The sequence below is a fragment of the Streptomyces sp. NPDC057950 genome, from assembly GCF_042887295.1.
GTDB classification, from domain to species: domain Bacteria; phylum Actinomycetota; class Actinomycetes; order Streptomycetales; family Streptomycetaceae; genus Streptomyces; species Streptomyces kaempferi.
Window position 1 is genome coordinate 1 of sequence record NZ_JBHVPP010000036.1, and the last position, 41,317, is coordinate 41,317.

At 67.4% G+C, this 41,317-nt stretch carries 35 protein-coding genes and 8 pseudogenes; 19 read left to right on the plus strand and 24 right to left on the minus strand.

Going from position 1 to position 41,317, the window contains the following annotated elements; translation table 11 throughout:
* The coding region (locus ACFVTC_RS39805; RefSeq protein WP_390134261.1) for a HEAT repeat domain-containing protein at positions 1 to 507 on the plus strand (507 nt) is incomplete at its 5' end.
* A 183-nt stretch (positions 508 to 690) separates the two neighbouring features.
* On the opposite strand, the gene ACFVTC_RS39810 is transcribed toward ACFVTC_RS39805, so the two are convergent.
* From ACFVTC_RS39810 to ACFVTC_RS39825, 4 genes are all read right to left on the minus strand, one after another.
* Positions 691 to 1,218, minus strand: a complete 528-nt coding sequence (locus ACFVTC_RS39810; protein WP_390134388.1) for a transposase — start codon at positions 1,216 to 1,218, stop codon at positions 691 to 693.
* Positions 1,215 to 1,814, minus strand: a complete 600-nt coding sequence (locus ACFVTC_RS39815) for a winged helix-turn-helix domain-containing protein (protein ID WP_390134263.1) — start codon at positions 1,812 to 1,814, stop codon at positions 1,215 to 1,217. Before ACFVTC_RS39815 ends, ACFVTC_RS39810 begins: the two co-directional genes overlap by 4 nt.
* Before the next feature lie 73 nt (positions 1,815 to 1,887).
* The gene (locus ACFVTC_RS39820; RefSeq protein ID WP_390134267.1) at positions 1,888 to 3,147 is read right to left on the minus strand and encodes an FAD-dependent oxidoreductase; all 1,260 of its coding nucleotides are present in this window, start codon (positions 3,145 to 3,147) and stop codon (positions 1,888 to 1,890) included.
* Positions 3,144 to 3,605 (minus strand): hypothetical protein, encoded by a 462-nt coding sequence (locus tag ACFVTC_RS39825; protein WP_390134270.1) that lies wholly within the window; start codon positions 3,603 to 3,605, stop codon positions 3,144 to 3,146. Before ACFVTC_RS39825 ends, ACFVTC_RS39820 begins: the two co-directional genes overlap by 4 nt.
* A gap of 100 nt (positions 3,606 to 3,705) precedes the next feature.
* Here ACFVTC_RS39825 and ACFVTC_RS39830 point away from each other — a divergent pair, with 100 nt between their 5' ends.
* Complete coding sequence (locus ACFVTC_RS39830) at positions 3,706 to 4,320, plus strand: PadR family transcriptional regulator (RefSeq protein ID WP_390134272.1); 615 nt, start codon at positions 3,706 to 3,708, stop codon at positions 4,318 to 4,320.
* Between the two features lie 96 nt (positions 4,321 to 4,416).
* Here the strand turns inward: ACFVTC_RS39830 and ACFVTC_RS39835 are convergent.
* A pseudogene (locus ACFVTC_RS39835) lies at positions 4,417 to 4,788 on the minus strand (ISAzo13 family transposase); the annotation flags it as partial.
* 258 nt (positions 4,789 to 5,046) lie between these two features.
* On the opposite strand from ACFVTC_RS39835, the pseudogene ACFVTC_RS39840 reads away from it, so the two are divergent.
* Positions 5,047 to 5,271: pseudogene (locus ACFVTC_RS39840) on the plus strand (transposase); the annotation flags it as partial.
* A gap of 326 nt (positions 5,272 to 5,597) precedes the next feature.
* On the opposite strand, the gene ACFVTC_RS39845 reads toward ACFVTC_RS39840, so the two are convergent.
* The 8 genes and pseudogenes from ACFVTC_RS39845 to ACFVTC_RS39880 all read right to left on the minus strand — a co-directional run bounded on the left by ACFVTC_RS39845 (position 5,598) and on the right by ACFVTC_RS39880 (position 11,650).
* On the minus strand, positions 5,598 to 5,774 hold the full coding sequence (locus ACFVTC_RS39845; RefSeq protein WP_390134398.1) for a hypothetical protein: 177 nt from the start codon (positions 5,772 to 5,774) through the stop codon (positions 5,598 to 5,600).
* Between the two features lie 140 nt (positions 5,775 to 5,914).
* Positions 5,915 to 6,358 (minus strand): SMI1/KNR4 family protein, encoded by a 444-nt coding sequence (locus tag ACFVTC_RS39850; protein WP_390134274.1) that lies wholly within the window; start codon positions 6,356 to 6,358, stop codon positions 5,915 to 5,917.
* Positions 6,359 to 6,514: 156 nt separating this feature from the next.
* A pseudogene (locus ACFVTC_RS39855) lies at positions 6,515 to 7,359 on the minus strand (IS5 family transposase).
* Positions 7,360 to 7,525: 166 nt separating this feature from the next.
* Positions 7,526 to 8,778, minus strand: a protein-coding gene (locus ACFVTC_RS39860) for an IS3 family transposase (protein ID WP_390134276.1) whose coding sequence is annotated in 2 segments (ribosomal slippage) — positions 7,526 to 8,496 and positions 8,496 to 8,778 — 1,254 coding nt in all. Because the reading frame shifts where the segments join, the coding sequence is not laid out codon by codon here.
* 289 nt (positions 8,779 to 9,067) lie between these two features.
* On the minus strand, positions 9,068 to 10,075 hold the full coding sequence (locus tag ACFVTC_RS39865; protein ID WP_390134279.1) for a transporter: 1,008 nt from the start codon (positions 10,073 to 10,075) through the stop codon (positions 9,068 to 9,070).
* On the minus strand, positions 10,072 to 10,968 hold the full coding sequence (locus ACFVTC_RS39870; RefSeq protein WP_390134281.1) for an ABC transporter ATP-binding protein: 897 nt from the start codon (positions 10,966 to 10,968) through the stop codon (positions 10,072 to 10,074). Before ACFVTC_RS39870 ends, ACFVTC_RS39865 begins: the two co-directional genes overlap by 4 nt.
* Entirely contained in the window at positions 10,965 to 11,369 is a 405-nt protein-coding gene (locus tag ACFVTC_RS39875; RefSeq protein WP_390134283.1) for a GntR family transcriptional regulator, read from the minus strand. Before ACFVTC_RS39875 ends, ACFVTC_RS39870 begins: the two co-directional genes overlap by 4 nt.
* A gap of 113 nt (positions 11,370 to 11,482) precedes the next feature.
* Positions 11,483 to 11,650, minus strand: a complete 168-nt coding sequence (locus tag ACFVTC_RS39880) for a hypothetical protein (RefSeq protein WP_390134285.1) — start codon at positions 11,648 to 11,650, stop codon at positions 11,483 to 11,485.
* A 110-nt stretch (positions 11,651 to 11,760) separates the two neighbouring features.
* On the opposite strand from ACFVTC_RS39880, the pseudogene ACFVTC_RS39885 reads away from it, so the two are divergent.
* From ACFVTC_RS39885 to ACFVTC_RS39895, 3 genes and pseudogenes are all read left to right on the plus strand, one after another.
* Positions 11,761 to 12,443, plus strand: a pseudogene (locus ACFVTC_RS39885) (RHS repeat-associated core domain-containing protein); the annotation flags it as partial.
* A gap of 682 nt (positions 12,444 to 13,125) precedes the next feature.
* Complete coding sequence (locus tag ACFVTC_RS39890) at positions 13,126 to 13,551, plus strand: SRPBCC family protein (protein ID WP_390134287.1); 426 nt, start codon at positions 13,126 to 13,128, stop codon at positions 13,549 to 13,551.
* Between the two features lie 508 nt (positions 13,552 to 14,059).
* Positions 14,060 to 14,242 carry a hypothetical protein gene (locus ACFVTC_RS39895; RefSeq protein WP_390134289.1) on the plus strand — a complete coding sequence of 61 codons (183 nt, stop codon included), beginning with the start codon at positions 14,060 to 14,062 and terminating at the stop codon, positions 14,240 to 14,242.
* 1,650 nt (positions 14,243 to 15,892) lie between these two features.
* On the opposite strand, the gene ACFVTC_RS39900 is transcribed toward ACFVTC_RS39895, so the two are convergent.
* A complete protein-coding gene (locus tag ACFVTC_RS39900) occupies positions 15,893 to 16,795 on the minus strand; it encodes a replication-relaxation family protein (protein WP_390134291.1) in 903 nt (300 codons plus the stop codon).
* Positions 16,796 to 18,727: 1,932 nt separating this feature from the next.
* On the opposite strand from ACFVTC_RS39900, the gene ACFVTC_RS39905 reads away from it, so the two are divergent.
* Positions 18,728 to 18,991, plus strand: coding sequence for a hypothetical protein (locus ACFVTC_RS39905; protein WP_390134292.1), 264 nt, complete (start codon positions 18,728 to 18,730; stop codon positions 18,989 to 18,991).
* Here ACFVTC_RS39905 and ACFVTC_RS39910 read toward each other — a convergent pair.
* From ACFVTC_RS39910 to ACFVTC_RS39920, 3 genes and pseudogenes are all read right to left on the minus strand, one after another.
* Positions 18,964 to 19,494, minus strand: a pseudogene (locus tag ACFVTC_RS39910) (transposase); the annotation flags it as partial. The gene ACFVTC_RS39905 and the pseudogene ACFVTC_RS39910 overlap by 28 nt on opposite strands.
* A 329-nt stretch (positions 19,495 to 19,823) precedes the next feature.
* Positions 19,824 to 20,498, minus strand: coding sequence for a phosphate signaling complex protein PhoU (phoU, locus tag ACFVTC_RS39915; RefSeq protein ID WP_390134294.1), 675 nt, complete (start codon positions 20,496 to 20,498; stop codon positions 19,824 to 19,826).
* Positions 20,499 to 20,777: 279 nt separating this feature from the next.
* Positions 20,778 to 21,209: a protein-tyrosine phosphatase family protein gene (locus ACFVTC_RS39920; RefSeq protein WP_390134296.1), complete on the minus strand. Its 432-nt coding sequence runs from the start codon at positions 21,207 to 21,209 to the stop codon at positions 20,778 to 20,780.
* Between the two features lie 768 nt (positions 21,210 to 21,977).
* On the opposite strand from ACFVTC_RS39920, the gene ACFVTC_RS39925 reads away from it, so the two are divergent.
* Positions 21,978 to 22,334 carry a hypothetical protein gene (locus ACFVTC_RS39925; RefSeq protein ID WP_390134299.1) on the plus strand — a complete coding sequence of 119 codons (357 nt, stop codon included), beginning with the start codon at positions 21,978 to 21,980 and terminating at the stop codon, positions 22,332 to 22,334.
* A gap of 667 nt (positions 22,335 to 23,001) precedes the next feature.
* Here ACFVTC_RS39925 and ACFVTC_RS39930 read toward each other — a convergent pair.
* Positions 23,002 to 23,841 (minus strand): IS5 family transposase, encoded by an 840-nt coding sequence (locus tag ACFVTC_RS39930; protein ID WP_390134301.1) that lies wholly within the window; start codon positions 23,839 to 23,841, stop codon positions 23,002 to 23,004.
* Between the two features lie 435 nt (positions 23,842 to 24,276).
* Between ACFVTC_RS39930 and ACFVTC_RS39935 the strand changes: the two genes are divergently transcribed.
* A complete protein-coding gene (locus ACFVTC_RS39935) occupies positions 24,277 to 25,116 on the plus strand; it encodes an IS5 family transposase (protein ID WP_390134303.1) in 840 nt (279 codons plus the stop codon).
* A 78-nt stretch (positions 25,117 to 25,194) separates the two neighbouring features.
* On the opposite strand, the pseudogene ACFVTC_RS39940 reads toward ACFVTC_RS39935, so the two are convergent.
* Positions 25,195 to 25,838: pseudogene (locus ACFVTC_RS39940) on the minus strand (TetR/AcrR family transcriptional regulator).
* A 160-nt stretch (positions 25,839 to 25,998) separates the two neighbouring features.
* Here ACFVTC_RS39940 and ACFVTC_RS39945 point away from each other — a divergent pair.
* The gene (locus ACFVTC_RS39945) at positions 25,999 to 26,961 is read left to right on the plus strand and encodes a zinc-dependent alcohol dehydrogenase family protein (protein ID WP_390134305.1); all 963 of its coding nucleotides are present in this window, start codon (positions 25,999 to 26,001) and stop codon (positions 26,959 to 26,961) included.
* 158 nt (positions 26,962 to 27,119) lie between these two features.
* Here ACFVTC_RS39945 and ACFVTC_RS39950 read toward each other — a convergent pair whose 3' ends face one another.
* Positions 27,120 to 27,680 carry a TetR/AcrR family transcriptional regulator gene (locus ACFVTC_RS39950; protein ID WP_390134307.1) on the minus strand — a complete coding sequence of 187 codons (561 nt, stop codon included), beginning with the start codon at positions 27,678 to 27,680 and terminating at the stop codon, positions 27,120 to 27,122.
* 99 nt (positions 27,681 to 27,779) lie between these two features.
* On the opposite strand from ACFVTC_RS39950, the gene ACFVTC_RS39955 reads away from it, so the two are divergent.
* Positions 27,780 to 28,697 carry an NmrA/HSCARG family protein gene (locus ACFVTC_RS39955; RefSeq protein WP_390134309.1) on the plus strand — a complete coding sequence of 306 codons (918 nt, stop codon included), beginning with the start codon at positions 27,780 to 27,782 and terminating at the stop codon, positions 28,695 to 28,697.
* A gap of 458 nt (positions 28,698 to 29,155) precedes the next feature.
* On the opposite strand, the gene ACFVTC_RS39960 is transcribed toward ACFVTC_RS39955, so the two are convergent.
* A complete protein-coding gene (locus ACFVTC_RS39960) occupies positions 29,156 to 29,281 on the minus strand; it encodes a hypothetical protein (protein ID WP_390134311.1) in 126 nt (41 codons plus the stop codon).
* Between the two features lie 201 nt (positions 29,282 to 29,482).
* Between ACFVTC_RS39960 and ACFVTC_RS39965 the strand changes: the two genes are divergently transcribed.
* The 4 genes and pseudogenes from ACFVTC_RS39965 to ACFVTC_RS39980 all read left to right on the plus strand — a co-directional run bounded on the left by ACFVTC_RS39965 (position 29,483) and on the right by ACFVTC_RS39980 (position 33,617).
* Positions 29,483 to 30,052 carry a histidine phosphatase family protein gene (locus ACFVTC_RS39965; RefSeq protein ID WP_390134313.1) on the plus strand — a complete coding sequence of 190 codons (570 nt, stop codon included), beginning with the start codon at positions 29,483 to 29,485 and terminating at the stop codon, positions 30,050 to 30,052.
* Positions 30,043 to 30,285: pseudogene (locus ACFVTC_RS39970) on the plus strand (plasmid stabilization protein); the annotation flags it as partial. The gene ACFVTC_RS39965 and the pseudogene ACFVTC_RS39970, both read left to right, overlap by 10 nt.
* A gap of 435 nt (positions 30,286 to 30,720) precedes the next feature.
* Positions 30,721 to 31,748: pseudogene (locus tag ACFVTC_RS39975) on the plus strand (IS256 family transposase); the annotation flags it as partial.
* A 498-nt stretch (positions 31,749 to 32,246) separates the two neighbouring features.
* Positions 32,247 to 33,617 carry a DNRLRE domain-containing protein gene (locus ACFVTC_RS39980; RefSeq protein ID WP_390134390.1) on the plus strand — a complete coding sequence of 457 codons (1,371 nt, stop codon included), beginning with the start codon at positions 32,247 to 32,249 and terminating at the stop codon, positions 33,615 to 33,617.
* A 420-nt stretch (positions 33,618 to 34,037) separates the two neighbouring features.
* Here ACFVTC_RS39980 and ACFVTC_RS39985 read toward each other — a convergent pair whose 3' ends face one another.
* From ACFVTC_RS39985 to ACFVTC_RS39995, 3 genes are all read right to left on the minus strand, one after another.
* Positions 34,038 to 34,838, minus strand: coding sequence for a hypothetical protein (locus ACFVTC_RS39985; protein ID WP_390134315.1), 801 nt, complete (start codon positions 34,836 to 34,838; stop codon positions 34,038 to 34,040).
* Between the two features lie 459 nt (positions 34,839 to 35,297).
* Positions 35,298 to 35,636, minus strand: coding sequence for a hypothetical protein (locus tag ACFVTC_RS39990; RefSeq protein ID WP_390134317.1), 339 nt, complete (start codon positions 35,634 to 35,636; stop codon positions 35,298 to 35,300).
* On the minus strand, positions 35,633 to 36,241 hold the full coding sequence (locus ACFVTC_RS39995; protein ID WP_390134319.1) for a DUF6232 family protein: 609 nt from the start codon (positions 36,239 to 36,241) through the stop codon (positions 35,633 to 35,635). The genes ACFVTC_RS39990 and ACFVTC_RS39995 overlap by 4 nt, the downstream gene beginning before the upstream one ends.
* A gap of 613 nt (positions 36,242 to 36,854) precedes the next feature.
* On the opposite strand from ACFVTC_RS39995, the gene ACFVTC_RS40000 reads away from it, so the two are divergent.
* The 4 genes from ACFVTC_RS40000 to ACFVTC_RS40015 form a co-directional block, all read left to right on the plus strand.
* The gene (locus ACFVTC_RS40000; protein ID WP_390134392.1) at positions 36,855 to 37,883 is read left to right on the plus strand and encodes an SDR family NAD(P)-dependent oxidoreductase; all 1,029 of its coding nucleotides are present in this window, start codon (positions 36,855 to 36,857) and stop codon (positions 37,881 to 37,883) included.
* 167 nt (positions 37,884 to 38,050) lie between these two features.
* Positions 38,051 to 39,235 (plus strand): alcohol dehydrogenase catalytic domain-containing protein, encoded by a 1,185-nt coding sequence (locus ACFVTC_RS40005; protein ID WP_390134321.1) that lies wholly within the window; start codon positions 38,051 to 38,053, stop codon positions 39,233 to 39,235.
* A 509-nt stretch (positions 39,236 to 39,744) separates the two neighbouring features.
* Entirely contained in the window at positions 39,745 to 39,933 is a 189-nt protein-coding gene (locus ACFVTC_RS40010) for a hypothetical protein (RefSeq protein ID WP_390134324.1), read from the plus strand.
* Between the two features lie 97 nt (positions 39,934 to 40,030).
* Positions 40,031 to 41,317 (plus strand): CHAD domain-containing protein (locus ACFVTC_RS40015; RefSeq protein ID WP_390134326.1); only part of this gene is annotated, 1,287 nt, incomplete at its 3' end.

Sequence of the window (41,317 nt, forward strand, 5' to 3'; positions counted from 1 at the left end):
TCGCCACCTTGGTATCCGACCGCAGCATCACCACCTGACGGGCGCCATGAGCAGGACAAGCACGGCCCACGCGCTATCACGCACCAACTCGTAAGTGTCATCGACTTCGGCGGAACAAAGTACTTCGCGACGGTCGCCGACTCGGCGTCCGACCCAGACCCGCGGGTGCGCGCCGACGTGATGAGCACCCTCGGCTCCATCTTCGGCGTGGGGGATCCCCCGCGGGCCCTGGCCATCCTGATTGCTGGCACCCGCGATCCCGCCCCCGAGGTCAGAGGGGCAGCCGTGGCGGCCCTCGGCTCATCGCATGACGAGACGGTGACCGACCTGCTTGTGGCCCGCACCGACGACACAGATCGCAGGGTCCGGTTCTGGGCCGCATGGTCCCTGGCTCGACGGCCGGGCCTGCACGTCCGCGCCGCGCTCGGACGACTCGCAGCGGACGCGGATGCGGATGTCCGCGACGCCGGACGCGCGGTCCTGGAACTGCCGACGAGGTCCCTCTGACCCGTCGTGGGGCGCAGACTGCTTCCGGACTGCCGACGGCCTTTGGCGCCGCCGTGCCACCCGGCCCGCTCGCGGCCAAGATCATCAGCGCGCCAAGATGCTTGGAACCGCGGTGCTGGTAGCTATTCCGTGCCACAAGAGTGGCCGAGCGCCGTACTTGGCCGGTCAGGCCGTCTACAACGCTCAGTCACAGAGGTCGAGCCCGGTTTTGGCGATGAGGCCCTCGATGAGCCGAGGGCGGTATTGCATCTGTTTCAGCCGCGTTTTCACCAACGCGGTGAGTTGGTCGAGACTGTGTTTGGTGAGGTTGGCCAGCGATCTTTTCAGATGCGACCACACGCCCTCGACAGGGTTGAAATCGGGAGCGTATGGCGGGAGTTGGTAGACGGTCAGCCATAATCGGGCGGCGATCAGGTCCTGCATGGTGCGGCTGACGTGCGTGTTCAAATTGTCCCAGACCAGAACGATAGGGCCGCCGAGCTGCTGGTGCGCGGCATTGAGCAGGCGGGCGTAGTCGGTCTCGTTGAAGCCCTTGCGACGGCCCTTGGCAGGGCCGCGGTCGAGGTGGATGCGGTAGATCAGCCGGGGCCGGTGGCCGGCTTTGGTGCAGATCAGCGCCGCCATCGAGACACGTTTGGTGCCTGCGGCGGTGACCCGCACCACCGGGGTGCGGCCCCGGCGGCCCCAGGTGCGGCCCTTGGACGGCCTCAGGCCCTGGCCGGCTTCGTCCTCGAAGCAGAGACAGGCGCCCAAGTCCGCCGCCCTCTTTTTATGACGGGCCACTGCTCGTCCTTCCACGCGGCGATGTTCGCCTCATCCCGCTCGGTGGCTTTGCGGCAGGGCACCTGCACACTCCAGCCGATGCGGTGCAGCAGCAGGTCGAGCCCGGCCAGGGTGTACTCGACGCCGAACCGGCGGCGCACGATCTCGGCGATCCGGGCCAGCGTCCAGCACTGGTCACTCCAGCCGGAGACGGCCGGGCCGTCATCCAACACTGTCTCCAGCACGCGGAGTTGTCCCGCATCGAGCTTGCAGCGGGCGCCGCCGGGGCCCATGGAAGCCAAGGCCTGCCGACCGCCTGAAGCCAACGCCCGCCGCCAGCGGTTCGCCGACATCCGGGTCACTCTGAACCGTCGGGCCACCTCCCGGTCACTGGCCCCGGCTTCGATCAGGTCAGCGGCCGCGAGCCGGACTTGCTCACGCCGAGCTCGTTCCTCGGCCGTCAACCCCCCGCTATCGGGATACCTCATTCTCCCGGCATAGCGCGGCCCACGGCAGCCGTCACGACTCGACGTAACCCGCACCATTAAAGATCTCTAGCCGTCCGATACGAAGCCACCATCCGAATCGTCCTGATGCGGCAAGCCCTATGACCACATCTCAAACAGGCCCTAGCCTATTCCGACGTCGCGGCCGAGGACGGGCTGGAGTGCACGTGAGCGGGGCTGCCTTCGCGTCCCAGTCGATGTGGTGGTCGAACTGCCAGGCCATCTTTTCCGGGTTGAAAAGCTTCATTGTCGCCGGCATCACGAGGTCGCGCAGTACGCGGCCGACCGGGCCCGCGGTCTTGTTGCTGTTCGTGCGGGCGCCGAGCTTGATGATGCGTTCGACGCGGGGGCGGCGCAGTTGTTCGTACGCTGCGAAAGCCTGGTTGTAGGGCAGGTCCCTCAGGCAGCGTGCCAGTTCGACGGCGCTTTCGGCGGCGATGGAGGCGCCCTGCCCGGAGCTGGACGAGGCGGCGTGGGCGGCGTCGCCGATCAGGGTCGTGCGGCCGTGGGTCCAGGTCGGGACTTCCGGCATGTTCTCCATCGGGCCGGTGATGAGGAGCTGGCCGACGTCGGTACGGCTGATCATCTCGAGGGCCGGGGTGCGGTCGTCGGCGAAGGCGCTCAGCAGGGTGTGCATCCACTCGTTCGCGCCGATCGCCTGGGCCTCAGCGACTGTCATCGGGACGCGGTGGGGCAGGTTTACGAACCACACAGCCGAGGAGTCGTCGAAGACCTGGTAGCCGAAGAACGCGCGCTTGCCGAAGCACATGTACATGACGCCGTCGGTGGAGGGCATCTTTGACTGGTGCATCCGCGCTCCGAAGCAGACCAGGCCGGCGTAGTTCGGCTCTGGTGCATCCGGGTCGATCAGGGAGCGGACCGTGGAGCGGATGCCGTCGGCGCCGATGAGGACATCGGCGCTCGCCTGCGTACCGTCCGCGAAGTGTGCCGTGATGCCGGAGGCGGTGTCCGTCGTGCCGGTCAGCTGCTTGCCGTGGTGGATGGGGACGGAGCGGCGCTCCGCCTCGTTGTAGATCGCCCGGTAGAGGTCGGCGCGCCAGACGAACTGCAGGGCCGGGAGGCGGGAGGGCGGGGCGAACTGTGCGAGGTGCTTGCCCGTCCAGCTCCGTAGCCCCATGGCGGTGACCGGTGTGCCGATGGCGCGGACGAGGTCGCCCGCGCCGATCGCGTCGAGGGCGTTCTGGCCGTTCGGGGCGATGGTCATGCCGCCTCCGGCCCCATCGGCCGTGGAGTCGTACGCCTCGTGGACGGTGGCCTCGATACCTGCCTGGCGAAGGGCCATCGCGGCGACCGGGCCCGCGATACCGCCGCCGATGACGAGCGCGGTGCGGACTTTGCCGTTGGGGGTCATGACTGGTGCCCCCTGGCAGGGTCGTCGATCGTCGGTACGGCGCCGCTCTTGTATGCGTGGCGCAGATCCTGGACGTACGCACGGGAGAACATTGCGGACAGGTTCGCGATGCCGGCGCGCTGGATGCGGATCTCGCTGTGTGTCGCAGAGCCAGACAGACGGACGCGGCTGCTGGCCGCCGTGTCGTGGGTGGATGCGGACGGAGAGCCCTTGATCTTGCCGCGGGCGGTCCACCTCAGGTTCCAGTGGTCGATAGAGGTGCCGTCGTCGACGAGCAGTTTGACCATGGCCCGTTCCAGGTCGAGGTCGATCTCGATGTCGTCAGGGAGGTCGGGGGAGCGGAGGTCGAGGACGACGGCGCCGTGGCGGGCCTTGATCTCGAAGTGGCCGGCCTCGGTCCAGTTGCCGAGGTGCTTGACGAGGTCGTGGTCGGAGTGGATGCGCTCGGTGAGGGACATCTCGGTGGTTCCTCTCGGGGCGATGTCGCGTTGACGATTTGATAGTCTCATCGACACTAGTATCTCGTCAACTAGTTCTTCTGGGGCTAGAATCGAGCCCATGACCACATCTGCTCCCCGCAGCTCCCCCCTCGCCCTGACCGTCCTGGCCCTCCTGCACTACAAGCCGCTGCACCCGTACGGCATCCAGCGGCTGGTCAAGGACTGGGGCAAGGAGCAGGTCGTCAACGTCAGGCAGCGCGCGAGCCTCTACCGCACGATCGAGCGACTCAATGGCGAGGGGCTGATCGCGGTCCGCGAGACCGGGCGCGATCAGCAGTACCCCGAGCGGACCGTCTACGAAGTCACCGACGCGGGGCGCGAGACCGCCCGCACCTGGTTGGAGGAGATGCTCTCCGCGCCCAAGCAGGAGTTCCCGGAGTTCCCGGCCGCCCTCTCGAATCTGCTGCTGCTCACACCCGAAGAGATGACGGCCGTACTACAGCGGCGGTCCGACGCCCTCGCGGAGCAGCTCGACGGACTGCAAGCGGCCATGGCCGTAGAGGCGGAGCGGGGGCTGCCGCGCATCACCCGCCTGGAGACCGAGTACCTTCAGGCCGTAACGGCCGCGGAGCTGGAGTGGGTGCGCGCGGTGGTCGAAGACCTGCGAGCCGGCGGCCTCTCGTGGTCGAAGGAGCAGCTGGACGCTGTCGCGGCGGGGTCGGTGGAGGAGTGAGCCCGCCCCCGACGCGTCCAAGAAGCGCGTGAAGAGTTGTGTTCTCGCGGGGTCAACACCCAGCTGTTTGTCCTGTCGCTAAGGGCTTGCAGATCATTAACACGTTGTCTTGATCATGTTGCTGGGGTCGCCGCTCAGGGCTTGAACCCGAGTCTGGAGGGCTGTGAGGGCGGAGGGCGGGGTGTCTGCCGGCGGGATGACGATGTTGTGCGCCTTCAGCAGTGTCCTGATCTTCAGCAGGGTGCGGTGCATGGCGGTCCGGCTGCTGTCGAACAGCACGGCGAGAGGTTCCGCGGCCAGGGCGACCCGCAGGTGAAGGACGGCTGCCAGGACCTGGTCGGGGAAGGTGAGTCGGGGCGGGCGTTTTCTCTTGACGTCGCCGTCGACGGCCAAGGTGTCGGTGAGGTGGCTCAGTTGCTGACGGGACATGCCGGTCAGGACGGGGTCGGACAGGAGAGCATGGTTCCAACTCGCTTGCCTGCCGGGGTGATAGCAGTGCCGTGATGCTCACCTTTGCCGACGTCCAGACCGAGATAGACGTCGATTTCTCTCTCGTGGTGCACAAACCCCTCCCCGACAGAACTTCCCCGGCCTCCCCTGCGGCATCAGCGTGCCGGTATCCACGTTACGAAGGCATGCTTCACCTCGACGAGCAAGGCGAGCAGTCATGCCCCTGATCAGCGGTCTGCCAATGCCTCCCGGCCCGGTGACACCACTTTTTCGACCATGATCGACAAGGGGCCCAAGTCATACCGAACCGGAAGGCCGGGAGCCCCATTGCGGGACCACGAACAAGGTAAAGGGGGCTCCGACACCAGTCCGTCGCCGGTCGACCGGCGGAAGACGGGCAGCAAACACCACTTGATCTGCGACGGACGCGGCATTCCGCTCAAGGTCATCACGACCGCGGCAAACGTCAACGACGTCACCCAGACCCTCGCCCTGGTCGACGGCATCCCGCCCCCGTCGCAGGCCGCCCCGGCCGTCCCCGCAGACGCCCCGAGGCCCTGCTCGGCGACAAGGGCTACGACTCCAACGCCAACCGCGACGAGCTGCGCAAACGCTGGATCCTGCCGGTCATCTCCCGCAAGGGGCCCCGAACATCCAGGGGTTGGGCAAGCTCCGCTACGTCGTCGAGCAGACCTTAGCCCTGCTCCACCACTTCAAAAGACTCGCCGTCCGCTGGGAACGACGCACCGAACTCCACGACGCCTTCGTATCCCTGGCCTGCAGCCTCATCTGCTGGAGACGTCTCAACAGGCCCGAATCATGACGGTTCAGAAGGGCAGCGGTTCGGCGTCCAGTGACTCGGTGTATCCCAGGGCCCACCGTCCGGGAACGGTCTCGCAGATCGCCTCCAGGTCGGCCCGGGTCCGGCCCCGAACGTGCAGCCAGCTGTGGACGCCCAACCCGTCCTGGCGTAGCAACTGTCCCGGGGCGGAGAACCAACGCACCGGAAAGTCCTCCGGATCCGTCCACATCGGATAATCGGGCAACGCGACCCGCTGGAACCGTTCGGGCACCGCCCCAAGCAGGTCCGACGGCAGCTCGCACGCGTTGTACAGCCGACCTCCACCGCCGAACAGTGCCTCGCTCAGTACAAGCTCGACGCATGCCAGAGACACCCGGTCCAAGAACGGCACCCAGCCGTGCCGTGCCTGGACGAGCACCGGCGGATCGTCCTGATCAAGGTCGCGCAGGCGCACGCCCCAGAACGCGCAGCCCTGGGTTTCGCTACGGAAGACGAGGAACCGCCGCACTCGTCATCCACGAACATCTCGGCGGCCGGCAGCAGCGGATCCTGGTTGGCGATCAGGCTGGCCTGCGTACCCAGCAGCGTGTAGAACTCGCGCAACACGGCCGGCAGGGAGCAGCCGAGCGTCGCCTCGGCCCGCGCCAGTTCCGCTGCTGGCGTGCCGTCGTCCTCGGTCAACGGCTCGCCCCAAGCAGCGGCGAAGCCGCGGACGAATGCCCACGCCCGCTCCCGGTCGGTGATTCCGCCGTCTAGAGCCTGGGCCACGTCGAACACGCCAGTCATGTCGCGACCGTACCGGAAGCACAGGCCGCATCACCCGAAGACGATCAGGCCGCCAGTGTGAGCAGCCATACCGAGCCAGTCCGAAGCTCCTCGCCAAGATCGTGTTACGAGCTCTAATAGAGTGTCTTGTCCCGGCGAGGTTGTTTGGTTCGAGGTTCAGGTGTCGCGCCAGTTGTGGGTGGATTCGCGGGTGAGTCTGCGGCTCATCAGATCGATCATCGCGACGTGGATTATGGCTTCGGACCGGTGAGGGTGGGTTTCGTAGTCGCGGGCCAGCCGGCGGTGATGCATGAGCCAGCCGAAGGTCCGCTCAACGACCCAGCGCCGTGGGATCACTTTGAAGCCTTTGACACCCGGCTCGCGTTGGACGACTTCGACGTCGATGCCGAGTCGGGCGCCGTGGTCGATGGCTTTGGTGCGGTAGCCGGAGTCGGCCCATGCTTTGGTCACGCGGGGACGAGTGGCGGCGATGTGGGACATCAGGTGTATGCCGCCGACGTTGTCGGATCGGAAACGCTCGCCGCGGTGACCCAGACCGCCAGCAGCAGGCCGAGGGTATCCACCCCGATGTGGCGCTTGCGGCCTGCGATTTTCTTGCCGGCGTCGATGCCTTGGCCGGTCGCCGGCACGTTCGCGGAGGTCTTGATGCTCTGCGCGTCCAGCACGCAGGCGGTTGGCTCGCCGTCGCGGCCTTCGGCCTCCCGCACCAAGCGCCGCAGGAGGCCATTGAGTTGGTCGAAGACGCCTTCCTTTTGCCAGGCGGCGAAGTAGCCGTAGACCGTTTCCCATGGCGGGAAGTCGTGTGGCAGGTAACGCCAGGCAATGCCGGTGCGGTCGACGTAGAGGATGGCGTCCATCAGGCGGCGCAGGTCGTGCCCGGGCGGCCGGCCGATATCCAGACCCCTGCCCCTGCGCTCGACTCGCCACGTGGTGAGGATGGGCCCGATCAGTTCCCAGCGCGCATCGGAGAGGTCGCTGGGATACGGGCGTTGTCGCGTCATGTTTCGGTAGTACCGGTGGCCGGCCCGTCCCTGCAGGGCGCAAACGGGGTTAAGCGAGGGCGCTCCGGGATCAGACAGGAGCGAGCCCACGGAAACGGACGACCGAAGGGCGACACCTGCCCCACCCACAACATGGAACTGAACCGTTCCGGGTTCGGTAGAGACTTCAGATTGTGTTTGTGACCTGGGGTTTCGCGTTGGCAAGGTAGTGGTTGGTCTCGTATTCGGCGGGTGGGATGTGCCCTATTTCACCGTGGAGTCTGCGGTGGCAGTACCAGTCGACCCACTCGGCCGTCGCGAGTTCGACCTGCGACAGCGTCCTCCAGGGGCGACCCGGCTTGATCAACTCGGCCTTGAACAGGCCGATGGTGGACTCCATCAGGGCATTGTCGTATGCATCGCCGACCGATCCGACGGACGCGGCGATCCCGGCCCGGTCGAGGTGCTCGGCGAGCGCGAACGACGTGTACTGCGACCCGGCATCGCTATGATGTATCAACTCACCTTCTGTATGGGGGTGTTGGTCGCGGTTACGTTGCCACAGGGCCATCTCGAGGGCGTCCAGGACGAGCCGAGTCTCTTTCGAACTGGCCGCGGACCAGCCGACAATGCGGCGGGAGAAGGTGTCCACGACGAAGGCGACGTAGACGACGCCGGCGAACGTGGCGACGTGGGTGAAGTCAGCGACCCAACAACGGTTGGGGGCCGGAGCGACGAAGTCGCGGTCCAGCAGGTCCGGGGCACGTTCCGCGCTTGCATCGGCCACGGTGGTGATCACTTTCCGGCCGCGGACCGCACCGTTGATCCCGAGGTCGCGCATGAGGCGCTCGACGGTGCAGCGGGCCACCGTGACGTCCTGACGGTTCAGATGCCGCCAGATTTTCCGGGCGCCGTAGACGCGGTAGTTGGCTTCGAATGCCTGGGCGATCAGGGTCTTCAGCTCGGCGTCGCGCAGGGTGCGGGCCGCGGGCGTGGCCTGGCGTTTGTGGTGGGCGTAGTAGGTGGAGGGGGCGATCTTGCAGTCGTGTGCGGTCAGCACACGGCAGATCGGCTCGACGCCGCCGAAGCGGTCCCTGTGCTCGTCGATGAACGTTACGAGCGCGTGTGTGGCCGGTCGAGCTCGGCCGCGAAGAAAGACGCAGCAGCCTTCAGGATCTCGTTGGCCCGCCTGAGCTCAGCGTTCTCCTTCTTCAGCGCTTTCATCGCGGCGGACTCCTCCGTGGTCGTCCCCGGACGCTGCCCGGAGTCGATCTCGTCCCGCCTGACCCAGTTCCGCAGCGTCTCGGCGGAACCGATGCCGAGCTTCTGAGCGACCGCCTTCAACGCGGCCGACTCGTTCGGATAGTCACCGCGAACCTCGGCGACCATACGAACCGCTCGTTTGCGCAGCTCAGCGGGGTAGGAAGAGGGACGTGCCATAACTCGATCCTTTCATGGAATCGAGTCTCTACCGAACCCGGAACGGTTCAAACACCCTCGCCCCAGCAGCCGTCTCAACTCCTCCCGGTGAACAGCCACCAAACAACCTCACCGGGACAAAACGCTCTTTGAGAGCCTGTGTCTGAACCAGTCAAGCCAAGACTGGCGTCCTCGTGTTCGATGACACGCGACGCTGTGAAACACAGGGAGGGGCGGCCGTATTCGGATCCCGGCTACCCCTCGCACCTGCTTCAGCGGTCCAGCGTCGCGCTCCGCTCCTGCTGCCTGGTCAGGTCAGTCGGCGGCGGATCCACCAGGCGCAGAAACCGGTCAGGGCCGAGGCGAGGCCAAGGTAGAGCCCGGTCTCGGCCCATTGAAGGGCCCAGAAATTGCTGGCGGGATGGTAGGTCACCTGCTGCTGGTAGCCCCGGGCGCCGAGGTCGGCGAGGCAGCGGTCGAATTGCTGCAGAGTGGGCGGCCCCGACTCTGTGCGCAGGCAGTCGGCGAAGGACGACGGCACGGGGACCGGCTGACCGGCGGCGTTCAACGTCTGTTGGGAGGTGACCCAGGCCCCAGGCACTTCGGGGTGCGTGACAATCTGTTTGGCGCCCTCCTGGATGCTGATGGGGGCGCCGCCGGGCTCGATCGGCACTGTGGTCCGCTCCGTAGCGGCCAGATAGGGCCGAAGCCACAACGGCACGGAGATCTGGACGGCGGCGTAGACGACGAGCGTGGTGGCCATCGCGGGCAGGGTGCGGCGGATGACCAGGCCGAGGGCGACGCCCAGGACGAAGGCGAAGGCGGCATAGGCCATGGGGACGACGCCCCGTGCGGCGAAGGCCACGGGGTCGAGCCGCGGGAAGTACGTGTCCGTCGCGCCACCGCCGTTGACAGCCCGGTCGATGGGGCTGCTCCACCAGCTCACCGCGAGGCTGGTCAGCCCGGCGGCGGTAATGGAGGCCGCCGCACCAAGGCCCAGCTTGGTCGCCAGCCAGCGCGTACGCGTGACGCCCTGGTTCCAGGCGAGGTAGTGGGTGCCGGTCTCCAGTTCACGGGAAATCAGCGGCGCGCCCCAGAACATCCCGATGACCGCCGGCACGGCAAGCACGACCAGCAGTCCGGCGTAGTAGACGCTCTGGTCCGAACTGGAGACCTGGTCCACCAGGCCGCTGCCGGCCGTCCGGTAGAGGTCGGCCAGCTGCGGGCCGGTGACCGCGAGAGCGGCGGCGAGGGCAGCCACCGCGGCGAACACCACGGCGGCCTGGGTGCGGAACTGGCGCCAGGTCAGCCAAATCATCGAAGGACCTCCAGTGCAGGCCGGGTGTCGCGTACCGCATCGGCGGGCCGGGCCATGTAGGCCAGGACGATGTCTTCCAGACCGAGCGGGCTGACGGTCCAAGACGGATCGTGGACCGCGGTGTCAGTGCGCACCAGGAGAGTGGTCTGCCGGTCGGTGTGACTGGCGGTGATGACGTGCTGACCGGCCGGGAGCGTGTCCGGGTCACGGCGCGGTCCGGTGAGCCGGTGGTGGCAGGCGACCAGGTCGTCGATGTCCCCGGCCACCTGCACCCGGGAGCCAACCAGGACGATGACGTAGTCGCAGGCCCGCTCTACGTCGGAGACCAGGTGGGAAGAGAGCACGACGCTCAGCTCGTGCTCGGCAACGGCCTCCATCAGGTCCTGCATGAACTCCCGCCGGGCGAGCGGGTCCAGGGCCGCGACCGGCTCATCCAGGATGAGCAGCTCGGGCCGCTTGGCGATGCCCAGGGTGAGTGCGAGCTGCGCGCGCTGGCCGCCGGATAGCCTCCCGGCCCTTTGTTTGAGGTCCAGACCGAGCCGCCGGATCCGCTCGCGGGCCAGGGCATCGTCCCAGCCGGGGTTGAGGCGGGCGCCCATCCGTAGATGGTCCGCGATGCTCAGGGCGGCATAGGTCGGGGTGTCCTGGGCGACGAAGCCGACCTTGGCCAGCTGCACGGGGCCGGTGGCGGGACGGCCGCCGCACACCTCGATCGTTCCGGTGGTCGGCGTCAGCATGCCGGAGGCGAGGTTCAACAGGGTTGATTTGCCTGCCCCGTTGGGCCCGACCAGGCCGACGACCCGCCCGGCGGGCACGTCCAGGTCGCAGTTCTGCAGCGCCCAGCGCTGCTTGTATCTCTTGCCCAGGGCCTGGGCCCGTAAGACGGCGCTCACGCTACGTCCTCTCCAGCGGCGGTCCGAAAGGTGGTCATGAACAGGGCCTCGATCGACTCGTCGTCGAGGCCGGCCAGGCGGGCCTTGGCCAGCCAGCGCCGCAGGTCTTTTTGGAGCGGGCCATGTGAGGCGAGTGAGGCGTCGGCCAGCGTCCGGGTCACGAACGTCCCCACCCCCGGCCGAGCGGCCACCAACCCCTCGAGCTCCAGCTCGCGGTACGCCTTGAGCACGGTGTTCGGATTGACCGCCACCTGCCGGGCCACCTCCTTGACCGTGGGGAGCCGGTCCCCCTCCTCCAGCAAACCCAGCCGCAACGCGTGGCGTACCTGCTGGACCAGCTGCTGATAGGGGGACAGGCCAGACCGGTCGTTCAGGTGGAACTCGATCACCAGTTCCTCCATTTACCTAGTTGCCTAGCACTTTAGCCTCCTAGTGTGGCTCGCGGTCAACATGCACGGCGAGGCCGGCCGGAACCGATGTGACGGCGGGGTGCATCGGAGCCCGGGACGGGCTGTCAGGCCGCCTGCGCCACGTAGTCCGGGGTGACGTCGCGGCGGGCGGCGGGCTGGGCTTTGCGGCGGGTGAGTCGCCTGGTCATCAGCGTGAGTGCGGCCCAGGTGATCAACGATTCGCTCATCTCGGGGAGCCGTTCGTGGTCCCGGCAGTGCCGTCTGGCCTGCATGATCCACGACCACGAGCGTTCGACCACCCACCTGCGGGGGAGGACGACGAAGCCCTTCGCGTCCGGCGGGCGGCGGACGGTCTTGATGGTGATGTCGAGGTAGGTCTTGGCTCGGCGACACCCTCTTCCACAACGGGCCGCTCGGCCTGTCCGCAAAGACCGCGGCCGGTGCGGACATGGGATTCAACCGGAACCCGGGGGCACCTTGAATTCCATGACGACCGGGGGCAAGACGTACTTCTACCTGACCGACGCGCTCGGTTCGGTCGTCGCCCTGGCCGACGTCGACGGCAACAAGGTCGACTCCTACACCTACAGCCCCCGCGGGGTGCGCATCCTGGCCCAGTCCTCCGAACCGGTCGCGCAGCCCTACCGCTTCGCGGGCAACTACCAGGACCCCACCGGCCTGTACCACCTGCAGGCCCGCTACTACGACGCCAACATCGGCCGCTTCACCCAGCCCGACCCCTCCGGCCAGGAACAGAACCCCTACCTCTACGCCGAAAGCGACCCCGTCAACCGCATCGACCCCAACGGCCTTTCGGCATTGGGCACGCTCGACGGGATTGTCGGAAATATAGGAGATGCCAAAGATCTCTACGACATCGGCCGGGATTTGTTCTCTGGTGATGTGGTCAGCGCTGCCAGGGGGTCAGCCAGTCTCGCGGGTGGATTCGTCGTCGGTGCGGTGTGTGAAGCGGCTACGGGGCCAGAGTCCGGTTTCCTGTCCACGGCTGGCTGCTTCGCTGCGGGAGCTAATACCTCCGCCGGTATCGAATCATGGCTTTCGTGAAACCCGGACATTTATAACGTGCTGCAGAGAGGAACGGAAATGATCAATCAGGAGTCGGGTCGAGACGTTCCCAATCGCACCCGGAGTATGGCAACACTCGCGTGCGTAGCCGTGGCAATTTACCTTGTGTACGGCGTGATAGGTAGTGTTCGCGGGTCCGGAATTAAAGAGGCCTGGCTCTATCCCCTGCCTGTGATTGTCGCCGTCAGCCTGGGTATGGCCGTGGTCAGGTATCGGCGGGGATGAACGCGAGGAGATTCGGTAGGGCAGCGTATGGTTACTCGAACGCCATGTGGAGAAATGCGGTTCTGACCTACGTGCTATCCGCCGTAGTGCTCCTCGTCGGTATTGCAATGATCCTGAGCGGAAACGCGGAAGGATGGATTTGCGTAGGACTGGCCGTGGTGTACACGTGTTTTGTCCTGATGGCTACACGAATCAGATCGGGCAGTCAACACCGACAGGGTCGGTAAGGGCTCCAGAAGACCAGGGGGCGCCCTCGAAGCGCCCCCTGGTGTACGCCAGATCGCAGCGTCGAGCCTCCGAGAAGGAACGATGCATCTCCTGTGGGGCGTACCAGCTGCCTGAATCCAGCCGCCTGCCTGAGCGAATACATAATTCCATCACGGGCACTAGAAATATCTAGCTTCTGGCGTCCGGATCTCTTTCGAGGAGTCTTAAATTGTCCGCCACCCTCGTAGAAACCGTCGATATTAAAGCTCCTGTTTTCGTGTCATGGGCGCTCTGGAGCGATGTTAGCAACTGGCCGAAGTTCCTGAGCCACGTGCGCCGAGTTGACAGGTTGGATGCACAGCGTTTTGCCTGGCAATTGCAACTTCCTGGAGCGGACAAGGCCTTCATCGCTGAGCTTACCGAGGTGGTCCCGGAAGATCGGATCGCATGGCACACTGCGGAGGGTGTGGATCACGCCGGAGTGGTCACCTTCCATCGGCTGAGTGATACGACCAGCCGGGTCACACTTCAGATCGAGTACGACCCGAAGGGGTTTGTAGAGCGTCTTGGCGCTCTGACCAATCTGGACTCGATACTCGCCAACCACGACCTCGGTGAATTCCAGAAGTTGGCTGAGACGACCGCAGCGTCCTGACTCTTCCGGAGCCGAAGCAGTCCGGGAGCCTAGCAGCAAGATGAGGGAATCCCTGCACGGTGAGCAGGGTCCATGATCGAGGTTTGATGTCACCGAGTGAGGACGGCGCCGAGGCCCGCGTCGTCGCGACCTGGGCGCGACTGGTCGGCGGACCGGCTCCCTGATTCGAGGCACGACGAATTTTAGTCAACGGCCCTGTGATTGATCTGCGCTTGGTCGGGGCTGCTCGCCTGTCGGCTACGCGGGTGCCGTGGCGTGAGGGACGTCGGTGGGGGTGAGGTCGGTGCGGGGGCGGTGCCAGCGTGCGGGGTGCCGCCATCGGCCGGCTGCGTCGCGGGCGACGTCGGCGCCGACCTCTACCACCAGGTCGGGTTCGACCAGGGTGAGGTCCGGGGTCTCCCGGCTGCCCCACCCCGCGGAGAACGACCACTCCGTCCAGGGATGCCCGGCGCGCGCCGGGGTGAGGAGTCCGGCGAGTGCGGCGCCAGCGGTGTGGGGGAGGGTGGTGGTGGGCGGGATGGTCGGCAGGCTGCCGGAGGGCGCGCTGTACTTCCTCGCGCTGGAGGTGGAGGTAGGTGCGGATGGTCTCTGCGTCGGCGAGCTGCCTGTCGAGGTGGGCGAGGATCGCGCGCAGGCGGGCGGGATCCGGCGGCAGATCGGACATGCGTTCGATTATATGGGGCTTGGTTAGATCACCGATGCATGCTCTTTGGCCTCGCGTTCTTCGGCTGACGGCTGCGGACGTGCGGCGCCTTCGGCGCGCACTCGGCAGGGAGGCGGGCGACGCGGGTCGGCTGAAGCCGTAAGTCCGGGGTATTCGCCTGAACATGCTTGCTCTGATTGCCTACCGTTCGGACCACGGCGCAACGACCGTGTGGGCCTTCATCGTTGCCATCCTCATCGTGCTGGTGACCGGTTGGTGCGTTCGACGCCGAAAGTAGGTGCGACACCCGTAGACCTGCTTCCCCGGGTCCGGCCCCGCAGACCGCTGTGGACGGCTGACCGGGATCCCGTAGGCGATCTCGCAGTGAGCGGCGGGCGCCACGGTGTACGCAGCTCCACGGGCCGTTTCTCGTCGCTGTGGTACCTCCGTCGAGCATGTGTGACACGGCCGGTGGCACAGGGCAGGAGCTGGCGCAGGCTGATGACCGGGCGCGCGTCGTCTGCGCTCGTGACATATCTGGACAGGATGGTGTGGATCCGGCAATCGGGGAGTGTTCTATTCTTTGTTCGAGGTGGTAAGTGTTCGCCGCCCGGATGAGGACACAGCGATGACGACCGCAGCGCCCCCGGTATCGGATCCGGACCCGAGCACGGTGCACTGCGCCGGCTCCCAGATCGGTCTGTGCGCGGGGTGCCAGCGGCAGACCTGGCGCTACGGTCCCGGAGGCCTCCCGCTGTGCACCTGGTGCATGACCGACCAGCAGGCGCGGTGGGGTTCTACGGTCCGGTTCAAGAGCACCCGTGCGTAGCCGCATCCGGCCCTCTTCAGCGTCACCGAACTTCATGAGGGGCCGGGAACATCCGGAACCGAACGTTGGTTACACCAGGCGTGGTTGTGAAGGGGACAGTGTCCCCGGGCCTCACCTATAGCCCATGAGGACGATCGTTCGGCTGAAGCCTCATGGAGCCTTTCGCCGCGTAGGCGACCGCCCTTCACGACCATGCACATCGACAGCCCCGGCCGGGACCCACACCGGCTGGGACTGTTTGCGTAGCGGCCCGTGCGGACGGCGGCGGGGTGGGGGAGCACCGGCACGCGGCCCAGTTGGTCGCGCAGACATTGCACAACCCGTGCGTACAGGCTGCGCAAGGCCCTGACCTGTTGTGGTCGGGTCTGTGGTCGGGCACAGCGGCACCGGTGATCTTGGCTCGGTGTGCCGCATCACCTTCCGGTTCCGGGTGGCGCGCAGACAAGTGGCGCGACAACCGGTTCCTCAGGTGGCAAAACAGCCGAGGGCGGGGACACCATCTGACGCGTCCCCGTTTGCGTGGTCACGATGTTTGCGCAGGTCACCGCACTCATCGGAAGACGGTGGGGAGTCTGGCATCCCCCTCTGCACTCTCATACCCCACCCGTCCAGGACGGAAAAAAGGGGTGGAGGGGCGGGGTACGAGAGCGCCGCCGGGGACCGGTCCTGGGTGTTTTGTCTACGCGTCGGTGCCTGTCTCCGCGCCCGTGGCGGTTTGGACGTCTGCGCAATGGCGCGCAGCTGCTGCGCAGTGCTGTGAACTGGCGTGGCCGGGTTGGTGGTCGGGGGTGGGGCGGGTGCGTGGCTGGTCGCGTCCGTGGTCGGGTCTGCGCCGCCAGCTGTGGCGGCAGGCTGGTGTGGTCGGGCGGTCAGGGCCCGGTCGGGTACGTCCAGGACACCCGTTGGCTGGGGTTGGTGAGGGGTCGCCAGATGGGTGCGGTGGGGCCGTCGCGGAGGAGGTCGGCCAGTGGTGTCGCGAGCACGGGGACTTCGTGGAGGAAGTCCCCGCGGTCCAGGGTGCTGGCGGCTTGGAGGGCGTCGATGCGGGTTTCGATGCCGGCGGGGCCGGTGTTGGCGAGGATGAACAGCAGCCGGGGGAAGACGGGGTAGCGCTTGCGCCACTCCGCCTGCGGAGGTTCCTGGCCGATCGTGCGGCGCCGGCCGGGCTGTGTGGGGGTGTGGGTGTGGAGGCGGGTGTAGGCGGGGATTTTCGCGGCGAGGCGTTCGGGGCCCATGGTGGCCCGGTCGATCTCGAGGAAGGCCCGCATCATCGATCCGTGCCCGCCGTCGTCGCCTTGGCTCCGGTAGTACATGAGGGCGTCGGGGATGACGGCCTCACTGTTGCCGAGGGGGTGGTGGACTTCGGGTATCCAGTCCAGCGGCCGGAAGAGGTCACCGCGGTGGCGGGCGTCCTGGAGGAAGGCCAGCGCGGTCTCGGTCACGGTCAGGCCGTGCCCCGTGCGCAGGCGGACCGCGGTGCGGTCGCCCGCGTTCTTCGGTGGCCGCCTGCCTCGTAACTCCGGCCAGTCGAACGCGATCCGCGCCCCGTGCACGGTCGGGAACCACACCCGGGTCCGCCCCGCCTGCGGCAGCGTGATCCGGTCGATGAGGCCTTCCGCCCGGAGTTTGGCCAGCCGCCGCCGGGTCTGTTCGATCCGCACCCCCGGACTGATGACCAGATGCACCTGCTCGGTCGTCGCCATCCGGTACTGCGCCAGCACCGCGAGCGCCAGCCGGTCCCCTGCACCCGCATCGGGGTTCACCCGCGTCATCGCCTGCCTGCTTCCCCACGGTGCGCCGCCGCCCTTTCGCGGCGCCGCGCGTACGGGACAGCGCAGCAGTCGCCCCCGACCGGTTTGCCGACCATCAGGGCCCGACCACGGTCACGTTCCGACAACTCCGCGCCGCACCGGTCCCACAACCGGACCGACAACCCCGCCCGTAACTGCCCGCGCCTTCTCGCATCTTGGGCCGGATCGGCGCAGGTCACCGCCATGGTCGGCGCTAGTCCGGGGGCCCGACATCCCTCTCTGGACTCCCGTATCCACTCCGACAGGAAGAAAAAGGGGGGAAGGGGGAGGCGCAGGAGTGCAGAGAGGGATCGGGCCCGGCTGTCTGCGGTGGCGCGTCGGCCGGCGGCCTCCGCGCTCGCTGCCCGCGACGGGCCTGCCAGAGGCAGGAGTAAGGGGAGCCGGGACAGGCCTTCAGTACGGCCGTGACAGCTGAGAGGACAGCGGCAAGACGGGCCGCTGGACTCCCCGTCCATCGAGGGCTCACGCCGCGTGCCACCATTCGGCCCGGAGCGCCGTGCCCAAGTCAGGACGCTCCGGGTCGTGCGCAGCCCGTCGTGGGCCGCTCTGGAGGGCTGCGCACGGCACCCGGGCCGAGACCGTCCGTCATCCGGTCGCCCCGCCCAGTGCCGCATGCTCTGCGGGCCGGTGTCACGATGCCGATGGGTGTCCCGGTACGCACCGCACCGGGACACCCGACGCCCTGCGCGGCCACCACCCCCGAGCGCAGGCCGCGCACCCCGCCCGCCGGACGCAGGCCTGATCCGGCGAAAGCACCTCAGCGACCCGGCGCAGCCGCGCGGACACTCCGGCCCGGCCGGGTGAGTACCCGTTGCTCTCCTTGCTGCTGCGCTTGTTGCTGCTCCTGCCACGGTTGCCGATTTGGCATCAAGTGACGGTTGATTCCTCCCGCGGCGATTCTCCGTAGCTACGCTCACACTCATGGTCGCAAGGTCGACTCGACATCGCTGCGGAGGGACAAGGCTTGCCGAAGAAGAGGGCGCGACGAGCCCGGTCTCGCCCGTCACGTGGGTGGGCCATCATGGTTCGTCTGGCCAACGGTTCACACGCCTACTACTACGTTGACGAGCAGTACCACGATGCCGCGGGGAATCCACTTGAACGCTGTGGGCGGGAGTCCCAGGCACTCAGGTTCGCATCCGAGGAAGAAGCCCGACGCACTGCGGCACAGATGCTGACGAACTCGGCAGCGAAGAAGTATGAGGTCCGTCAGTTGCCCTGACGCAGCGATAGGTGCGCCCAGGCGGATACTGCCCACCGCCCGGAATGGCGGTCAGTATCGGAAATCGGCGGATGCTGACAGTGACGGAGCCTGAAACAGCTGGCCAGACAGCACAGCCCTGAGTGAGATGGAGCCATGTGCCTTGGTCGTCGTGGTCACGAACATCTTGACGAAGTCCGCCATCGGCAGCGCGACCACGGACCGTGTAAAGATCATCCGGGCGTCAGGGATGGAACGCGTAGCCGTGCCGTGGGCGGTGCTGGAGAGGTCGCCTGCGGTGGGTCTGACCGGGCCGCCTGCCTGTGCTGTGCGCGGGGGCGCGTGTTGTGTGCTCTGTTCGGGGGATGCCGGGTTGCCCTACCCTCCGGTACGCGAGGGGCTGAGGGCGGTGGTCAGTGGCGTCGGAGGAGAGGTGGCGGTGTGCGGAGCATTCTGCGGGCCGGCAAGGTGATTTCGTTCGACCCCGCGCAGGGGGCTGGTGTTCATCGCTCCATGCGGCGGTGAAGAACACGTTCCGTTCCAGAAGGAGACGGTGAGGTTCGTGGACAAGGTCGTGGAGGGGCAGCTGGTCATCTACGCGACCGAGCGTGCGGATGCGGCGGTGCGGGCCGTGGAGGTACGCCCCGCCTAGGAGCTTTCCGGCCGCTTAGGCTGGTCGTTAGGGTTCTGGCGTGTCGAAGACCAGCGTGAGCAACGAGACCGAGGGCATGCTCTGCTTGTGGGTGGAGCCTTGGGGAACCGACTACTGGATGCGCCCCGGTGAACAGTTCACCGTCGTGACGGAGTTGGAGCTCGAGGAGTCGCCGTTCAATGTCACTGTCCACGCCCAGGGCATCACGGTGTGGGTGAACTCGGCCAACTCCTCCGAGGTCGTCGACAAGGACGGCGTTGTCGTTCTGTGCGGGCACCAGCGTCCAGGTGATCCGGGGTCGTAACCAATCTGGTCTTCAGGAATTTCGCCAGATGACGAGCGCAGCCGCAGTGACGGTGCCAAAGAAGACGCAGCCGCGCTTGTCGTGGCGAGTGGCCACCGCTCGGTGGTTCTTGAGCTTGTTGATGGCCCGCTCGACGGTGTTCCGCTTTTGTACCGCTCCTCGTCGAAGTCCGGCGGCCGTCCGCCGCGTGATCCCTTACGCAGGCGGGCGGCGCGGCTGTCGGTCTTCTCCGGCATCGTGTGCCGAATACCCCGGCGCCGCAGGTACTCACGACAGGGCCGGTTGCTGTAGGCATTGTCCGCGGCGACGCTGTCCGGCTTGCTGCGGGGCCTGCCCGACTCGACCCGGGGAACACGGATCTTCTCCAGTACCGGCTTGAACCGTGGGCTGTTGCCGCGTTGGCCTGAGGTGATCAACAGGGACAGCGGGCGGCAGTGTCCGTCTGTGCTCAGGTGGATCTTGCTGGCAGCATCGGACAAGTCACCACGCTTATCCCGCCCCATGCCCAGACCAACGAGCCGCAGACGAGCTAGTCACATGATCGGCAGGACAAGCCTCAGCAGGGTCCGGGAACCCGGGCCGGGGGCCTGCCGGTCCTGAGCTTCGTGCCCGGGCGCCTTGGTCCCCGGGGTTCGACGGGACCGGACTTGGGGACCAGGGCGGCAGCACCATATCCGCGGCAACGGCACCGCGCGAAAACAGGGTTGTACCAGGTGTGCGGGAGGAGGAGGCAGGCTCTTTGCGGCCTGGGCGATGTCGACGCCGACTTCCGCCATCAGGTGGGCCCCGCGGAGGCTGCGGCCTGACTCGGTCGTTGTCGCCGGCTGTGGGGTTACACGGTTGTGGGCTGCTCTGGGGTGGGCTCGTTGGTGTGTTCGCCGGTGAGGAGGTAGATGACGCGTCGGGCGACGGATACGGCGTGGCCGGCGAATCGTTCGTAGTGGCGTCCGACGAGGGTGACGTCGACGGCGGTTTCGACTCCGTGGTGCCACTGTTTGTCTATCAGGTGCTGGAAGACGATGCGGTGGAGCTCGTCCATGCGGTCGTCTTCCTTCTCCAGCTGGAGGGCTGCTTCGACGTCCTGGGTGATGATGACTTCGGCGGCCTGTGCCATCAGGCGCTGGGCGAGTTGGCCCATCTCCAGGATGGTGCGGCGCAGGTCCCGGGGCACGGCCTTGGCGGGGAAGCGCATCCGGGCCAGTTTTGCCACGTGCTCGGCGAGGTCGCCGCTGCGTTCCAGGTCCGCACTCATGCGCAGTGACGTGACCACGGTCCGCAGGTCTGTGGCGACGGGCTGCTGCCTGGCGAGGATCGCGATCGCGCGGTTCTCCAGATCGCGCTGGAGGTCGTCGATCTTGTTGTCGGCGGAGATCTCGTTCTCGGCGAGCTTCAGGTCGGCGTCCAGAGGTGCGGTGGTCGCCAGACCGATGGCCGATCCGACCAGGTTCGCCATCTCCACCAGGGTGTCGCCGATCGAGCCCAGTTCCTCTTGATAAGCCTCGCGCATTACCTCTCCACCTCCTTGTCGTGTCCATGGCAGCCTCGACCGGCAGCCAGGTTCGCACACACGCTCCGCACCCGGTCCGTCGGCCGTCGCGCGTAGCCGTGCAGACGTCCGGCAGCTGGTGTCGGTGAAGTCGCGGCGGTGAGAATCCTGACGGATCAACAGGACCGACACCGGTCCGCACCACAGATGAGCCCGGCCAACGAGTGGCCGGCCGGGGTTGATGTGTGCCCTCTGCAAGCCGGCCGGCCGGGCACGCAGCCCTCGATGTGAAACGCACCGCTAAGCGTCCTCAAAACGCAGTACGAATCGGCGTTGCCAGGGGGTCTCCACAGCACGGGGGTGGTAGTGCTGACGGACGAACGCGACGGCTTGGTCTGGCGGAACTCCATCAAGGACAGCCATGCATGCCAAGGCTGTTCCTGTCCGCCCTCGCCCGCCCCAGCATGCGACCTCAACGCGTTCGTTCCCCGCCCGGGTCAACGCTTCCCGCAGCACATCCCGAGCTTGCTGGCGGTCTTCGGGAAGGCGAAAGTCAGGCCACCGCAACCATCGAGTCTCCCACTCGGTCGAGGGGGGCTGCTTACCGAGCAGGTAGACCGCGAAGGACGGCGTCGGCCCGAAGGGCAAGGGGTAACGCAAACCCCGGCCACGTACGAGCGCGCCTGAAGGAAACCGCAGGATCCCGTCTGTCGAGTTCCAGCCTTCACCCATGCGAGCACCCTACAGAGGGTCCTTGCCCGGCAAGTCCGTGCTCGCAGCGTTTGCCACACGCAACGCGGCTGCTGCAAAAACGCCGGACCACCAGCCTCACGGGGACAAAGCGCGTGTTCTCACCGATCCAGCAGGACATCCCTTCTGCAGGCACTGCGCGCTGATTGCCAGAAAGGGAGATCACGGAAGTCGCGACAGAGTCAGTCCGAAATGACCGTCGACACCCGCCACTGCACACCGGTCGGCACTCGGCACACAGGTGTTTGTTCGCATAGTGCGATCAGCGGGACTCGGAGTGGAAGCCAACAGGGCCGGGGCCATGACCAGTCAGACGGGCTCGGAATCACTCAGCAACCGGTCCGCCAAGGCTTCGAGTTCCCCTGACCACGTCGTCGACCTTGACCTAGACTGCGGTCACGAGGGTGCCCAAGTCGGCGCGCACGTGGCCTCCCGATGAGCGTTGCTCAGCAACGCCCATCCTGGACACCGCCACCGCTTTCTCGCAGGCGAACGCAGATAGCGAGGGTGAGGATGAACGGCCACTCTGGGTACTGGGACCCGCTCCCGGCCGCACGAGCTGCTGCCGGCACTCCGGTGCCCGAAGCGGTGCCGAATCTGGCTCTGGCGTTGCCGCACCCTGAGACGTACCTGACGGGTTGTTGGGAGGAACGGAACTGGCGCAACGTGCCCGGACCGTTCTACGGCGCTGAAACCGACAACTGTTGGTCCGGGCGGATGGCCGCTCCCGATCACGTCCTTTACGACGATATGACAGGCCAAGAGTTCGTCTATCGCCAGCCCAGGAACGCTGTCGAGGTCGACCGACTGCTTTTCGCCGCCTGGACGGATCCCCTCAGCGGCTACGGCTGGGACGGAGACCAGCACTGGACCGCGGACCTTGTCCGGTCGTGGTGGCACGAGCGGAGCCGACTGCGCGAATGGGCCACGAGCCTTAACACCGCCTGGTCGGCCAACTCCGATGAGATCTACCGGGAGTTGTCCGCAGGACTGAACGACCTCCTCGCCTACCTCGACGGCGAACTCGAAACCGACCTGCGCGTCTACCTCTACTGGCTCCACGAACGTCGCTCCCCGGACCTCAACGAGGTTCTACCCAGGCTGTAGTTCACCAGCCTCTCGGAACTACTCGTCCTGGCTGGCACCCGTTTCGTCCTGCGCAGGGAGCAGCGTGTCGGCCTTCGTCCACCGGACCTGTCCGCCGCCTTCAACATTGTCCAGTGCAGTCACTCCGTCCTCACCCAGCCGTTGCGCAGTGCCCCGCCAGCATGGACATCAGCAGCAGCCCTGGCCGGGACCGACACCGGCCGGGGCTGCATGCGTACTGGTGCGCAACCCGGTGACCTGCCGTGGTCGGGTCTGTGGTCGGGGGCGATGGCGGCCGGGTGCGGTGATGCCAGCGGTTGCACACCCCCCGTCGCGATGCGTTGCCGTCGCGGTGTTGCCCGGGCGTGGGCGTGAAGCCTTTACTGGTACCTGGTGGCGGCCCGGCGAGTATGGGCGCGCCGGTGATCATCAGCTCTGTGGGTGCGCACTGCGCAGCGATCGTGCGGACCGTCGGCCCGGCCGTGGCAGGGGTGGTGGGGCTTGGTAGGGAGTCGACCGTTTCCCCTGCCGTGTCCCCTACCGGCACGTGCAGTGGCCTCCCTGGTGTTCGTGCAGGTCAGACCCCTTGACCAGGACCGACCGCGGGCCCCGGCAACCCTCTTTCCTCTCCTTCTGCCCTCCTGCTTTAAAGAGCGTTTTGTCCCGGCGAGGTTGTTTGGTTCGAGGTTCAGGTGTCGCGCCAGTTGGGGGTGGATTCGCGGGTGAGTCTGCGGCTTATGAGGTCGATCACCGCGACGTGGATTATGGCTTCGGAGCGGTGAGGGTGGGTTTCGTAGTCGCGGGCCAGGCGGCGGTGATGCATGAGCCAGCCGAAGGTCCGCTCGACGACCCAGCGCCACGGAATCACCTTGAAGCCTTTGACGCCCGGCTCGCGGTGGACGACTTCGACGTCGATGCTCAGACGGGCGCCGTGGTCGATGGCTTTGGTGCGGTAGCCGGTGTCGGCCCATGCCTTGGTCACGCGAGGGTGAGCGGCGGCGATGTGGGACATCAGGTGTATACCACCGACGTTGTCGGAGACACTCGCCGCGGTGACCCAGACGGCCAGGAGCAGGCCGAGGGTGTCAACCCCGATGTGGCGCTTGCGGCCTGCGATTTTCTTGCCGGCATCGATGCCCTGGCCGGCCGCGGGCACGTTCGCGGAGGTCTTCACACTCTGCGCGTCCAGCACGCAGGCGGTCGGCTCGCCGTCGCGACCTTCGGCTTCCCGGAGCAGGCGGCGCAGGAGAGTGTTGAGCTGGTCGAAGATGCCCTCTTTTTGCCAGGCGGCGAAGTAGCCGTAGACCGTTTCCCATGGCGGGAAGTCGTGCGGCAGGTAACGCCAGGGGATGCCGGTGCGGTCGACGTAGAGGATGGCGTCCATGATGCGGCGCAGGTCGTGCTCGGGCGGTCGGCCGATGTCCAGGCCCTTGCCTCTGCGGTCGGCCCGCCAGGTGGTGAGGGTGGGCCCGATCAGTTCCCAGCGCGCATCGGAGAGGTCGCTGGGGTACGGGCGTTGTCGCGTCATGTTTCGGTAGTACCGGCGGGCAGCCCGTCCCTGCAGGGCGCAAACAGAGCCAAGCGGGGGCGCTCTGGGATCAGACAGGAGCGAACCGACGGAAACGGGCGGACGAAGAGCGGCAGCTGCCCCATCCACCACAGGGAACGCCTTCGCCCCAGCAGCCTTCTCAACTCGTCCCGGTGAAGCGCCACCAAACAACCTCGCCGGGACAAAACGCTCTTTTAAAGGGCGTTTTGTCCTAGGGGTAGTGTTTGGTGGCTCTTTGGCTGTCAGGTCGATTCAAGAACGATGAGGCCAGGGATATGTCGTGTGCCAGGTGATGCGGTTGACGACATGTATAGGCCCTTTTCGGCCCGTTCACTCCTGTCTGATCCCAAGGCGCCCCCGCTGAACCTCATTTGAGCCCTGCCGATACGAGGGCCTCGACGGTAGTACCGAAACATGACGCGATACCGCCCGTACCCCAACGACCTCTCCGATGCACGCTGGGAACTGATTGGGCCTACCCTCACCGCTTGGCGGGCCGAGCGCAGAGGCAAGAGTCTCGACATCGGCCGGCCGCCCGAGCACGACCTGCGCCGCCTGATGGACGCCATCCTCTACGTCGACCGCACCGGCATTGCCTGGCGTTACCTGCCTCACGACTTCCCGCCGTGGGAGACGGTCTACGGCTACTTCGCCGCCTGGCAAAAGGAGGGCGTTTTCGACCACCTCAACAGTCTCCTGCGGCGCCTGCTCCGGGAAGCCGAAGGCCATGACGGTGAGCCGACCGCCTGCGTGCTGGACGCGCAGAGTGTGAAGACCTCCGCGAACGTGCCCGCGGCCGGCCAGGGCATCGATGCCGGCAAGAAAATCGCAGGTCGCAAGCACCATATCGGGGTGGACACCCTCGGTCTGCTCCTCGCTGTCCGGGTCACCGCAGCAAGCGTTTCCGACAACGTCGGCGGCATGGACCTGATGTCCCACATCGCCGCCACTCACCCGCGCGTGACCAAAGCATGGGCCGACACCGGCTACCGCACCAAAGCCCTCGACCACGGCGCACGCCTCGGCATCGACGTCGAAGTCGTCCAACGTGATCCGGGAGTTGAAGGCTTCAAAGTGATCCCACGGCGCTGGGTCGTCGAGCGGACCTTCGGCTGGCTCATGCATCACCGCCGACTGGCCCGCGACTACGAAACCCACCCACACCGCTCCGAAGCCATAATCCACATCGCGATGATCGACCTCATAAGCAGGCGACTCACCAGCGAATCCAACCCGAACTGGCGCGATGCCTGACGTGGAACCAAACACTACCCCTAGGACAAAACGCTCTTTTATGGGCGATCAGGTCCGCCAGTAGCAGGGTTGTCGGGTTCACAGTGTCGGGGGTGAGCGCGCGTGCCGCAGGCGTGGTGCCGGCGGCAGGGGGTGGGCGCACCTGTGTCTGGCGCGGCGCGGAACGCCTCGATCACGTAGGCGGCGAACCGGCGGGAGGCCGTGAGCCGGACCGGGAGAGGCGCGTGCTGGAGGCCCTGGTGGGCCGTGAGCATGAGAATCAGGTCGTCGACGACGAAGCCGGGGCGGAGCTCGCCGGCCTCCTGGGCACGGCGGGCCAGTTCGGCGACTGCGCGCAGGGTCCGCTCCCGGTCGGCGGCGAAGTCCATGGCTTCGGGGAAGGCCGTCATGAAAGCGTCGGCGAATCCCTTGCTGCGCGCGTGCAGTTCGCAGATCCGCTGGATCAGGTTCTGGAATCCGTGCCACGGGTCCGCGTCCGTGAGAGCGTCGCGGACGGCAGCGTGACAGGCGCGGCGCTGCTCGGTGAAGGTCTGCGCGATCAGTGCCTGCTTGGTCGGGAAGTGCCGGTACAGCGTGGCGGGGGCGAGGTCTGCGTGCCGGGCGATGTCGCGTATGGGTGCGCTCAGGCCCGCCTCGCCGAACACCGCGCGGGCGGCGTCCAGGATGTGGGCCCGGTTGTCGCGGGCATCCGAGCGCACGGTCTGAGGCAACTGGCCAGTCATCGTCTCTCACTTCAGCCAGACGGACGGGGGCGCCCGCTACGGTCCGATGGCGGTGCCGCCGCGCCGCCCGGGCAATCCGCCGGTGACCCCGACGGTGGGGCCGATGCGACACCCACAGTCGCAGCAGTTGTGTCCGTCCGTCCACAGCCGAGGAGCAGAGATGAAAGCCGTCGTCATCAGGGAGTTCGGAAACCCTGAGGGTCTGGAGGTTATCGACGTGCCCGTACCCGTTCCCGCTCCGGGGCAGGTGCGGATCGCCACGGAGGCGATCGGGGTGGGCGGTGTGGACGCCGTGATCCGCCGGGGAACGCTCGCCGCCTACGGCTTCCGGGCGGGCCATCTCCTCGGCAGCGAGGTCGCGGGAAGCGTCACCGCGGTGGGAGAGGGTGTGCACGCCTCGTGGATCGGTCGGCGGGTATGGGCGTTCACCGGCCTGTCCGGTGGGTATGCCGAGCACGCCGTCGCCTCGGTCGATGATGTGCTGCCGCTGCCCCACGGCTTGACCAGCATCGACGCGGTCGCTCTCGGCGGCTCCGGCGTGGTCGCCCACTTCGCCTTGGAGCGGGCCCGTCTCGCACCCGGGGAGGCGGTGCTTGTGCGCGGTGCGGCGGGCAGCATCGGGATCACGGCGGTCCAGCTCGCAGCGAGGAACGGCGCGGGCTCGGTGGCGGTCACCACCTCGTCGGCCGAGCGTGGCGCCCGCCTGAGGGAACTGGGCGCCACGCACGTCCTGAACCGCTCCGGTGAGGGTGGCCAGGACGCGCCGGCGGGCTTCGACGTGGTGATCGATGTCGTGGGGGGACCCCAGCTTCCCCTCTTCCTGGACAGGTTGAACTCCAACGGGCGGTACGTGGCCGTGGGTGTGGTCGGTGGGCAGCCGCCGGCGGACTTCGGCACGCGGCTGATGGATGCCTTCCGCAGATCGCTGTCGTTCGCCACCTTCAGCTCGGACACCGTGCCCGGCCCCGACCGGAATGCCGTGCGGTCGTCCCAGTTCGCCGATGCCGCGCACGGGGACCTGCGCACGAGGGTGCACGAGGTGCTGCCGCTGGACCAGGCGGCTCTGGCCCACCGCAAGATGGACGCGGGAGAGGTCTTCGGGAGGGTAGTGCTGGCGCCGTGAGCGGGGCAGAGACGGCCCTCGCCGCACAGCGCAACGGAAAAGGCCACTCGAGCGCACGGGAGGTCCGCCGTATCGTCTGGAGCACGCTTCGTGGGTTGTCCGACGGGCCGCCGCAGCGCTGTGCCAGGGCGTGTCACCACCGCCGGCCCGCCGGTCTCTCACTTTTGCGGGCTGATCCCTCGTACCGCCAGGGCGAGCAGTCGGTTCGCTTCGGCAGCAGGGTCTGGATGACGCTCCGTGGCGAGTGCGAGGCCGGTGACCAGCGAGACCAGATCGGCAGTGGTCACCTCCGGGGCCACCGCGCCGGCCCGTGAGGCGCGGTGCAGTAGTGGATCGACCGCGCCGCCGAGGCGCACCGCGCAGGCATTGACGTGGTCCGCCTCGTCCGTCCCGTCCTGGATCAGCGCATCGGCCATGCCGCGCGCGGTAGTTGCGTACGTGGTGAGCGCGCTCAGCCACTCCAACAGCGCGGCCCGTGGGTCGTCCGCGTCGGCGAGCTCGACGGCACGGGCACAGAGAGCGTCGATCCGGTGGCTGAACACGGCCTCCAGCAGGACCCGGCGGCTGGGGAAGTGGCGGCGCACGGTGGCCGATCCGACTCCGGCGGTGCGGGCGATCTGTTCCAGGGAGGCGTCGGCGCCGTGCGCGGCGACCTCCCCCTCCGCAACGGCGAGGATCAGTGCGTAGTTGCGCCGGGCATCCGCGCGCTGGACCGTCATGGCGTCTCCGTGCTTGCTAAGTGGCGGGGCCCTCCGTATCGTACCCGAGGTAAATGGCGGACCCCGCCGTTTACCTCCGGATGTGATCCGAGGAGCAGCATGAGCACACCCTCCGCCCCCGTTCTGGTCGTCGGCGCCACCGGTCAGCAAGGTGGTGCCACCGCTCGCGCTCTGCTCAGGGCGGGGATTCCCGTTCGGGCGCTGGTCCGCAACCCTTCGACCGCCCGGGCCAAGGCCGTCGAGGCACTGGGCGCCGAGCTGGTCACCGGCGACCTCGACGACCGCGGCTCCGTGAGCAGGGCCGCCGCGGGAGCGCGCGCCGTCTTCTCCGTCCAGATGCCCGACATGGATGGCCGCGGGTTCGAAGGGGAGGTCACGCAGGCCGGCAACTTGATCGACGGTGCGCGGGCCGCCGGAGTCCCGCAGTTCGTGCACACCTCGGTCTCCGGTGCGGGTCAGCATGTCAGTTGGGTCAAGGACCGGTGGGCCTGGATGGAGCCGTACTACTCCGCCAAGGCCGGGATCCAGGACCGAGTCCGTGAGGCACGCTTCCCACACTGGACGCTCATCAAGCCGGGGTTCTTCATGGAGAACTTCCGCCCCTGCGCTCAGGTCATGTTCCCCCGTGGCGTCGAGGGGGGCCTCGTGAGCCTGCTGAAGCCCGCGACCCGGCTCTCCCTGATCGCCGTCGACGACATCGGCGCGGCTGCCGCCGCGGCCATCGCCGCGCCGGAGCGTTTCGACGGGGTCGAGCTGGAACTGGCCGGTGACTTCCTGACCATGACGGATATCGCCGCGGTCCTCTCCCAGACCCTCGGCACCGAGCTGACCGCACCCGACATGACCGCCGAAGAGGCGACCGCCGCCGGGATGCCCAACATGGGCTTCGCACAGGCCCGCATCAACGAGGAACCCCAGCCCGCCCGTCCCGAGTTCGCACGGCATCTGGGGCTGCCCCTCACCACCTTCGAGACCTGGGCACGAGACCACCTGGACCGCTTTGGAGACACCGGGTGACGCTGGCTCCTGGATGGAGACGTGACCCCGGCCGGTACGCCGGCTCGGCCCGCGTCGGAAGGAGTGCGGTCCGAACCGCCGTAGTCGCCGCGAGCGCCGGGGCGCCGTTGGGGGGCCTGGTCCGGCTGCGGCCGGACGCGGCGGCGACTGTCGCCGCCGCTCACCACGTGACGGGCCGCACGCCGCTACTGCTCCTGGGCCGGGTCTGCTCATACGATGACAACGCCGCGCGAGTTGCTCCGTGGCCGCCGCTGGGCCTCGAAGACACAGTGGCCGTCTTCCCGTTGCCGTTGACGCAGGTATGGTGCTGCCGCTGCATAGCGCGGCAGGCCGTGCACGGCGGTACACGGCCTGCCGCCTTGGGCCCCCGAGCCCGGTCCCGTCGAACCCCGGGGCCAGGGCGCCCGAACAAGAAGCTCAGATCCCGACAGGCCGCCCGGCTGGGGATCCGTACCCTGCTAGGCGGGGCGTACCTCCACGGCCCGTACGGCCGCATCCGCATGCTCGATCGCGTAGATGACCAAGTGCCCCTCCGCGACCCCGTCCACGAACCTCACCGCCTCCGTCTTGCTCTGCTCCGACATCCGCACCGCGCTCGAGCAGCAGCTCACGCGGCACGCACCACACATACCCGCCAGTGAGTAGCGGCCTCGCAGCCGAGCGCCGTGCGCGGGCCGCCGGAGCGCATTGACCTCCACGCACGGCTGAGCACCCCGTGCATGAGTACCTAGTGCCGCATCAGGCGACATTCGCCCTGTGTTCGATGTGAGATACGGTCCTCAGCCATGGGCCAATTGGTATTGATCAGGCACGGCGAGACCGCATGGAGCCGGACCGGACAGCATGCTGGCCGCACCGACCTGCCGCTGACCCAGGTGGGGGAGGACGCGGCGCGTGCGCTCGCGCCTCGGCTGGCCGATCGGGAGTTCGCCGCCGTCTACAGCAGCCCGCTGACTCGCGCCTTACGGACCGCCGAACTGGCGGGGCTGAGCAGCGCGGAGCCCGACACCGACCTGATCGAGTGGGACTACGGCCGCTACGAGGGGCTGACCGCCGAGCAGATCCAGGAGCTCGGGCCCGGCTGGGAGCTGTGGCGCGACGGCGTCGACGCCGGCGAGGGCCTCGGGCACCTGACGCTGCGGGTCGACGCCTTCCTCGGCCGGGTCCGCCCTCTGCTGGACACGGGCGACGTGGCCGTCGTTGCGCACGGCCACCTGTCACGCATCCTCACCGCGCGCTGGCTCGGGCTTGACGCTTCGTTCGGGCGGCAGTTCGGGCACCCGCCTCCGGGGACGATCAACACACTGGGTTACGAGCACGAGCTGCCGGTCGTCCTCGGGTGGAACGTGCCGTAAGAGCGGCTGTCCATAGCCAGTGCAAGGAACGCGCTCGCGCCGACGAGTCCGCCACGGCCGGCAAAGCCTCCATCCGGGACGGCAAGTCGGCCTCGCAGCGCGGCGGCGAACGCTCCCACCAGGGCGCGCAGGGCCCGACAAGGGACCAGCTGTACGCCGGGGCGAAGAAACGCGGCATCGACGACCGGTCGTCGATGAACAAGCAGGAACTGGCCAGGGCCTTCGGCCGCTGAACCAGTAGCCCCTCTAGGCGCCCGCTCAGTACGACGGCAACAGCCGACCACCGCCCGGGCGGGATCACGCAGAAGTCGGCTCCGCGATGAGCGAGTGGTCCGTCAGCAGCCAGACAGTCGGCGGCGCGCCCCTGGGAGGATGGGGCGCGCCGCCGGTCCCTCACGCTCGTTGACCGGAGCACCTCCGGCTGACCAGGCACTTCTGTCCTCTCTTGTCGCTGCGGGAGATCCGGACATGACCACGTCCTACCGCCAGATCGCAGGGGCTCTGGGCCTGGACATGCCCGCCAGCGACGACGAGCGTGTCTGAAAGATCGTGTAAGTCCGTGATGGGACAGCCTGGTCTGGGGCTCGGCCTCGGGCTCTCGGGCCGGGCGGATCGGACGAGTCATGGCAGACAAGACGGAACCGGTTGCTCCGGTGGCCGGGGACGAGATGGTGAATGAGGTCGCCGGGCGGTTGCTCGACCAGGCCGATGCTTCCGGGGTGGCCCTGCTCGGTGAGGACGGGCTGCTGACGGAGATCACCAAGTCTGTTCTGGAGCGGGCTCCGGAAGCCGAGATGAGCGAGCATCTTGGCTATGAGCGGGGCGATCTCGCAGGTCACGGGTCAGGGAACTCCCGCAACGGCACCTCGCCCAAGACGGTCCTCACCGACGCCGGGGCGATCGCTCTGTCGGTGCCGCGGGACTGAAACGGTGGCTTCGAGCCGCGTCTGGTTCCCAAGAACGCCCGGCGGCGCTCCGGGTTCAACGACCGCATCCTGTCGCTCTACGCGCGCGGGATGAGCGTGCGCGACATCCGCTCCCACCTGGCCCAGATCTACGGGGTCGAGGTCGGCCCGGACCTGATCAGCAAGGTCACCGATGCCGTGGTCGACGAGCTTGTGACCTGGCAGAACAGGCCTCTCGACGTGTCTGGCCCATCATCTGCATCGACGCGCTGTGGGTGAAGATCCGCTCGGGTTCGGTGACCTCCAGGCCGGTCTACCTGGCCGTCGGCGTCGACATGGACGGCCGAAAAGGCGTCCTGGGCCTGTGGGTCGGCTCCGAAGGCGAGGGCGCCACCACCTGGATGGCAGTCCTGTCCGAGCTGCACAACCGCGGCGTCGAGGACGTCTGCATTGTCGCCTGCGACGGTCTGAAAGGTCTGCCGGACGCGCTCACTGCGACCTGGCTCAAGGCCACCGTCCAGACCTGCGTGATCCACCTGACGAGGGCCTCGCTCCGGCTGTCCTTGGCCCGGGACCACCCCAAGCTGGTGCCGGCCCTCAAAGCGATCTATGCGGCCCCGACGGAACAGGCCGCCGAGCAGGCCCTCGACGACTTCGAAGCGTCTGACCTGGGGCAACGCTATCCGGCGACCGTCCGGACCTGGCGGTCGGCCTGGCCAGAGTTCACGCCCTACCTGGCGTTCTCGCCGGCCATAAGGACGGTGGTCTACTCCACGAACATGGTCGAGTCGATCAACTCCCGGCTCCGCCAGGGCACCCGCAACCGCGGCCATTTTCCCAGCGGAGCAAGCCGCGTTGAAGGTTCTCTACCTCGCGGTCCGCGAGCAGATCAACCCCAAAGCGCGCGACGCCAACCACGTCGCCGCACACTGGAACCCCAGGTCGCCGCCGCGGACATCGCAGTGTCGGACGGCGGTGACACCGACCTCGCCTCGGTGGCCAAGGGCAAAGAGTCCTTCGGCCTCGGCTGGGCGGACAAACTCCCCACCCCGACCGTGAAGGACTCGACCGCGTCCTACGACCTGGGTGACGACCAGACCCTCTCGGCAACCGCCCTGGCGCAGGGCTTCGCCGAGAACATCACGCTAGGCAGCCGGCCGACCGGCAAGGACGTCAGCTACCGCATCCCGCTGCGTCTCAAGGGCCTGACCCTTTCTCAGGCTGCGTCGGGGCACCTGCTGCTGAAGGACGCCGACGGCAAACTGATCGCCGAGGCCCCGGCCCCGATGATGTGGGATGCCAGCAAGGACGACGCCTCCGGTGAGTCCGCGCACGAGCAGCAGATCGCGACAGAGATCAAGACTGCGGACGACGGCTCCCAGACCCTCGTCCTGACACCGGACTCCGGCTTCCTCGACTCGGCCACCTACCCGGTCACTGTTGACCCCACCTCTACTCTCGCTGTCACCACCGACACCTGGGTACAGACCCCGGACTACCCGGACTCGCAGGTCTCCTCGCAGGAGCTGAAGTCGGGCACGTACGACTCCGGTACGGACACGGCCCGCTCCTACCTGAAGTTCGACGTGTCGAAGTTCAAGGGCAAGCACATCACCTCGTCGACGATGTCGCTGTACTCCTACTACTCCTCCAGCTGTTCCAGCTCCGCATCGACCCAGGCAAAGCGGGGCACCTCGGCGCTGGACACCACGACCCTCACCTGGGGCGCGCAGCCGTCGACCACGACGACCAACATGGCCACCAACGCCGGCCACTGGGGCTACAGCTCCTCGTGCCCCGCGAACTGGTCGAACTGGACACTGACCGGGATGGTCCAGGACTGGGCCAACGGCGCCGCGAACAACGGTATCCAGGTGCGCAGCTCGGACGAGACGGACGCCACGAACTGGCGGCGGTTCCGGTCCGCGAACTACACCACCTCCGGGTACGCGCCGAAGCTGGTCGTGAACTACAACTCCTACCCGGCAACGCCTTCGTCGTCCGCCGTCTCGCCGTCCGCTGTCAACGCCTACAACGGCAAGCGGTACGTGACGACGTACACCCCGACCCTGTCGGCGAAGGTCTCCGACCCGGACGGCTCCGCGGTCAAGGCGCAGTCGAGATCACCAACGATCCGGCTTACGCGAGCGATCCGTCGTACTCCTACACGGCTACCTCCGCCTCCGTGTCCTCCGGCGGTACGGCCACCCTCGCTGTTCCGGGGGCGAGCCAGTTGGCCGCCTCGCATCTGCGGATGCGGGTGCGCGGCTACGACGGCACGGACTACGGCTCCTGGTCCTCGTACGTCTACTTCGTGCCGAATGTGGCGAAGCCGAGCCCGCCCAGCATCTCCTGCTCCCCGTACTCCTCAGGGAGCTGGACGGACAAGTCGAGCAGCGGTGCAACCTGCACTCTGTCCACCACCTCGACCGACGGCGCAGGCTACCAGTGGGGCCTGGACGACAAGACCGTGCCCAACCGGGCCCTGGACACCACCGATGGCAGCGGCGGCCAGTACCAGACCATCACGGTCAAGCCGGTCAACGGCTGGCACACCCTGTACGCCCGGACGACGATTCGGGCAGCAACGTCTCCGCCGCCACCACTTCCTACGCGTTCGGCGTGGGCAAGGCGGGTCTCGCGTCCCCGGTTACGGGTGACACCACAGACGACGACGTGACGCTGTCCGCCACGCAGTCCGGAGGATTCACCGGGGTGACGTACCAGTACCGGATCGGCGACAGTGTCGACTGGCAGCCGATTCCGACGATGTACGTGAAGAAGGACGGCTCGGCCGTCTCCTCCTGGCCGGTGTCCTTCTCCTCTGCACGTCCAGACCGGTGCCGATGTTGCGCTTGTACTCGCGCGAGAGCTCCATGGCCAGGTCCTCCGCGGAAGCTCATCCGGCGGAGGCGGCGGGGGTGATGGAGACGGCTGGAACTGCCCCCGCACCCGCTGGTGCTGACTGTTTTCGGCGAGGCCGCGCCGACGGAGCGTGACAGCCTCAACAAGTCTATTCGTCCAGGAGTCACCGTGTCCGACATCCGTCCTCTCCGTGCGAGCCGGTGCGGCGGCTCTCCTTACGCCGGTGGGGGCGCCGAGGCCGCCGGGGTGGACTGGACGGCGTAGCGGTCGACGAGGGAAAAGGCGGCCACGTAGCGGTGACGGGTGTAGGCGGAGCGGCTCACCGCGTCGGTCGACATGGGGTGCCAGGCGAGGTAGACCGTTCCGTCGATCGGTGACTTCTTGCCGTTTGTCGGGATGCCGCCGGCGTCTGTACTGGGCATGTACGGCCGCTCCGCCACCGCCACTCGCAGTCGGACGCTGAGCCTGTCGTACGGGACACGGTGCTGCTTCGTGGCCGGGATGTATGTGGTGGACAGGCAGATCGGCTGCGAGCCCGGGGGTTCGGTGCTTCCCTGCTGTGAGGCGGCCGGCGAGGGGTCGCCGCCGGCTTGGCTCATCCAGGTCGCCATCCCGGTCAGCGTGTTCGGGTACGAACCTGATGCCCATTCCTGCCCGGCCAGCGCCGCGTCGAATTGGTGGAGGCGCATGTGAATGTTGCCATCGAAGGCAAGGTAAAGGACGCTGCTGCGGGCGCAGTTGATCGGTGCCCAGTGGGCGGGGCCGAAGAACGGGTTCTGATTGTGCGTCTGGCAGGAGTCCACCGTCGATGTGCCGAGTGGAACGGCCCAGGTCAGCGCCGACGTCAGTTGGGTCAGGCGCGCTGAACTCTTGCGTGCCGCGACCGCGTCTGCGGTTCGGGTGGCGTGGGAGTGCGCGAACGCCGCGACATTGGGCGGCGTGCGGTCCAATGTGCGGTGAATCTGCCACAGCGCATAGGCAATCAGTGCGCACACCACGCTGAAGGTGACCAGCACGGTGATGATGCGTCCGCGTGCCGGCGCTCCCGATCGGCCGAGTACCCCAGCTGGATGGCCCATGTCTGCATGGTTGTGGGCCGACACCGGGTTTGGGATAACGGACCGGTCTCCTTATGATCTCGCCATCGGGAACGGTCACCAGTGCTGCGGTTTTCATTTCTAGTGGTTCCATCGGCAGGTGACGTCTCCTGCTGCTCCCCGCGTCGGCGCGGATGGTCCCGACGTTGACCAGCCGTCCATGGACGGCTCGTTCTGTTCCCTGCACGCGCTGGGATGGTCCCTGCCGGGCAGTGGACGGCGGCGACGAACGGATCTGCTCCCCCTGCCCGCGGGGGTGGTCCACAATGCTCCCTGAGTACCAACCCGCAGGCCAGCTGCTTCCTGCGCCCGCGGGGATGGTCCCAACCCCTCCCATGGAGATGCCCAGTTCCTCGATTGCTCCCCGGGCCCGGCTGCTCAGCCCAGCAGAGCGAGCAGCCGTCCCACGGCCTCAGCGACGGGCTGGCCCACCGCGCCGACGGCCGACGCGATCTGAGCGACGGAGGCCAGGACGAGACCCCGACTGCGCAACGCTTCGCGGTCTGGGGTGAGTTCGGGCAGGGCCTCCTCGACGGTGCGGTTCTGTTCCCGGGTGAGGTGTGGACGCAACTCGTCCAGGAGGTCCCTGAGTTCGTTTATCGCGGCACGGACCTCGACGTCCTGGGCACCGCCGACGGTGCCGTAGTTGATGCCGACGTTCTCGCGGCCACCGTTCATGTTGACCACCGGCCCGTAGTAGTTCGACGCATCGCTCATAGTCTGAACCCCGTGTTTCCGCGGCCGCCGTTCATATGGACGACGGGGCCGTAGTTGTTCGTGTTGTTGCTGTTGAGCTGCTGCACGAGCGTCTTGAACTCGGCTTCCGGGTTGTCGATGGCCTGTGCTATCCGTTCGGCGATCTGTTGCAACTCGTCCATGCTCGGCAGCGTCAGGGTCACCCTGGAACCGCTGGCCGTCTCGACGGTCAGCACCGGCCTCGGCCTGAACACGTCCTTGAAGGCGAATCCGGCCGCGGCGATCACGACGACGATGAGTAGGTTCCCGAGGTGATCCCCGCCGTCCCCCGCGCGGTTCAGCCATGCGAAGAGCAGAAGAGCACCGAACAGCCCCGTGAGGAAGCGCATGCACGCTTTGCCCCAGTCAGTCCTCGCCTTGAAGGCGTCGACACTGGTGATGTTGTGCAGCGGGAGTGCCGCTGTCCCCACCCACAGCATGCGGCGGCTGACCTTGAGAACCAGGGTTCGCTTGTCCTCGGAGCGTGCGGGTGTCGTGAGTAGTTCCGGCGGTTCCTGCGGTCGCGGCGGTGCGGGCGTTCTCGGAGGGTTGGGCGGTGATACGCCGAGGTTCCCTGTGTCGTTCATGCGCCCCCGTGTCCTTGGCAGCTCACTGTGCGTACCGGGTGCACCATTAAGCACCTCCGGATGCCACCATGGAAGACAAGAAGCTGCCATTCGGAGCGCCGTGCGCCGGTCCTCGGCCCCGTGCCGGTACACGGCGTGCCGGGGGCTCACCTCGCGCGCAGTCCCTCGCACACGATCTCGGTGACCCGCTCCAGCGCCGCCAGGTCCGCGTCCGTGCGGCCCTCCGTCCGGACCAGGCAGCCGGTTATGAGGGCTTTCACGTCGGCGTAGTCGATGTCGTCCCGTCGGCGGCGCTGAAGCCGTCCTCAAACTCCGCGGCCGTCTGTCGACGCCTACTTCACCTATGACACCGTCCGCGAACACAAACGCCTCTATCCAACCCTGACCATGTCATGGGACCGAGGCGTCTCTAGGTCGGCGAGGAGGCGGCAACCCGGAGGCGGGGCAGGCTGAACAACGGATGGCCGTGCGCCTTGGTGCGAAGGCGCGGGGAAGGAGAATCGGGGAGAGGTCATGCACGGGCGGCATCTTCGATAACCGTCTGCCACGGCGTATCTTGTTTGTTCAGCCACGCGTGATCCGGGTACTCGGATCGTCTTCGACACGCGAGGTGATGAGAGTGGCACCGACTAACCGAGCGTCGAACCTCGACGGACTTTCCGCACTGGTCACGGGCGGCTCGCGCGGGCTTGGGCTGCTTCTGTCTGCGCGGCTGGCCCAGCGCGGCTGCCGGGTGACCATGGCCGCTCGCGACGAGAACGAATTGCGACGCGGTGCCGACTGGACCGAGGAGCGGACCGGGGGGAAAGTCTCCACCGCTGTCTGTGACGTGCGGGACCGGGAGGCGGTGGAAGCCGTTGTCCGGAAGACTGAGACGAGCCAGGGCAGCTTGGACATCGTCATCGCCAACGCGGGAGTCATCCAGGTCGCACCGGTGGCCTCCCTCGACAGCGGAGCCTTTGAGGAGGCCATGGCGACCATCTTCGGCGGCACGGTGAACACCGCTATGGCCGCGCTTCCCCACCTGCGCCGCAGTGACGCCGGGGGCAGGCTGTGCCTCATCGGCTCCGTCGGCGGTCTGCTCGCCGTTCCGCATCTCCTGCCCTACTCGTGCGCCAAAGCCGCCGTGGGAGCACTGGGCGAAGGGTTGCGGGCCGAAGCGGCCGACGACAACCTCAGCGTGACCACCGTCCATCCCGGGCTGATGCGGACCGGTTCCCATCTGCAGGCAGAGTTCGGCGGGCAGGCATCCAAGGAGTTCGCCTGGTTCTCTGCCCTCGCTGGAACCCCTGTCCTTTCCATGGATGCCGAGCGCGCGGCCGAGCGCATCGTGCAGGCTCTGGAGCGGCGGCGGACCCGGGTGGTCCTCACCCCTGCGGCTCGTGCGGCCGGACTAGCGCACGGCCTGGCACCGGCCACGGTCACCCGGCTCAGCGGGCTCGCCAGCCGCCTCCTCCCCCCGGCCCCCTCCAAGGTCGGGAGCGCCGACGGGGCACAGGCCGACAGCATCGAACAAGGCCACAGCATCAACCGGACTGCTTCGACGTGGACGGAGAAGATTCGACGCTGGGGCAGCGAGCTCAACGACCGTGCAGCCAAGCGCTACAACCAGCAGCAGCCAGGCCCGCCGACGAGCGCCTGACCGGCGCCGGCACACCTATCAGTGCTGACGAACAGTTCGTCCGCACATCGAGTTCACCCGCTTATCCCCCCTGTCCTGCAGGAAGACTGGCGGATCGCGAAGCGTTTCAAGGCGGGAGCGGGGAGCACAGGCCTTATCAGCACCCAGACCGCGCGACAGGGAGCGTCATGCGTGCACTGACTTGGCAGGGAAAGCGGGACGTCCGCGTGGAGACCGTGCCAGATCCCCGGATCGAGAAGCCCGACGACATCATCGTACGGATCACCACCAGCGGGATCTGCGGCTCTGACCTTCACCTCTACGAACTCTTCGGGCCCTATCTCGACGCGGGCGACATCCTGGGCCACGAGCCGATGGGCATGGTCGAAGAGGCGGGGCCCGAGGTTCACGCTCTCAAGCCGGGCGACCGGGTCGTCGTCCCCTTCAACGTCTGCTGCCGTGACTGCTACATGTGCCATCGAGGCCTGCACTCCCAGTGCGAGACGACCCAGGTCCGCGATCGCGGCATGGGCGCCTCGCTCTTCGGCTACACCAAGCTCTACGGACAGGTGCCCGGCGGCCAGGCCGAGCTGATGCGGGTTCCCTTCGGTAACAAACTGCCCATCAAGGTTCCGGACGGCCCCCCGGACGACCGCTACGTCTACCTGTCCGACGTCCTACCGACGGCGTGGCAGGCGGTCGAGTATGCGGACATTCCGGAAGGCGGCACGGTGACCGTGCTGGGACTGGGCCCGATCGGCGACATGGCCACCCGCATCGCCCAGCACCGCGGCGCCTCCCGGGTCATCGGTATCGATCCGGTCGCCGACCGCCTGTCCCGGGCTGCCGCGCACGGAGTCACCTGCTTCGACGCACGCCGCGACAGCAGCGACCTGCTCGAAGCAGTGCAGGACCTGACCGACGGCCGGGGCACCGACGCCGTCATCGACGCCGTCGGCATGGAGGCCCACGGAGCACCCTTCGCCAAGGCCGCCCAGTGGGTCACCGGCCTGCTGCCCGACACCGTCGCCCAGCCACTCATGGAGCGCGCCGGCGTGGACCGCCTCACCGCGCTGCATGCCGCGATGACACTGGTACGCCGCGGCGGCACGGTCTCAGTTTCCGGCGTATACGGCGGTGCGGCCAGCCCCATGCCGCTGCTGAGCATGTTCGACAAGCAGATCCAGCTGAGGATGGGCCAGGCAAACGTCTGGCGCTGGGTGGACGACATCCTGCCCCTGCTCACCGACGACGACCCGCTCGGAGTGGACTCCTTCAAGACCCATGACATGCCGCTGGAGGACGCCCCCAAGGCCTACGCAATGTTCCAGGCCAAGGAAGACGCCATGGTCAAGACACTGCTCCACCCGTGATCCGCCCCGGCGAAAAGAGAACCCCGAAGCAGGCGGTCCGACCGCGCTGAGCGGGCATCCACTACCGGACCTGGTCTGCAGCGACCGGGGGAGCAGTGGTGTGCGCCTGAGCAGGTGTCCATGGCCTTCTACGGGTCGTATGAAGGGACGTTTCGTGCGTTGTGCCGCGGGCTTCGGGAGAGGTCGGCTTGTCGGAGACCCACACACCCGTGCACAGGCCAGGCCCTCGCCCCGCGCCCGGATGTTCGGAACGTTTCTGCCTGCACGCCGGCCTCCGGACGACTGATCGGGTCGTTGTCGGCGAACGCCCTGGTGGCGGTGTTCCAGGAAACCGCGGCTTTCCTCAATTGCTGGCGTTCCGCGCGCACGAAAGGCGCGTCACCTACGAGTACGACGGCGTGCACGGGACAACCGTCGTATACCGCCATGCCCCACGGCTGAGCCGTGACACGGTGGCCGAGCGGTCGCGCGAGCATGCCGCTCAGTAGGCGGCGAGGAAAGGAGTTCTGGTGCGCCTGAACGTCATGATGATCGAGTGCCCGTACTGCCACGTGCAGTTGCCCGCCCGCATCACTACGGTGGCGGACGTCGACCTTGCCCGGGACGACCTGCCGAACGCGGTGCCCGTCACGCAGAGCGTGGACTTGCGGCCCGCAAAGACGCACGCCGAGACATGCAGGAGCAGGACGATCCGCTAGAAGAGATCGAATTCGTCCGCCGCCCGAAATGGCCGTCCATGCGTTGTGAACCAGATTGCCCGTGTTTATTCGGCGCGCAGACGTGTACGCGGACAACATGACCCAGTCGAAGCGAGAGACAGAACGAAAGTACGAGGCTCCCTCCGACGCCACCGCTTGGCTTCCTGACCTGCGAGGCGTAGGTGGAATCGAGTCCGTCGTGGATCAGGGCACTCAGCATCTGGACGCCGTCTACTACGACACCGACAACCTGCAACTGGCGCGCACGGCGGCCACCCCCCGCCGGAGGACAGGCGGCCCCGACGCGGGCTGGCACCTCAAGCTGCCGCTGTCCCACGACAGCCGGGAAGAAGTACAGGCCTCGTTGTCCGAATCTGTTCCGGACGCCCTGCGCGAGTTGGTTCTTTCCCGTACCCGGGGCGCGGATCTGCGGCCGGTAGTCCGGATCCGTGCCACCCGCGGAGTGCGGCAGCTCGTGGGCTCTGACGGTGTCACCCTCGCCGAGCTGAGCATCGACGCGGTCCGTGCTGAGCCTCTGCTCGCCCCCGGCACTCTGGCCTCATGGAGCGAGATCGAGGTTGAACTCGCAACGGATACCGATCACGCCCTGCTGGACGCTGTGGACGGGGCTCTGCGTGAAATGGGCATTGGTCGGGCGCACAACTCGTCCAAGCTGGCCCGTGCCCTGGAGGAGACGGGAGTTGAAACGCCCCGTGTACCCGATAAGCGGGCCCAACCCGCAACGCCCGGCTCCTCCGGTGAGAGGGTTCTGAGCTACCTGAACCGGCGAATCTGCACTCTGGTGAACCTGGATCCCGCGGTCCGCCGCGACCTGCCCGACGCGGTGCACAAGATGCGCACCACCTGCCGTCGGTTGCGCGGTGTCCTGCGGTCCTACCGCTCGGTTCTGGACCGCGAAGCCACCGACCCCGTCCGCGAGGAACTGAAGTGGCTCAGCGGCGAACTCGGAGCGGAACGCGACCAGGAAGTTCTGCGGGAGCGACTGAGCGCGGGAATCGAGGCGCTGCCCGGGGAACTCGTCCTCGGGGCGGTCTCCGCACGTCTTCAGATCTGGGACGTCGGCAACACCACCGAGGCCCGCCGGCGCGTGCTCGACGCCTTGGATTCAGCCCGTTACCTGGCCTTTTTGAACCGTCTGGCAGCGCTGACGGAACGGCCGCCGCTGCGCGCTAAGGCAGCCCGCCAGCCGAACGGAGTCATGGCCAAAGCCATCCTCAAGGAGGATGGCCGACTGACCGACCGCATGGCGTACGCGCTGGGCCTCCCGGGGGGGGGGGGGGGGGGGGGCCGGCCCCCCAGAACGCCCCCCCGAGGAGCGAGAGGCCCCCAAGAAAACCCGGTAGGCACCCGCCCCCGCCCGCGA

Excerpts from the sequence above, each read along its gene's own strand:
- ACFVTC_RS39935 (WP_390134303.1), top strand. The coding sequence starts at position 24,277 with ATGACGCGATACCGCCCGTACCCCAACGACCTCTCCGATGCACGCTGG.
- ACFVTC_RS39830 (WP_390134272.1), top strand. The coding sequence starts at position 3,706 with ATGACCACATCTGCTCCCCGCAGCTCCCCCCTCGCCCTGACCGTCCTG.
- ACFVTC_RS40000 (WP_390134392.1), top strand. The coding sequence starts at position 36,855 with ATGAGAGTGGCACCGACTAACCGAGCGTCGAACCTCGACGGACTTTCC.
- ACFVTC_RS39990 (WP_390134317.1), bottom strand. The coding sequence starts at position 35,636 with ATGAGCGATGCGTCGAACTACTACGGGCCGGTGGTCAACATGAACGGT.
- ACFVTC_RS39815 (WP_390134263.1), bottom strand. The coding sequence starts at position 1,814 with ATGGTGCGGGTTACGTCGAGTCGTGACGGCTGCCGTGGGCCGCGCTAT.
- ACFVTC_RS39980 (WP_390134390.1), top strand. The coding sequence starts at position 32,247 with ATGTGGGATGCCAGCAAGGACGACGCCTCCGGTGAGTCCGCGCACGAG.
- phoU (WP_390134294.1), bottom strand. The coding sequence starts at position 20,498 with ATGCGCGAGGCTTATCAAGAGGAACTGGGCTCGATCGGCGACACCCTG.
- ACFVTC_RS39995 (WP_390134319.1), bottom strand. The coding sequence starts at position 36,241 with ATGAACGACACAGGGAACCTCGGCGTATCACCGCCCAACCCTCCGAGA.
- ACFVTC_RS39880 (WP_390134285.1), bottom strand. The coding sequence starts at position 11,650 with ATGCAGGCCAGACGGCACTGCCGGGACCACGAACGGCTCCCCGAGATG.
- ACFVTC_RS39925 (WP_390134299.1), top strand. The coding sequence starts at position 21,978 with ATGACAGGCCAAGAGTTCGTCTATCGCCAGCCCAGGAACGCTGTCGAG.
- ACFVTC_RS39960 (WP_390134311.1), bottom strand. The coding sequence starts at position 29,281 with ATGTCGGAGCAGAGCAAGACGGAGGCGGTGAGGTTCGTGGACGGGGTC.
- ACFVTC_RS39955 (WP_390134309.1), top strand. The coding sequence starts at position 27,780 with ATGAGCACACCCTCCGCCCCCGTTCTGGTCGTCGGCGCCACCGGTCAG.
- ACFVTC_RS39900 (WP_390134291.1), bottom strand. The coding sequence starts at position 16,795 with ATGACGCGGGTGAACCCCGATGCGGGTGCAGGGGACCGGCTGGCGCTC.
- ACFVTC_RS39920 (WP_390134296.1), bottom strand. The coding sequence starts at position 21,209 with ATGGGTGAAGGCTGGAACTCGACAGACGGGATCCTGCGGTTTCCTTCA.
- ACFVTC_RS39945 (WP_390134305.1), top strand. The coding sequence starts at position 25,999 with ATGAAAGCCGTCGTCATCAGGGAGTTCGGAAACCCTGAGGGTCTGGAG.
- ACFVTC_RS40005 (WP_390134321.1), top strand. The coding sequence starts at position 38,051 with ATGCGTGCACTGACTTGGCAGGGAAAGCGGGACGTCCGCGTGGAGACC.
- ACFVTC_RS39850 (WP_390134274.1), bottom strand. The coding sequence starts at position 6,358 with ATGACTGGCGTGTTCGACGTGGCCCAGGCTCTAGACGGCGGAATCACC.
- ACFVTC_RS39825 (WP_390134270.1), bottom strand. The coding sequence starts at position 3,605 with ATGTCCCTCACCGAGCGCATCCACTCCGACCACGACCTCGTCAAGCAC.
- ACFVTC_RS39930 (WP_390134301.1), bottom strand. The coding sequence starts at position 23,841 with ATGACGCGACAACGCCCGTACCCCAGCGACCTCTCCGATGCGCGCTGG.
- ACFVTC_RS39965 (WP_390134313.1), top strand. The coding sequence starts at position 29,483 with ATGGGCCAATTGGTATTGATCAGGCACGGCGAGACCGCATGGAGCCGG.
- ACFVTC_RS39950 (WP_390134307.1), bottom strand. The coding sequence starts at position 27,680 with ATGACGGTCCAGCGCGCGGATGCCCGGCGCAACTACGCACTGATCCTC.
- ACFVTC_RS39820 (WP_390134267.1), bottom strand. The coding sequence starts at position 3,147 with ATGACCCCCAACGGCAAAGTCCGCACCGCGCTCGTCATCGGCGGCGGT.
- ACFVTC_RS39865 (WP_390134279.1), bottom strand. The coding sequence starts at position 10,075 with ATGATTTGGCTGACCTGGCGCCAGTTCCGCACCCAGGCCGCCGTGGTG.
- ACFVTC_RS39875 (WP_390134283.1), bottom strand. The coding sequence starts at position 11,369 with ATGGAGGAACTGGTGATCGAGTTCCACCTGAACGACCGGTCTGGCCTG.